55 protein-coding genes, 1 pseudogene and 1 riboswitch (1 of these 57 running past the window's edge) are annotated in these 57,671 nt (G+C 47.4%); of the genes and pseudogenes, 31 read left to right on the top strand and 25 right to left on the bottom strand.

Annotated features, from left to right (window positions below; all coding sequences use genetic code 11):
- The 12 genes from AGRI_RS02535 to dapA form a co-directional block, all read right to left on the bottom strand.
- On the bottom strand, window positions 1-78 hold the 5' portion of the coding sequence (locus tag AGRI_RS02535) for an NAD(P)/FAD-dependent oxidoreductase (protein ID WP_008983443.1). It extends 1,176 nt beyond the left edge of the window; 78 of the gene's 1,254 nt are visible here — the first part of the coding sequence; it begins with the start codon at window positions 76-78; the stop codon falls past the left edge of the window.
- Window positions 79-131: 53 nt separating this feature from the next.
- The gene (locus tag AGRI_RS02530) at window positions 132-563 is read right to left on the bottom strand and encodes a nuclear transport factor 2 family protein (protein WP_008983442.1); all 432 of its coding nucleotides are present in this window, start codon (window positions 561-563) and stop codon (window positions 132-134) included.
- On the bottom strand, window positions 556-1,998 hold the full coding sequence (gene phrB, locus AGRI_RS02525) for a deoxyribodipyrimidine photo-lyase (RefSeq protein WP_008983441.1): 1,443 nt from the start codon (window positions 1,996-1,998) through the stop codon (window positions 556-558). Before phrB ends, AGRI_RS02530 begins: the two co-directional genes overlap by 8 nt.
- Entirely contained in the window at window positions 1,998-2,939 is a 942-nt protein-coding gene (locus AGRI_RS02520) for a YbgA family protein (protein WP_008610467.1), read from the bottom strand. The genes phrB and AGRI_RS02520 overlap by 1 nt, the downstream gene beginning before the upstream one ends.
- Window positions 2,940-3,067: 128 nt before the next feature.
- A complete protein-coding gene (gene ihfA / locus AGRI_RS02515) occupies window positions 3,068-3,364 on the bottom strand; it encodes an integration host factor subunit alpha (RefSeq protein WP_008610466.1) in 297 nt (98 codons plus the stop codon).
- Window positions 3,365-3,366: 2 nt separating this feature from the next.
- Window positions 3,367-5,754: a phenylalanine--tRNA ligase subunit beta gene (pheT, locus tag AGRI_RS02510; protein ID WP_008983440.1), complete on the bottom strand. Its 2,388-nt coding sequence runs from the start codon at window positions 5,752-5,754 to the stop codon at window positions 3,367-3,369.
- 15 nt (window positions 5,755-5,769) lie between these two features.
- On the bottom strand, window positions 5,770-6,750 hold the full coding sequence (gene pheS / locus AGRI_RS02505) for a phenylalanine--tRNA ligase subunit alpha (RefSeq protein WP_008951997.1): 981 nt from the start codon (window positions 6,748-6,750) through the stop codon (window positions 5,770-5,772).
- Between the two features lie 118 nt (window positions 6,751-6,868).
- Window positions 6,869-7,570, bottom strand: a complete 702-nt coding sequence (hda, locus tag AGRI_RS02500) for a DnaA regulatory inactivator Hda (RefSeq protein ID WP_008951996.1) — start codon at window positions 7,568-7,570, stop codon at window positions 6,869-6,871.
- Window positions 7,571-8,635 carry a DUF2066 domain-containing protein gene (locus AGRI_RS02495; RefSeq protein ID WP_008983439.1) on the bottom strand — a complete coding sequence of 355 codons (1,065 nt, stop codon included), beginning with the start codon at window positions 8,633-8,635 and terminating at the stop codon, window positions 7,571-7,573.
- 95 nt (window positions 8,636-8,730) lie between these two features.
- Window positions 8,731-9,447, bottom strand: coding sequence for a phosphoribosylaminoimidazolesuccinocarboxamide synthase (gene purC, locus AGRI_RS02490; RefSeq protein ID WP_008610458.1), 717 nt, complete (start codon window positions 9,445-9,447; stop codon window positions 8,731-8,733).
- 85 nt (window positions 9,448-9,532) lie between these two features.
- On the bottom strand, window positions 9,533-10,591 hold the full coding sequence (gene bamC, locus AGRI_RS02485; protein ID WP_008983438.1) for an outer membrane protein assembly factor BamC: 1,059 nt from the start codon (window positions 10,589-10,591) through the stop codon (window positions 9,533-9,535).
- A 17-nt stretch (window positions 10,592-10,608) separates the two neighbouring features.
- Window positions 10,609-11,484 (bottom strand): 4-hydroxy-tetrahydrodipicolinate synthase, encoded by an 876-nt coding sequence (gene dapA, locus AGRI_RS02480; RefSeq protein ID WP_008983437.1) that lies wholly within the window; start codon window positions 11,482-11,484, stop codon window positions 10,609-10,611.
- Window positions 11,485-11,666: 182 nt separating this feature from the next.
- On the opposite strand from dapA, the gene AGRI_RS02475 reads away from it, so the two are divergent.
- The 6 genes and pseudogenes from AGRI_RS02475 (at window position 11,667) to AGRI_RS02450 (ending at window position 18,274) form a co-directional block, all read left to right on the top strand.
- Window positions 11,667-12,188 carry a glycine cleavage system transcriptional repressor gene (locus AGRI_RS02475; RefSeq protein ID WP_008983436.1) on the top strand — a complete coding sequence of 174 codons (522 nt, stop codon included), beginning with the start codon at window positions 11,667-11,669 and terminating at the stop codon, window positions 12,186-12,188.
- A gap of 9 nt (window positions 12,189-12,197) precedes the next feature.
- Window positions 12,198-12,560, top strand: a pseudogene (gene bcp / locus AGRI_RS02470) (thioredoxin-dependent thiol peroxidase); the annotation flags it as partial.
- A 121-nt stretch (window positions 12,561-12,681) separates the two neighbouring features.
- A complete protein-coding gene (locus AGRI_RS02465; RefSeq protein WP_008983434.1) occupies window positions 12,682-13,926 on the top strand; it encodes a tyrosine-type recombinase/integrase in 1,245 nt (414 codons plus the stop codon).
- A complete protein-coding gene (locus AGRI_RS02460) occupies window positions 13,923-15,746 on the top strand; it encodes a tyrosine-type recombinase/integrase (protein WP_008983433.1) in 1,824 nt (607 codons plus the stop codon). The genes AGRI_RS02465 and AGRI_RS02460 overlap by 4 nt, the downstream gene beginning before the upstream one ends.
- Before the next feature lie 10 nt (window positions 15,747-15,756).
- Entirely contained in the window at window positions 15,757-17,817 is a 2,061-nt protein-coding gene (locus AGRI_RS02455) for a site-specific integrase (protein ID WP_008983432.1), read from the top strand.
- Window positions 17,798-18,274 carry a hypothetical protein gene (locus AGRI_RS02450; RefSeq protein ID WP_008983431.1) on the top strand — a complete coding sequence of 159 codons (477 nt, stop codon included), beginning with the start codon at window positions 17,798-17,800 and terminating at the stop codon, window positions 18,272-18,274. Before AGRI_RS02455 ends, AGRI_RS02450 begins: the two co-directional genes overlap by 20 nt.
- A gap of 168 nt (window positions 18,275-18,442) precedes the next feature.
- Here AGRI_RS02450 and AGRI_RS02445 read toward each other — a convergent pair whose 3' ends face one another.
- The 5 genes from AGRI_RS02445 to AGRI_RS16480 all read right to left on the bottom strand — a co-directional run bounded on the left by AGRI_RS02445 (window position 18,443) and on the right by AGRI_RS16480 (window position 24,841).
- Window positions 18,443-19,600, bottom strand: a complete 1,158-nt coding sequence (locus AGRI_RS02445; RefSeq protein WP_008983430.1) for a reverse transcriptase family protein — start codon at window positions 19,598-19,600, stop codon at window positions 18,443-18,445.
- A 213-nt stretch (window positions 19,601-19,813) separates the two neighbouring features.
- On the bottom strand, window positions 19,814-21,094 hold the full coding sequence (locus tag AGRI_RS02440) for a phosphoribosyltransferase-like protein (RefSeq protein ID WP_008983429.1): 1,281 nt from the start codon (window positions 21,092-21,094) through the stop codon (window positions 19,814-19,816).
- Window positions 21,095-21,273: 179 nt separating this feature from the next.
- The gene (locus AGRI_RS02435) at window positions 21,274-22,422 is read right to left on the bottom strand and encodes a UvrD-helicase domain-containing protein (RefSeq protein WP_008983428.1); all 1,149 of its coding nucleotides are present in this window, start codon (window positions 22,420-22,422) and stop codon (window positions 21,274-21,276) included.
- Complete coding sequence (locus tag AGRI_RS02430) at window positions 22,415-24,076, bottom strand: ATP-dependent nuclease (protein ID WP_008983427.1); 1,662 nt, start codon at window positions 24,074-24,076, stop codon at window positions 22,415-22,417. Before AGRI_RS02430 ends, AGRI_RS02435 begins: the two co-directional genes overlap by 8 nt.
- A gap of 456 nt (window positions 24,077-24,532) precedes the next feature.
- On the bottom strand, window positions 24,533-24,841 hold the full coding sequence (locus tag AGRI_RS16480; protein ID WP_156808349.1) for a hypothetical protein: 309 nt from the start codon (window positions 24,839-24,841) through the stop codon (window positions 24,533-24,535).
- Window positions 24,842-24,933: 92 nt separating this feature from the next.
- Here AGRI_RS16480 and AGRI_RS02425 point away from each other — a divergent pair, with 92 nt between their 5' ends.
- From AGRI_RS02425 to AGRI_RS02390, 8 genes are all read left to right on the top strand, one after another.
- Window positions 24,934-25,737: an undecaprenyl-diphosphate phosphatase gene (locus tag AGRI_RS02425; RefSeq protein ID WP_008983426.1), complete on the top strand. Its 804-nt coding sequence runs from the start codon at window positions 24,934-24,936 to the stop codon at window positions 25,735-25,737.
- Between the two features lie 117 nt (window positions 25,738-25,854).
- On the top strand, window positions 25,855-26,385 hold the full coding sequence (locus tag AGRI_RS02420; RefSeq protein ID WP_337445355.1) for an FAD:protein FMN transferase: 531 nt from the start codon (window positions 25,855-25,857) through the stop codon (window positions 26,383-26,385).
- The gene (locus AGRI_RS02415; RefSeq protein ID WP_040291278.1) at window positions 26,378-26,566 is read left to right on the top strand and encodes a hypothetical protein; all 189 of its coding nucleotides are present in this window, start codon (window positions 26,378-26,380) and stop codon (window positions 26,564-26,566) included. Before AGRI_RS02420 ends, AGRI_RS02415 begins: the two co-directional genes overlap by 8 nt.
- Window positions 26,563-27,516 carry a magnesium/cobalt transporter CorA gene (gene corA, locus AGRI_RS02410; protein WP_008983425.1) on the top strand — a complete coding sequence of 318 codons (954 nt, stop codon included), beginning with the start codon at window positions 26,563-26,565 and terminating at the stop codon, window positions 27,514-27,516. The genes AGRI_RS02415 and corA overlap by 4 nt, the downstream gene beginning before the upstream one ends.
- A gap of 16 nt (window positions 27,517-27,532) precedes the next feature.
- Window positions 27,533-28,321 (top strand): S1/P1 nuclease, encoded by a 789-nt coding sequence (locus tag AGRI_RS02405; protein ID WP_008983424.1) that lies wholly within the window; start codon window positions 27,533-27,535, stop codon window positions 28,319-28,321.
- 413 nt (window positions 28,322-28,734) lie between these two features.
- Window positions 28,735-29,667, top strand: a complete 933-nt coding sequence (locus tag AGRI_RS02400) for a chromate resistance protein ChrB domain-containing protein (RefSeq protein ID WP_040291277.1) — start codon at window positions 28,735-28,737, stop codon at window positions 29,665-29,667.
- Window positions 29,664-31,031, top strand: coding sequence for a chromate efflux transporter (gene chrA / locus AGRI_RS02395; RefSeq protein WP_008983422.1), 1,368 nt, complete (start codon window positions 29,664-29,666; stop codon window positions 31,029-31,031). Before AGRI_RS02400 ends, chrA begins: the two co-directional genes overlap by 4 nt.
- 54 nt (window positions 31,032-31,085) lie before the next feature.
- The gene (locus AGRI_RS02390) at window positions 31,086-31,829 is read left to right on the top strand and encodes a superoxide dismutase (RefSeq protein WP_040291295.1); all 744 of its coding nucleotides are present in this window, start codon (window positions 31,086-31,088) and stop codon (window positions 31,827-31,829) included.
- A gap of 121 nt (window positions 31,830-31,950) precedes the next feature.
- Here AGRI_RS02390 and AGRI_RS02385 read toward each other — a convergent pair whose 3' ends face one another.
- From AGRI_RS02385 to AGRI_RS02365, 4 genes are all read right to left on the bottom strand, one after another.
- The gene (locus AGRI_RS02385) at window positions 31,951-32,652 is read right to left on the bottom strand and encodes a coiled-coil domain-containing protein (protein ID WP_008983420.1); all 702 of its coding nucleotides are present in this window, start codon (window positions 32,650-32,652) and stop codon (window positions 31,951-31,953) included.
- A 321-nt stretch (window positions 32,653-32,973) separates the two neighbouring features.
- Entirely contained in the window at window positions 32,974-34,392 is a 1,419-nt protein-coding gene (locus AGRI_RS02375) for an argonaute/piwi family protein (RefSeq protein WP_008983419.1), read from the bottom strand.
- Window positions 34,382-35,788 (bottom strand): SMEK domain-containing protein, encoded by a 1,407-nt coding sequence (locus AGRI_RS02370; RefSeq protein ID WP_008983418.1) that lies wholly within the window; start codon window positions 35,786-35,788, stop codon window positions 34,382-34,384. The genes AGRI_RS02375 and AGRI_RS02370 overlap by 11 nt, the downstream gene beginning before the upstream one ends.
- 848 nt (window positions 35,789-36,636) lie before the next feature.
- The gene (locus tag AGRI_RS02365) at window positions 36,637-36,852 is read right to left on the bottom strand and encodes a helix-turn-helix domain-containing protein (protein ID WP_008983417.1); all 216 of its coding nucleotides are present in this window, start codon (window positions 36,850-36,852) and stop codon (window positions 36,637-36,639) included.
- A 121-nt stretch (window positions 36,853-36,973) separates the two neighbouring features.
- Between AGRI_RS02365 and AGRI_RS16610 the strand changes: the two genes are divergently transcribed.
- From AGRI_RS16610 to AGRI_RS02345, 4 genes are all read left to right on the top strand, one after another.
- Window positions 36,974-37,429 carry a hypothetical protein gene (locus AGRI_RS16610; RefSeq protein WP_008983416.1) on the top strand — a complete coding sequence of 152 codons (456 nt, stop codon included), beginning with the start codon at window positions 36,974-36,976 and terminating at the stop codon, window positions 37,427-37,429.
- Window positions 37,430-37,741: 312 nt separating this feature from the next.
- Complete coding sequence (bcp, locus tag AGRI_RS02355; protein WP_008983415.1) at window positions 37,742-38,215, top strand: thioredoxin-dependent thiol peroxidase; 474 nt, start codon at window positions 37,742-37,744, stop codon at window positions 38,213-38,215.
- Window positions 38,216-38,597: 382 nt separating this feature from the next.
- The gene (locus AGRI_RS02350) at window positions 38,598-39,716 is read left to right on the top strand and encodes a PQQ-dependent sugar dehydrogenase (protein ID WP_008983414.1); all 1,119 of its coding nucleotides are present in this window, start codon (window positions 38,598-38,600) and stop codon (window positions 39,714-39,716) included.
- Window positions 39,716-41,728, top strand: coding sequence for a TonB-dependent receptor family protein (locus AGRI_RS02345; protein ID WP_008983413.1), 2,013 nt, complete (start codon window positions 39,716-39,718; stop codon window positions 41,726-41,728). The genes AGRI_RS02350 and AGRI_RS02345 overlap by 1 nt, the downstream gene beginning before the upstream one ends.
- A gap of 51 nt (window positions 41,729-41,779) precedes the next feature.
- On the opposite strand, the gene AGRI_RS02340 is transcribed toward AGRI_RS02345, so the two are convergent.
- Window positions 41,780-42,853, bottom strand: a complete 1,074-nt coding sequence (locus tag AGRI_RS02340; RefSeq protein ID WP_008983412.1) for an AI-2E family transporter — start codon at window positions 42,851-42,853, stop codon at window positions 41,780-41,782.
- Between the two features lie 240 nt (window positions 42,854-43,093).
- Between AGRI_RS02340 and bepA the strand changes: the two genes are divergently transcribed.
- The 5 genes from bepA (at window position 43,094) to AGRI_RS02315 (ending at window position 46,580) form a co-directional block, all read left to right on the top strand.
- The gene (bepA, locus tag AGRI_RS02335) at window positions 43,094-44,542 is read left to right on the top strand and encodes a beta-barrel assembly-enhancing protease (RefSeq protein WP_008983411.1); all 1,449 of its coding nucleotides are present in this window, start codon (window positions 43,094-43,096) and stop codon (window positions 44,540-44,542) included.
- Window positions 44,543-44,552: 10 nt separating this feature from the next.
- Window positions 44,553-44,900: an arsenate reductase (glutaredoxin) gene (gene arsC / locus AGRI_RS02330; RefSeq protein ID WP_040291290.1), complete on the top strand. Its 348-nt coding sequence runs from the start codon at window positions 44,553-44,555 to the stop codon at window positions 44,898-44,900.
- Window positions 44,897-45,481 carry an NAD(P)H:quinone oxidoreductase gene (gene wrbA, locus AGRI_RS02325; RefSeq protein ID WP_008983409.1) on the top strand — a complete coding sequence of 195 codons (585 nt, stop codon included), beginning with the start codon at window positions 44,897-44,899 and terminating at the stop codon, window positions 45,479-45,481. Before arsC ends, wrbA begins: the two co-directional genes overlap by 4 nt.
- The gene (locus AGRI_RS02320) at window positions 45,481-45,927 is read left to right on the top strand and encodes a DUF2069 domain-containing protein (RefSeq protein ID WP_008983408.1); all 447 of its coding nucleotides are present in this window, start codon (window positions 45,481-45,483) and stop codon (window positions 45,925-45,927) included. Before wrbA ends, AGRI_RS02320 begins: the two co-directional genes overlap by 1 nt.
- 74 nt (window positions 45,928-46,001) lie before the next feature.
- Window positions 46,002-46,580 (top strand): LON peptidase substrate-binding domain-containing protein, encoded by a 579-nt coding sequence (locus tag AGRI_RS02315; RefSeq protein WP_008983407.1) that lies wholly within the window; start codon window positions 46,002-46,004, stop codon window positions 46,578-46,580.
- 39 nt (window positions 46,581-46,619) lie between these two features.
- On the opposite strand, the gene queE is transcribed toward AGRI_RS02315, so the two are convergent.
- Window positions 46,620-47,285: a 7-carboxy-7-deazaguanine synthase QueE gene (gene queE / locus AGRI_RS02310; RefSeq protein WP_008983406.1), complete on the bottom strand. Its 666-nt coding sequence runs from the start codon at window positions 47,283-47,285 to the stop codon at window positions 46,620-46,622.
- Window positions 47,286-47,390: 105 nt separating this feature from the next.
- Between queE and queC the strand changes: the two genes are divergently transcribed.
- The 3 genes from queC (at window position 47,391) to AGRI_RS02295 (ending at window position 49,812) form a co-directional block, all read left to right on the top strand.
- Window positions 47,391-48,047, top strand: coding sequence for a 7-cyano-7-deazaguanine synthase QueC (queC, locus tag AGRI_RS02305; protein WP_008983405.1), 657 nt, complete (start codon window positions 47,391-47,393; stop codon window positions 48,045-48,047).
- A gap of 110 nt (window positions 48,048-48,157) precedes the next feature.
- Window positions 48,158-49,402, top strand: coding sequence for a dicarboxylate/amino acid:cation symporter (locus AGRI_RS02300; protein WP_008983404.1), 1,245 nt, complete (start codon window positions 48,158-48,160; stop codon window positions 49,400-49,402).
- Complete coding sequence (locus tag AGRI_RS02295) at window positions 49,402-49,812, top strand: hypothetical protein (protein ID WP_008983403.1); 411 nt, start codon at window positions 49,402-49,404, stop codon at window positions 49,810-49,812. Before AGRI_RS02300 ends, AGRI_RS02295 begins: the two co-directional genes overlap by 1 nt.
- Before the next feature lie 52 nt (window positions 49,813-49,864).
- On the opposite strand, the gene lysC is transcribed toward AGRI_RS02295, so the two are convergent.
- Window positions 49,865-51,214 carry a lysine-sensitive aspartokinase 3 gene (lysC, locus tag AGRI_RS02290; RefSeq protein ID WP_008983402.1) on the bottom strand — a complete coding sequence of 450 codons (1,350 nt, stop codon included), beginning with the start codon at window positions 51,212-51,214 and terminating at the stop codon, window positions 49,865-49,867.
- Window positions 51,215-51,306: 92 nt separating this feature from the next.
- Window positions 51,307-51,480: riboswitch (Lysine riboswitch) on the bottom strand.
- Window positions 51,481-51,618: 138 nt separating this feature from the next.
- Window positions 51,619-51,894: a DUF3081 family protein gene (locus AGRI_RS02285; protein ID WP_008983401.1), complete on the bottom strand. Its 276-nt coding sequence runs from the start codon at window positions 51,892-51,894 to the stop codon at window positions 51,619-51,621.
- 83 nt (window positions 51,895-51,977) lie between these two features.
- Here AGRI_RS02285 and AGRI_RS02280 point away from each other — a divergent pair, with 83 nt between their 5' ends.
- From AGRI_RS02280 to AGRI_RS02260, 5 genes are all read left to right on the top strand, one after another.
- Window positions 51,978-52,574, top strand: a complete 597-nt coding sequence (locus AGRI_RS02280; RefSeq protein WP_008983400.1) for a hypothetical protein — start codon at window positions 51,978-51,980, stop codon at window positions 52,572-52,574.
- 63 nt (window positions 52,575-52,637) lie between these two features.
- Window positions 52,638-54,341 (top strand): M28 family metallopeptidase, encoded by a 1,704-nt coding sequence (locus AGRI_RS02275; RefSeq protein ID WP_008983399.1) that lies wholly within the window; start codon window positions 52,638-52,640, stop codon window positions 54,339-54,341.
- Between the two features lie 110 nt (window positions 54,342-54,451).
- Complete coding sequence (locus tag AGRI_RS02270; protein ID WP_008983398.1) at window positions 54,452-57,022, top strand: intermembrane phospholipid transport YdbH family protein; 2,571 nt, start codon at window positions 54,452-54,454, stop codon at window positions 57,020-57,022.
- Window positions 57,019-57,207: a YnbE family lipoprotein gene (locus tag AGRI_RS02265; protein WP_008983397.1), complete on the top strand. Its 189-nt coding sequence runs from the start codon at window positions 57,019-57,021 to the stop codon at window positions 57,205-57,207. The genes AGRI_RS02270 and AGRI_RS02265 overlap by 4 nt, the downstream gene beginning before the upstream one ends.
- 10 nt (window positions 57,208-57,217) lie before the next feature.
- Window positions 57,218-57,580 (top strand): YdbL family probable chaperone protein, encoded by a 363-nt coding sequence (locus AGRI_RS02260; protein WP_008983396.1) that lies wholly within the window; start codon window positions 57,218-57,220, stop codon window positions 57,578-57,580.
- The last annotated feature ends 91 nt before the right edge of the window (window positions 57,581-57,671 follow it).

Below are 57,671 nucleotides of genomic sequence, written 5' to 3'. Positions count from 1 at the left end.
GGTCACCTGGTATTTTTGCTTCAGTAAATACCAGCTGAGCATACCGGCGATACCGCCACCTATTACTGCTATACGCATAAGATCCCTTATGAAATACTTATCATCAAATTAAGCGACATAAGCTGCGACTATTAGCTCGCAGCGATTTTTTGTTTAACCTGCCGGGTTAACCAGCCCAACAGCGGAATATGCTGATAGACCATTTCGGTCAGATCATAGTAATCGCGGTGATAACAAATCCGCCCATCCTGCCAGGCCAGCTCGGTGCTACCGTGCACCAGAATTTCCTCACCCTTGGCAAAGGCCGGGTGACTAAAGCGCATCTGCCAGCTTAGAAAGCCCCGCTCGCCCTGACACAGGCCGCTTACCGGCGTAAAGCGAGCATAATTTAAGCGCTGATAACCATGAGCCAGATAGTGTTGTAACGCAGAGCGGCTATTAATTTCATGCACCGGATCAATAAACTGTACCTGTTCCACATAATAGTCAGCGATGGCATCCAGACCATTCGCAGACAGACTGTTATAAAAATCTAAAAACGCTTGTAGTTTAGGGTCAAGCATCGACTGCCTCCGCCGCCTTACCTTTTACTGCTGCAAACAGCGCCAGCGTCTGTTTACGGGCCTCATTATGATCAACTATTGGCTTTACGTAGCCTTTGGGGGTGACCAGCCGGTGCGGCCAATGTAAATCCTTGCCAGTTTTCGCCGAGAGCTCTGGCACAAATTGCCGGATAAAGTCACCGTTGGGGTCAAAACGCTCACTTTGGGTAACCGGATTAAAGATCCGGAAATAAGGTGCGGCATCCGTGCCGGTAGACGCGGCCCACTGCCAACCACCATTATTGGCCGCAAAGTCACCATCGAGCAGCTTTGACATAAAATATTGCTCGCCCCAACGCCAATCAATATGTAAATCCTTGACCAGAAAGCTGGCAGTAATCATCCGCAGCCGGTTATGCATCCAGCCGGTTTGATTCAGCTGGCGCATGGCGGCATCCACGATCGGATAACCGGTTTCACCGCGACACCAGGCAGCAAAGCGTGCCTGCTCGTTTGGCCATCGGATCAGATCGGTCTCCGCCTGAAACGCGCGATGTTTAATTAAGTGAGGAAAGGCGACCAGGATATGCTTATAAAAATCGCGCCAAATCAGCTCAGACAGCCAGACCGCCGCGCCGCTTTTCTCCTGCCACATCGCCTCGTTGGCTTCCAGTTGCAGCCGGGCGACACACTGCTGTGCCGATACCCCGCCGATGGCTAAATAAGGTGATAACTGTGAGGTACCGGCAATAGCCGGAAAGTCCCGCTCTTGCTGATAAGCGCTGACCCGCTGCTGACAAAAATTGCGCATCCGCGTCAGGATCTCCGCTTCGCTAACCGGCCAATGGCCTGAGCTCTGATCCGGCGCTTGCATTGGCGGTAACGCCGGTAGCAGCAGTGAGTGCTCTGGCTGCAGCGCTGGCTTCGGATAACACTGAATACCGTCGGACGCCAAACGCTGCAACCAGTTACGTTTAAAGGGGGTAAAGACCTTATAGATCTCGCCTTGCTGGGTGCGGATACTGCCGGGCGGCATAATGCAAAGCCGGTCAAACCAATGTGCGGCGACCCCCTGCTGTGCTAATAAGATGCTAACCTGTTGATCGCGGCGCTGCTCGCGCAGTTCATATTCAACCTGCGCATACAGCGCCTTAACACCAAGTGGCAATAGCGCTGCGATTAATGGCTCGCAGCTGGCATAGTCACTACCCTCCACCGCCAGCAGAGGGATATTCAAAGCCGCCAGCTCTGTTTGCATCGCCTGCACGCGGCGGCGCAGCAGATCCTGACGCAGCGGCGCCATCTGATGCGCGTTCCAGCTTTGTGGTGTGGCGATAAACAGCGCCAGCACAATGCCCTTGTCATGCGCTGCAGCACTGCAGGCGGTATAGAGTGCCTGATTATCATAGACACGCAAATCATGTCTCAGCCAGACCAGATGTACAGGTGTTTGCATCAGGCGCGTAATCCTAATTGTTCCGGATAAGGGGCAAAGTAACTTTGCTGTTGTAAGTATTGGTTTGGATAGCGCCGCAGATGATGCTGTAATAAGGTCACCGGCGCCAACAGTGGTACGAAGCCGCGGCGGTAGCGATCAATCAGTTCGCTTAATTCAGCACGGCTGGCTGGCTCCAGCACTTTCTTAAAAAAGCCCTGTAAATGTTGCAGCACATTGGTATGTTGTTTACGGCTGGCAATTTGCCGCATCGCCTGCATTAACTCCGTCAGATAGCGCAGTTGCAACTCTTGCGGCTGAAATAACTTGGCTTCAGCGACCAGACGCCCCAGCTGCCGGTATGCTTGCGGACTATGCGCCAACAGCTGGAATTTATAGCGGCTGTGAAACGCCACCAACTTACCAATACTAAAGCCATCGCGCATACTTTGCTGGTAGTCATAGCAGGCAAAAACCCGGGCGATAAAATTCTCCTTTAACGCCGGATCCAGCAAGCGGCCATCTTCCTCCACCGGTAACCAGGGATAATGCTGCATCAGCTGCCGGGTATAAAGCCCGACCGCTTGTTTCCCCAGGTTATTACCTTCGGCATCATAAAGTTTTACCCGCTCCATGCCACAGCTTGGTGACTTGGCGCAAACAATATAACCGCTTAAATCTGCCAGCTGCGGCAGCAGCTTAGCGGTGAAGCTCAGCATCTGCTCGGTGTAATCCAGACTATTATCGCGGGTTTGTACTAAACGGATCTGCTGCTCAGCATTATACTGCAGGCGAATTGGCGGTCGCGGCACACTCATGCCAATGGCTTGCTCCGGACACACCGGCACATACTCCACCAGGGGCTTTAACTGCTGCGTACAAAAGGTTGAAGCTTTATGCCCGCCGTCAAAGCGCACTTGCGCGCCCAGCACACAGGCACTGATGCCAATTTTAACTGCCATATTCTTTAACCCATAACTGACTTGTTTTCTTTACAGCACCGTAGTGCAAACGGATCAATCATCTTAAAAAAAAGCAAAAAAAAACGGTAGTTAGTTACCTAACTACCGTCTCTGTCGAAGATAAAGCCCTACTTCTTACTGGTGCCTGTCTCAACCCGCGACTTTAATTTCTGTCCCGGGCGGAAAGTCACCACGCAGCGGGCCGAGATCGGAATGTCTTCACCGGTTTTCGGATTGCGTCCCGGTCGTTCATTCTTCACCCGCAGGTCGAAATTACCAAAGCCGGAAAGCTTAACCTGTTCGCCCGACTCCAGTGCCGTCCGGATTTCTTCAAAAAAAGCTTCCACTATCAGCTTGGCATCGCGTTTGCTCACGCCAAATTTGGTAAACAGACGTTCTGCTAAATCAGCTTTGGTAAGCGCCATCTTTAATCCCTCAACGTTGCGTCGAAATCATCTTTAAGCACGCTAACCACTTGATTTACCACTTGTTGGATATCTTTATCCTCAAGGGTACGCGCCTTATCCTGCAAGGTCAGCGCGATCGCCAGTGACTTAAAGCCGTCTGCGACACCCTGACCGGTGTATACGTCAAACAATTTTAGGTCAACTAACTGATTTACGCCAACTTTTTTTATACTAGCAACAATATCGGCAAAATGCACATCAGATTTCACGACAATCGCCAGATCGCGACGGTTCGCCGGATACTTCGACAGCTCCTGCGCCTGTACTATGTGCCGCTCGCCAAGTGCAGCCAGTTCTAATTCAAACAGATAGGCTTTGCCTTTAATGCCCAGCTTGCGCTCGGCTTCCGGATGTAAGGCCCCCAGATAACCTGCCGCCTGCTCATTGACCCACACTTGCGCGGTTTGCCCCGGATGCAGTGCACTGTGCTCAGCGGCACTAAAGCGTACCTGCTCATTGGCTGACAGTAAGCCCAATAAGGCTTCTACATCGCCTTTGATATCAAAGAAGTCTACTGGCCGCTCAGCGATACTCCAGTGCTCATTGGCCAGTGAACCAACAATCACACCGCCAATCACCGGTACCTGACGCACGCCACCTTCTGCTGTCGCATCCGGAATAAACTTCAGGCCATATTCAAATAAGCGTAAACGGTTTTGCTGCCGGCTTTGGTTATATTGCACAGCCTGCAGTAAACCTGGCCACAGGTTAAGCCGCATCGCCGACATATCGGCTGAAATCGGGTTGGGCAATACCAGCGCATCCACGCCCGGGAACAGGCTTTGCTGGACCTTAGGATCGACAAAGCTATAAGTGATGGCTTCCTGATAACCACGGTCAACCAGCAGCTGGCGCATGGTATCAACACTTAAGGCGGCTTCTTTAAAGCTGCGCATTTTCAGGGCGGCTACCGGCGCGACATTCGGAATATTGTTATAGCCATACACCCGCGCCACTTCTTCAATCAGATCTTCGGCGATACTGATATCAAAGCGATAGCCCGGTACCAGAACCTGCCAGCCGTCCGCTGTTTCAGTAACCTTTAAACCCAGCCGGCTTAGAATATCGCTGACTTCTGTTTTCGCGATCTGATGCCCCAGAATACGGTCAAGCTTAGCTTCCGTTAACAGGATCGGCGCTTTTTGTGGTAAATGCTCAGGCGCCACCGCTTCGACCACCGGACCGGCTTCCCCACCGACAATTTGCAGTAACAGCGCCGTTGCCCGCTCCAGCGCGGTACGTTGCAGCTCAGGATCAACACCGCGCTCATAACGATGTGACGCATCGGTGTGCAAACCATATTGCCGTGCTTTACCAGCAATAAGCTGCGGGGCAAAGAAGGCGCTTTCGAGGAAAATATCCGTCGTTTCCGCCGTTACACCACTGTGCAAGCCACCGAAAATACCGGCCATCGCCAGTGCTTTTTGCTGGTCAGCAATCAGTAAGGTATTGTCTTGCAGCGTGACCTCGTTGCCATCGAGCAACGTCAGTTTTTCACCGCTGTGGGCAAAGCGCACCTGAATATCACCGTCCAGCTTCGCCAGATCAAAGGCATGCATCGGATGACCGAGTTCCAGCAGCACATAGTTGGTGACATCCACTACCGGATCAATACTGCGGACACCACAGCGGCGCAGTTTTTCGGTTAACCACAGTGGACTTGCGGCACTGAGATTAACATTACGGATCACCCGGCCTAAATAACGTGGGCAGGCCGCCGGTGCCAGTAACTGAATGGCTTTGCTGTCACTGATAGTGGCTGGCACCGCGCTAATTTCCGGCTCACAGACGCTCAGTTTATTCAGTACTGCGACTTCCCGCGCCAGCCCCTTAATGCCCAGACAATCGGCACGGTTTGGCGTTAGGTCTACTTCGATACTCAAATCATCCAGCGCTAAATACTGGCGCAGGTCCTGACCGATTGGCGCATCGGCCGGTAACTCAATAATGCCGTCTGAATCATCCGCCATGCCAAGCTCAGAGAACGAACACAGCATGCCATGCGATGGCTGACCGCGTAACTTAGCCTGTTTAATTTCAAAGTTACCCGGTAACACGGCACCAACGGTAGCAACAGCCACTTTAAGACCAAGACGGCAGTTTCTAGCACCGCATACGATATCCAGTAGCTCGGCGCCACCGATATTTACTTTAGTTACCTGCAGTTTATCCGCTTCCGGATGCTTACCACACTCGACGACTTCGCCCACTACCACACCGTGGAAATCACCAGCAACCTTGTCCATGCCGTCCACTTCCAGACCGGCCATCGACAACTGTTCAGATAAGGCTGTGCTATCCAGTGCCGGATTCACCCATTCCCGTAACCAGGATTCACTAAATTTCATTGCTTGCTACTCCGCTTATCTGAACTGCTTTAAGAAACGAACATCATTTTCGAAGAAGGCGCGCAGATCGGTCACACCGTAGCGCAACATCGTCAGCCGCTCTACGCCCATACCAAAGGCAAAACCGCTATACACTTCAGGGTCGATACCAACCGAACGCAACACATTCGGGTGCACCATACCGCAGCCCAATACCTCCAGCCATTTACCATTCTTACCCATCACATCCACTTCGGCGGATGGCTCAGTAAAGGGGAAGAACGACGGCCGGAAACGGATTTTTAAGTCTTCTTCGAAGAAGTTATGTAAAAAGTCATGCAGGATACCTTTGAGCTCGGTAAAGCTGACATTTTTATCCACCATCAAACCTTCCACCTGGTGGAACATCGGGGTGTGAGTCATGTCGTAATCGTTACGATACACGCGGCCGGGTGAAATAATCCGCAGTGGTGGCTGTTGCTGCTCCATAGTACGGATCTGCACACCCGAAGTCTGGGTGCGCAACATCAGCTTCGGATTAAAATAAAAGGTATCGTGATCGGCCCGCGCCGGGTGATGCTCCGGAATATTCAGCGCATCAAAGTTGTGGAAATCGTCTTCAATTTCCGGGCCCTGCTTGGTTTCAAAACCCAGCTCAGCGAAAAAGCTTTCGATCCGCGCTATAGTGCGGCTGACCGGATGCAGACCACCTTGCTCCAGAGTCCGGCCTGGCAGGGTAACATCAATTTTTTCCTGTGCCAGCTTGGCCAGTAATTGGGCTTGCTGCAGCGCATCACGCTTCTCATTCAGCGCGTCCTGAACCTGCTGCTTTAACTCGTTAATATGCTGGCCGGCCAGCTTACGCGCTTCCGGATCCATCGCGCCTAAAGATTTCAGCAGCTCAGTAATGCTGCCTTTTTTGCCCATAAAGGTTACGCGAACCTCTTCCAGAGCCGGAATATCGTTAGCCGCAGCTACTGCGGCCAGCGCTTCTTGTAATATCGCTGACAGGTTCATGGTTATCCTCAGTGTCACCAGGATTGATAATTATCAAAGCCGCTAATCATACAATAAAATGCGGCCGCCACGCAGTGCACGTTAAGGATTTTTTTGGACTTTTTCCGTAAAACGGCCTTTAACCGGCCTGCAGGGTTTCGCGGATAAAGGGGATGGTCAGCTTACGCTGATGTACGATGGAGGCTTTATCGAGCCGATCCAGGATACTGACCAGCGAGCGGATATCCCGATCATGATGGTTCAGCAGATAACGCGCCGCTTCATCCGGCAACTCAATACCGCGCAGTCGGGCCTTTTGTTGCAGCAGCTTCTGTTTGTCGTCATCACTTAATAATCGCAGTTGAAAGCTGGTACAGGCGTGTAAGCGCGACACCAGATCCGGCAGGGTAATCCCCAGCTGTTGTGGTGCCTGATTACCGACAATGATCAGGGCTTTGCCTTGCTCAACCAGGCGGTTGTAGAGATCAAAGATCGCGACCTGCCAGTGCAGCTCACCGGCAATAGCCTGAATATTATCCAGGCAGACCAAATCCAACTGCTCCAGATTATCCAGCAGCCGGGGACTGAGCTCTGCCATATTCTCTAATGTCAGTAGCTGACTGGTTAGGCCCTGCTCCTGCGCCTGCACACAAGCGGCATACAATAAATGCGATTTGCCGCTGCCACTGGCACCGAACAGATAGACCGGTGCCTGGCCAGCGGGTTGTCGCAGGTAATGCTTTAAAAAATTGACCGCCGGGCTCTCTGCCGCCGCATAGAAGCTATCCAGGGTTTCATCCTCTGGCAGTGTCACCGCCAGCGTAAACTGCAATGGCTGCATTCAGGGACGAGTTAGCTGATAAACGGCCAGGGGCGCATCTGTAACCACCGGCGCCGGATTAGCCCAGTCAAAAGCTGGCGGTGCACTATTGTCGGTTAACAGCTGCAGGCTGGGTTCAAAGTTAAGCAGTTGCAGTAATTGCGCTGGTGATACCTGAATCGTCAGCTGCAGCTCGGTTTGTTGCTGGCCCTGACTGAGCAACTTTACCTGCTTAATGCCCAGGGTTGCAGCCAAGGTCCGCTCCAACAGCACTACATCCCGCAAACTGCTGGTACCCTGCACCCGGATCCGCACCTGCTGCTCGGCCGCCGGATCCAATAAAATGGCATATTGCCGCGCCAACTGCTGACTGAGCAAGGCGGCATAATCGCGCAGTAAGCTCTGTTGATCGGTGCCGGTTAGCTCATCACGCTGTTGCTGCCCGGCCTGCTGGCGGATCGCTGTCAGGCGCCACTCGGTATCGCTGCTCTGCTCCAGTAATAACAGCACCACTTCATTGACCCGATAACGACTGCTGGCCAATAAAATCGGCTCCCAGAAGCCGCCCCAGACGTCATTTTCGGTTAGGTTTAATAAGTCATCGATATCATAAAGCGGCAAGGTTAAAGGTAGCGCCTGCTCAGCCATCACCTGGGTCAGGGCTTGCAGCCAGGGATCATCACTCTGCCGCACAAAACGGCGCTCGCTGCCGGCTTGCTCAACGATCCAGAACAACATTTCCGGTCGCTGACCGCCCCAGATCGGGATCTGAAGTTGCTGCAGCAAAGTCCGGATCCGCTCGGCATCCAACAGTACCCGCACCCTATTGCCGGCTTCGCCTCTTACTGCTTCAAATTGCTTAACATAGCTGCTGGCATTGTTTAATTCGGTCCGCAGCTCGGCACGCTGCATAATATCCGGGTTACCAGTGACCCGCACCAGGATCTGTGTCAGTGCTTCCCGTTGCCATTGTTGCTGAGTTTGCTCGGCACTCACTTCAGCCTGATACAGCTCAGGCTTAGCCATTACAGCGCTGCTGAACAGCAACCAACTGCTTAACAGCACACACCAAATTTTCTGCACCATGCACACTCCTGTTTTCTTTACTTCAGCAACGGTGTTACCGACTAGCTAAGCACGATAGAATAAAGCCACCTGACGGTGGCTTTATTCTGACGGTATTACCCGAGATTCACGCCTAAGCGTTGCGCCACTTCCTCGTAGGCTTCAACTACGCCGCCAAGGCCTTGGCGGAAGCGATCTTTATCCAGTTTTTTGCGGGTTGCTTTATCCCACAGCCGGCAACCATCTGGTGAGAACTCATCACCCAGCACGATTTGGCCCTTAAACAAACCAAATTCCAGTTTAAAGTCAACCAGCAGCATACCGGCCGCATCAAACAGCGCAGATAATACTTCGTTAGCTTTGTAAGTCAGACGCTTCATTTCTGCCAGTTGTTCCGCCGTGGCCCAACCGAAGGACACCGCCAGTGACTCATTGACCATAGGGTCGTGCAGCGCGTCGTTCTTTAAAAACAGCTCAAAAGTCGGCGGCGTCAACTGCTGCCCTTCGCTGACACCCAGACGGCGCACTAAAGAACCGGCAGCATAATTGCGGATCACGCACTCTACCGGAATCATCGTTAATTTTTTTACCAGTACTTCATCGTCACTCAGTAACTGCTCGGCTTGCGTCGGGATCCCGGCCTGCTCCAGCTTTTGCATGATAAAGAAGTTAAACTTATTGTTGATCATGCCTTTGCGATCGAGCTGCTCAATACGCTCACCATCAAAGGCTGAGGTATCGTTGCGAAAGTGTAATACCAGCAGATTCTCGTCTGTAGTGTGATACACAGTCTTGGCTTTTCCACGGTACAGCTCTGTTGTCTTTTGAACCATTTTTTACTCCGGACGGCGGGCACTGAAAATCAGGCGCAAAGTATAATGGGCTTTGGCCTGTTCGCAAATGACTTTTTCTCCGATCTTACAACTCGGCACCTGAGGCCCGAATTGCCGCGACCACCGGATCTAACAAGGCAGTAACCTGAGCCGGCGATAAGGGTTCGCCATTTTTGTTCAACCAGCTGATTGCGGTGCCATTATTCGCTGTTCTCGACAATACTAACTGATAGTCACCGTTGTCTAATGGCAGACCTAAAGGCGCATCGCGGAAAGTCACCGCACGCCAGATACTGCGTTCAGGACGGGTATAACTGACAAAATAGGTAAACACTGAGCGATCAAAATCTGTCACGGTCAGGTTTAATTCACCGAACAGCACTTCCAATTGCGACCAGGTTACGTCTATCGGCTGTGTTGATAACAATGCCGGGTTACCTGCATTATCCAGCCCCGGCTCCAGCGACACTGCAGCAACTTGCTGACGTAATTCTCTGGCGATTTGTACTTCAGTAATCGCTACCTGGTTGATCAACCGGTTCAGTAAATTCACCTCTGCTGCTTTCGCTTCCTGGGCGTTTAGTGCCGTACCCGCATCGAAAAACTGATGCTCTAGTAAGGTTACGGTTGCACTCAGTGCCCGGCCGTGTGGCCTTGGCGCCAGCTCTATCTGATAGCGCAGCTGATCGACAGCCTGTTCTTCTTTCCACAACCAAAAACCAGAACTTTTTGAACGCTTAATCCAGTCAGTCTGATACACCAGGCCTTGCTCGTCAGTTTGTGTCAAACCGATCTCCTGACTGGCAAAAAACGCCTGTAGCTGATTCTGCACGAAAGGCAGTAATTCGCCGGTATAATCATTACGTTCAAACCAAACCCGGGCTTGCTTCTCTTCCTCATCCAGCCTGCTGCTGGTTGCCGTAGCCAGGATTAAAGTGGGTGACTTTTTATCAACCTGAGTCGCGCCCGAGGTTTGTACCTGCGGAATATCATAAGCTGACGGTTGATTAGGTACCGCCAAACCAGCCGGGATCTTTAAGTTTATCTGCTCAGCACGGCGGTCTTCCGTCGCGTCTTTTTCAAATACCGCACAGCCACTTAACAGCACGCTGATCGCGACACATCCTTTAGCCCACTTTTGCACCTAAACTACTCCTGCTCTTATATACCGGCTTGTTGTAATGCCTGTTCGATTGCACTTTGATTAATTGGTTCCAGCCGGGTAAGCGGTAAGCGCAGAAAATCCGACTGTAATAACCCCATATGTTTTAATGCCCATTTGGTTGGAATGGGGTTGGATTCGATAAATAAGTCACGATGCAAAGCCTGCAAACGGCTATCCAGCGTTTTAACCCGCTCAACATCACCAGCACCGGCGGCCTGACAAATCGCCGCCATCGTTGCCGGAGCTACGTTCGCCGTGACAGAAATCACGCCATGGCCGCCAGCCAGCATAAAATCAGCAAAACTGGCATCGTCACCACTTAGCAGTAAAAAATTGGCTGGGCATTGTTGTTGTAAAGCAGTCAGGCGCGTCAAAGATCCGGTGGCCTCTTTAATACCGACAATATTTGGCACTTTTGCCAGCTCAGCTACCGTTTCTGGTAATAAGTCTACCCCGGTACGCCCCGGCACGTTGTATAACAGCACCGGTTTATCTGTTGCGGCGGCAACCGCCTGAAAATGCGCCAGCATACCTTTTTGGGTGGGTTTGTTATAAAACGGCGTTACCGTTAAATAGCCATCAATTGGCAAATCTGCGAAATAACGCGTTTTCTCGATAGCGTCACTGGTCGCCATGGCGCCATTACCGGCAAGCACCGGTATTTGACCGTTAACCTGCTGGCAAACCTGTTGCAAAACCGCATGTTGTTCGGCAAGGCTTAGCGTCGCCGCTTCACCGGTAGTGCCCATAATGACCAGACCATCGCTGCCTTGTTTCAGGTGAAAGTCCACCAGTTTACTTAAACTGGCTACATCTACCTGCCCCTGCTCGGTCATTGGGGTAATAAGGGCCACGAAACTACCTCTGAACATCTTACTTCGGCTCCGCAATCTTATGAAATGGCCGCCTATGTTAAAGATAGCGGCCAGTAAACACAAGAATGCATTCGTCCTGCAGCCTAAACCGTGCCGCAGGTGACATTAATAATCGGTATGTTAAACTGCGCCCTCGCTGCTTTATCCCGTTGTTATTCGCTTTAAGCACAAGGATTATTATGCCCCAACAACTGGTAGTGACTGCTATCGGGCCGGATAGAACCGGTATTGTTAGTAAGCTGGCCCGGCTGGTTACCGAGTGTAATTGCAATATTATTGATAGCCGCATGGCCATTTTTGGCAATGAGTTCACCTTTATTATGCTATTGGCTGGCGATCTGGCCGCCATTAGCCGCATCGAGCATTTATTGCCAGCCTTAGGGCTGGAACTTGATCTAACCACCATGAGTAAACGTACAACGGGGCGACCACGTACACAGGTGGTTGCACATTACGTATTGGACTACAGCGGCCCGGACCGGGTCGGCACACTAGGTGCGATTACCGGCCTGCTGGCAGCACATAATATTTATATCGGCTCTTTGCAGTCGGAAACCCATGCTGAGCCTGATTGTGTAATGATGCATACGCAGATGACGTTAGAACTCCCTGAAGGCGTTGACGCTGCAATTATCGCACACGAACTGGCTGTTCTAATGCAACAACTTGGCCTGAGCGGACACTTTCAGGCCCAACAATAAGGATCCCTTATGCAAACCCTGACCGCCGGCCAACAGGCCCCCGACTTCACACTATTAGACCAACAGCAACAACCGGTACAACTCTCGAGCTTACTCAAGCAAGGCCGGGTTTTAGCGTACTTTTATCCGAAAGCGATGACGCCAGGTTGTACTGTGCAAGCCTGTGCGCTACGTGATAGTCAGAAAACGCTGGCAGACGCCGGCGTGCAGGTCGTGGGCATTAGTACCGATGCACCGGCCCGGCTGGCCAAATTTGCCGAGCGTGATCAACTCAATTTTACGCTGTTATCCGATGAAGACCATCAGGTAGCGGAAGCCTTCGGCGTTTGGGGCCGTAAAAAATTTATGGGTAAAGAATATGATGGCTTACATTTATACCCCCATTAAATTCCTGCACAGTATACGCTGAAAGAGTTATATCCTTCCCTGTAAATTTCCAAATTTACTACTACGCTTTAGAAATGCACAATACCAATTAGCAAAGTGTGCTTTTATGGAGCAATTTAATTTCTACGTTTCTGACAATGAAACAGTGGACCTCTCTCTGTCATTGCTAAATGAGGACGATGGTGTTTGGTTATCCAAATCAGAAAACCTTTCGGGTGCAGTAGCTTATGATCAAAACTTCAGGGTATTACCACTGATCTCAGAGTTTCTCTCATACAATTTACGTAACAGGAAAATTAGCAGAGAAACTGCCAAAACATACGCAAAAAATTTAACTTATTTTTTAACATTTCTAAAAAAACGTCGTGAGTTCAAAAACTCATCGTTAGACGAAGCTTTTCTCTCTGTTTCGAAATTCATGATCGAGGAGTATTTAGCAGAACTCCGAAGTACTCAGGATTTGTCGACAGCTACTATCAGAAATCGAGACTCAACTCTCCAAGCCTTTATTCACAATTTTTTGTATCAAGTGCAAGAACTAAGAGACGCGTATATCGAAAAAAGTCCTTATTCAGCTGGTTTGATAAGCGGACCTGTAAAGCAAAAGCTCGTGATTTCTTGTTCAGTCGACGAATTAACCAAACTAATGGAGCAGACACAGTCAGAACGAGAAAGGGTCGTATTACAATTTATTTTTGATTCCGGTATCAGAAGAGCTGAGTTAGAAAATGTTACTAAGCAAGACTTAATAGATGCAATTGAATTCAACAGCCAGAAACTAATCTCACGCAATACCGATAAACCAGTATCTATGCCATATGCACCTATTTCAATACAAGGCGTAAAAGGTCGCAATGGTAACAAAAAACAAAGAATGACTCTTGTAAGCAAAGCGACATTGGAGCGTGTTCTCAGGTATCACGCCTCTCCACTGTTCAAAAAGCACGCAAGAAAATATTCCTCCGCGTCTGAAACTCCAGCTTTCTTTAATGGTTTGGGGAAACCTATCACAGCGAAGTGCTTGTCAAAATTATTAGAGAGACTTTCTCAGCGAGCTGTAAAAAGACAAGTATTATCAAAATCCATATCCCCTCATAAACTTCGACACGGATATGCATATGATTTACTTCAATCACCAGATTTAGGGCAAACCTATGTTGATAGACTTGCCGTAGTACAAAAATCATTAGGTCATGCATATTTAAGTAGTACAGAAGTTTATACTAAAATTCCCTTGGAGCTTTATAAAACTTTAACTGACAGCAACGGCGAGCTATTAACTAAAGCCGAAAGAATGGAACGGTTGACTCAGAAGACTCAACTTAGAATATCCATTAAGGAAAAAAAATGACCCCATCTCGCAAAGGAAGCAAAGCGCAATGGGAGAAACTACAATCCCTTCCTGTTACTACTTTTTCAGATTTAGTGGCTCCTACTCAAGCTGAACCACACAAACAATTAATGCACTTATTCGCCTGCCAGCTCAAGATTACCATCAGTAGTTCTCATCGCGGGGACGTAAAATGTACATTCAAGTATGTCTCAACCTTCATGAAAACCAAATTTGGTAATCGTCTCTTGTACCTACCAAAAGTATTTAATGAGTATTCCTTGGATGAGTTCCACGTTTATTTAAAGCATTGCATGCTTGAAGAAAAGATTCACAATCGTTATGCCAATGTATTGCAGAGCACCTATAAAAACGTATTAAATAGAGCTATAGAGCTTAAAACTCCAGACTTCCTTCGCTTTTATTTGCCACGTTCATTTTGCTACACCACAAGGGTTACAGAGCGATATAAACCTTATTCCGATAAGGAAAAAGAATGCATAACAAATGCGATTAATCATGATATCAAGATGTACTCAGAGTTTACTCGGCCATATCTTCTAACCGGTTTAGGACGACCTTACTTTGATACTCAAGAAAAACGGCTTTTAGACAACGATAGTTCCCTGACTTTAGATGATGCACGCTGGTTATTTGAGAATCGAATGGACTGTAACTCGGTTAGAAGCTCGACCGAATTGCAGAGTTCCAGAGTAAATCGATCACCTGACCAAATTATTAAAAATAATAAGGCTTTTTATAGCGATGCCTTTGAACCCTGGGGCATTCTTTGCAGAGTTACGATGGAGCATTTGTTACCATTTTTCTTTAAGTTGCTTCAAGTCACGGGAATGAATGTTGAGTCCATATATGCGCTCGAAATTGACGACCTGGTTACCAGTCACCCAGCCACTGGAAAACCTTGCCTTCGTTATTGGAAAGAACGTTCAGATGGCCAAAAGCTATATCATCTCGATATTTTCAAAGCCGATCTCCAATGGTTGACTACCAGCCAGGGCAACGAAGTTAAAACGATTTTCGAGACAGTCATCAGATTGACGTCATCTCTTAGAGATCGTGCCTCTATCTCGCAAAAAAACAAACTTTGGCTCTTCGAGTTAGCAAATGGCGCAATCAGGCATTTACCAAACTATTCTAGCCTTGGTGCAGCCATAGCTAAATTCTCAAAGCGCCATAACATTTTGAATGAATCTGATGGTTGCCAATTAATACAAACTACAAGGTTCAGACCAACATTTGTTAGCGACTTGATAGCGCAAGGGGTATCGATTAGAGAAATCCAGCTGCTAATGGGCCACAAAAATATTTATACGACAATGAGATACCTTGACATTCATGACTTTGGACAAATCGCCAGAGGTAAAATAAAAGAAAAGTTAATTGAGATTCACGTCAACGCTCACTCTGCGATATCAATTAAAAATGCGAAAGTAACCTCGTCACCAGAACTAATTAAAACATCACAACCATTATCTACACCTCTAGCAACGTGCAGAAATATTTTTGATCCTCCTGACACTGTAAAAACCTTGCCAAGTTACATACCAGGAAAACCGTGTAGTACTTATAACATGTGCCTAAGCTGTCCAAATGTAATTATTACTGAAACCGACTTACCGAAACTATTCGCTATGAAAAGGGATTATTTAATCAAAATTCAAAATAGCAGAATCTTGGATACTCCATTCGGCAAGGTAATCAAAAACAACCTAGCGTTACTAAATACAATACTTAATCCAAAGCTCTCCGATTTCAGCGAACAAGAACTAGAGCATGCTGAAAATCTATCACTTTACGTCGAAACAACGGAATTTATCTAGAGGTTTAACCATGGAGCGAGATACTAAGCACTACCATATTCTGAGCACACTCGCTAAATTACCTAAATACAGGTTAGCATTTGTCAATATTCAGAATACTGACAAAGCTGACGACTCTTTTAATTACAAAGTATACTTAACAGAGCTACTTAACCTTCCCGTTTCCTATACATCCAAATTTTCTGATACTAAATGGGATTTTAATGCAGAAAATCCAAATGTCTCACCAAACGTTAAAGGCAGTAAGCTTGCAGTAGATTTTAAAAAATTCAAAAACGTTCCCGATCACATAATTATAGAGATTAAATGCTTACTACTCAGCGTGTTGTTCACACCAGAAATATTTATCCATAATAGACGGAAGGCCAAAAAAACAACATCAAAAAACCTCTCTACCAATACACTAATCTCACATATGAAGGCAGGCTTGCGATTTTTCGACACGCTATTTTCTATTCTCAATAAAAAGCTTGGCAATGAGCATGTCAGAACCTCCTTATTATCCTTGACTGAAATTAATGCTGACGATTACAGGTTAGCAGCCTCACAACATCCATTTAGCTATAACGATGATTTAAAGCAATTTTTCTCCTACATTCAGAATCCCTACACTTCTGATAATATCTTGGGAAAGCAAATCCCAGCATTCGATTCAGAGATTTTTCAATGGAGAAATAGATACAAAAAGCAGGTAACCAACCAGGTAATGCCAAATTGGGCATTTGATAAACTAGTCAGAATGGCTTCTTTACTAGTCCACGACTTCCTCACAATGATGGGAGAGCGAGTATCAGACGACTGTGTAAAAAAATACGCCGGACAAAACACAAATAAATTTTGCGAAGCTTCAGGAATCACTAAAACTACCTTTAGTATTTATAGAGCTTACCGCCTGTTGAGTGCGGGGTACTCAGAGCACTTTGTAGATACTAAATACGGAATACCTAGTGAGCTACGAAACTCGAAGAACAATTTCAACTTAAAAGATATGACATCATTTCTTTGTAAGGGGCGAAGCAAAAAATTTAATTTTGATAAGGTTTATAAACACTTATCACTCGTATCTGGCGCTGCAAAATATTTACTGGGTCAATACACGGGAATGCGCCCTTCCGAATTATCAGTAATAGATCAAAACACGTGCCTGGTTGAAGAACAAGGGATAACGCTATTGCGTTCACATGTGTTCAAAGGTACTGATAGTTTGGGCAAAGGTCTTTTCGACGATAAATGGGTTGTCATCCCAATCATGGAAGATTCACTTAAAGCTATCAGAATTCTGAATTCGATAACTCAAAGGGATTTGGTTTTTAGTCCAATTCAAACAAAGAAACTTCAACAACCAGAGCATCCAATGAACTCTGTGATGATACGTCACCAAATAAGGATATTTATACATTATGCCTCACCTAATGATGACCTTGGCTTCAGCAATTACATGATGCGCCATACATTAGCGTATCAGTTATATAGACTAGAAGCAGGCTTACCATTAATCTCATTTCAACTAAAACATCTAGTAAATACCGTCGACAAATTTCTATCTCGAGGAGCAACTAGTGATGTCACAATGGGCTACGGTGGCATCGCAGATAGTTTAGTTGAAAGCCAAACCGCTCAGAAATTGAGAAAACAATCAGAAATTGAAGTTATTAAGGCGACATCAGACCCTGATGGTAATTATTTAGGTGGCAAAGCCAGAGAGCACAAAGAACGGCTACATATAGCTTTCAAGGGCTATATGGCAAGTGGTTATACAAAAGATGAAATTTTTGAAGCTATGGCAGAGCAAGGTTTAGGCGTTATTAATGTAGGATTAGGGTATTGTTATGGCTCGGATTCTACAAACAGTGAACTGCCATGCATTGGTTCCTTGCGATGCAATCCTATACGTTGTTCAAATGCTATTGTCAGTGAAGCGAATGCTCCATATTGGCGAGAAATATATACAACCAACCAGGCAAACCTCAACAATCCGACTCACCAGGATAACCTAGACCAAATTAAAGAAGTTATTAGCGAGGCAAAACAGGTGCTTGAACTACTTGGGTATGATGTTGATGAACAATAACTTCGATGACAAAAATCAACGAGATTTCGACCTAAATACAGAACGTTTGGTCCAGGCGATTGATAAAGTTCGAGCGAACAACTCGCTGCCGCCAACCATCAGTCAATTGTCAAAACTAACGGGAATGCACAGGAATGCTATTAGTAAAAGAGCGTGGCCAAGTCTAAAGCTTAAGGAGATAAAAACGGAACGAATTCGAAAAGCTGAAACTAGTCCCCAACCGGCAAAGCAACTAGATCCTGTAAAGGTTCTGGAAGATAAACTTGAAAATGCGAAACGTGAGCTTGTTTACTGGTTCAATAAAAACCTAGATAACGAAAAACAGATTAAGCAGCTTGAGCAAAACCTACATAGAATGACGGATGCACGTAGTTATTATGAAAATACGCTCAAACAGGAGCGGATAAAAACGAGTGAATTAACAACCCAAATTAGTATTTTAAAAGAGCTGCTGTAGATAGACGCAGAATTTGGATCTTGCTGAATCGTCGCTTTTCACTGAAAGCGGACGTTTAAAGGAATAAATGAATTCTTATGCTCGAAATTTTGAAGCCTGAACACACAAAACTGAAAACTGCCAGATCAAGTCGAGACTAATTCACCTGAGCTAATATAATTAGCGTGATTAAATTGGCCAAACTATCCGGTCGAAATCCGCTTGGCATTTGCTGGCAAAGTTTTTATCTACAGCTTTAGCAAATGATAAAAGGCCAATTATGTGATTTCTTAGTCCTATAATGGAGACGAAACCTTTATGTTGAGCATGTTCTACTGGTCCAACATTTTCACTGTTTAGAAAGAATAGATGCTGCCTTAATCTAGATTTAAATTCCTTTGTCAGCATGACCCCTTTGTCGGTTAGCATAAGACCTAAAATCACTTTTCTCGCTCCTGGATGCAATACTATTGTTTTTGTCTTATTAGGAGATAAGCCGTTAGACGCCATTACACGATATAATTTGTTAATTATGTTGCTACACTCACTTTTTTTCACATCTCTATGGACAGAGATCACAATATCATCGGCATAGCGTGTATAAATGAAACCCTCGTGAGCGCAAAACTTGAAGATTTCTTGATCTAATCTCAGGGAGGCGAGATTAGAGAGCATTGGGCTTGTTGGAGCTCCTTGAGGGAGAAAGCCTTGTATAGGCTGCGCGTAAGTAGAGATTGTCTCTCGTCTTCCTGTCGATATCCATTTTCTACTTCTAGATGGAAGCATGGTTCGTTTTTTAGTACAGATTCGAGCGAGTTCAAAAGACAAAAGAGCGTTAAACCCCAGCTCCCTAAAAACTCTGTATACAGATATCTCGTTTATAGATTCAAAAAAATTCTTCACATCAACTTTGATTACCCATTTCGCACCAACATGTGCATTTACAGCCTCTATTATTGAACTGTCTTTATAAAAAGCCATTGAGCATTGGTGCGGACTAACATGGGATAGGATATGTTTATTAATCCACTGCTGTGTTTTCTTTAAATCATGGGAAGGTACATTTATATTTCTATATCGTTCTTTATCATTTTTACGGCGTTTCCGCTTCCGAATCTGAAAGGTTCTGTAAGAGTCTATCCGGTCATCGCGGCTAACAATGGCTCTTAAAAATCCATAATCAGCTTTCGCCATGTAAGACAGATGCCGTAAAGAGAATATCGGGGTAATTTGAGAGTTTTTAAGCTGTATTAATGCGGCAGCGTTTAGGCAATTGTCTATCACATCTTCAGAACGTCCGAGCCGTCTAGCTTCTTTTTGAAATAACTGAGAGCTCCATCTGTTCATTTACTTCGACACCCGCAGGGTGAGGAGGACCGCGCGATTAGGCAAGGCCTCGACGCCATCCGACGCAGTCGGAATTGCGTGGTCATGCTTAGCATCAATCGGATGCTATTTCCAAGGAGGACAGACTCTGACTCCCCTCTACTCATAATAAAATTATGAGAGAAATGCTTAACACATTGGTCTACAGACGAATGCATTTTACATTGGTTCAAGCTAAACTCCATTTAGAGCTCTCAGTTGTTTAGGAACATAATATATAGGTACATTGTTGTCTAGTTGTTTAGCTAAAGCACCATGTTGTGTTCTCATAAAATCCAGTTGTTGCTTCCCGAAATCAGTGAGGATGTATTTTTCGTTTATGAATTTATTTGATATAGCTTCTTGATGTAATTCATGAATCTCTGAAACTGTTAGCCCTGTTTGCTCTGATATTTCGTTCCAAAATCTGTATCTATTTGCGGCAGCTAGGAATACAATCAATCTTGGGGAATGATCTGGTAGATCATTTTTCTTAATAAATGTTTGGATATTATTTTCACGTAATTTGATCAAAGCCTTTTCGATATCTAATTGGCTATTTCTCTCCAAAAGGGGAGTGATCGAGTAATCTATTACTCTACTTTTAAAAATAGGCTGCCATTTAGGTGACGCCCTGAATAGAATCTCAGGAACATTATTTGGAACTCCATAGGAAAACGACATAAGTGCTCCAATACCACGATAACCTAGAGGATCATATTTTGGTCTCGAGAAAAAACCATCATTTATTGTTTCTTTATTCGGAGCGTATTTGTTACACAAATCGATTATACTTTTTCGCTCTTTGATATCGCTAAATACAGTCCATATTGTTGGGCATGGCTCACCTATGTATATTTCTGGCTTAGCTTTGTGCCTTCTGACAGTCTCGCTTCCAATCTGGGTTGCGCTGTAAGCCACGACATGGAATTTTACTGCTTTTAGAGAGTTCCAACTTCTTATACTTTTAACTTTCCAAAAGGCGTCGAGGTAATCACAAATTCTTGTCCCGCTGCCAATAAAATCAGTAACAATAATTAGATGACGTACTTTTTGCTTTCTAATCTTATCTGGTCCAGGATGAGTTATAACTCGACTGCGTTTAGTTTTGCAGATTTGAGTAATTATGTTGGCTACTACTCCTTCACTACCTACATCCTGTTTATATCTGAATATAGGGTCTATTGCTTTTGGACCACTCCCTATGGCTCTTTTTACCTTAGTTTGAGTCTCTTTGAATATTTTATGCACGGAGCCTCTTGTTTTTCTAATTTCTCTCTCCGCATACAAACCAACAACACCCTTTTGATTTTGTAGTATTTCGCCAATGAGGAACTTCAACTCCCGAGTTACCTTTTCGACAGAAATATGTCTAATCGAATTCAAAAGAGATTCTGCCTGAGTTTGATCTTGACACGAAAACTGTGACAACCAGCCTTTTGCTAATTCAGTTGAAATAAACGATTTCCTTTGCAATTAGACGCCCTCATTAAAAGTGTGATTTTTGCTTGAAAGCCAACTATTAACCTATCAACAGAATGTTCTTAGCCATCTGCGCATACAAGAAAGCTTCGCCAAGTAATGAGATATTAAAATTTATCTAATGCCACTAAAATCAACGCCAGCGTTTCAAGTTGAGAGTTGTTCAAAATCGTTTACCTCTCCCAAATAGGGAAGCGTAAACCATGTACTTTGTTGTCAGGAACTAAAAAACCGACGCTGTATCTGGCTCGAGTGATCGCAACATACATTCTATTTTGTGCAGTTTCTGCGTCTTGAGAAAAAGGAGTGTTTCCATCCAAAACGAAATGCATCTGGCTATCGGCCGGCAGAATTAGTACTCGATCAAAGCTCAATCCTTTACTTTTCCCAAAATTGCAGCAGCGAGCGTGAGCAGGAAGAATCTTCTTTCCTGATGAAATACTTGAGCGCAATACAATTGGGTCGTATGTATTGATATAACCGTCTAAGTCCGATTGTTTGACAATAAAAACACCAAGGTGACTACGAAATTCTTCAGGTGTTAAGTCGACAGCAGATTTAGTTGCGCCATAAGTTCCTGCATGAACCGTATCGGCTACCTCGCAGATTTGCTGTATGCATCTTCGATTAAATACCAGAACATCTTCTTTAAAGCCCATCGAATTAAACGCTTTGATTTTGTCTGCTGCTACTTGAGGAGATTTGTGACCAAAAGATGTTTCGTATACAGTCTGTCTGAAATCGCCAACACAAGTGATAGGGCGTTTCATATATTTACTCAAACTCTTTAATACTTCGTAATCCCACCCGACCAAATCTTGTACCTCATCGAAATAGACCTGGCTATAGATATCACCGAGACGTGCTGCAGCCGAGTTTTTTGTTGCTTTCATAATCCGGACTGCTAGTTTTGCTAAAAAGCCTGTGTGTGCTTTGGTATGGCACTTGGTCAGGAAATGGTCTGGATTGAACTGCTTGTTGTTTAACTGTTCCTTGCGACCAAGTAACATAGCGGTTGAACCAGGCTTAAGATGAGGATTGCGTTCGTTAAAGAAAATTCCATCTATGCGTTTGGGGAAAAACACTTGCTGATATGGTCTAACCAAGTCTTCCAGATAGAACGAGAACAAACCTTTGACCACAAATCGATCACTACTCCTACCGAAAGCAGCCAAAAATCGATTTCTTAGTTCTTGTTGGTTGCTGGTGGTGTAGGTCACTACCAGCACTTTGCCGCCGTTCTTTATCTTCGCAATTGATTCTGTAATTATTTTGTGGGTTTTGCCTGACCCTGCGCCAGCTATACATAATGTGTTAGACAAAAGTCAGCACCTCGTGAAGAAATGCTGGATACTTGAAAGTTTCGGTGGTTTCGAACAGTCTGATCGCTGAGTCAACTTTCTTTTTCCCCTTACCATCGCCTTTCGTACTCGTAAACCACTCCATGATAAAAGCTCGTTTTTCATTTAATGAAGGTTTAGCCATGAGCTGCTTGTAGGTCTGTGTAGATAGCGTTATCTTTGCGAATATGTCTAACTCGACTTCAGTTGCAGAATTTGCTGAAATCAAGGCTGGTTCAAGTGAGAAGTCAGCTTTGTCAGTAGCAGAAAATAGTTTTATATTTGGGTGCGCTGCGTATATTTTTTGCTGCTCAGCTACGTTAGACACGTAATCTCCGTCATTGTCGCGCAACACATGTATCACGGTGCCTATCTCTTTCCCGATCTCTATAAATGTCTCAAAACCGACTCCACGCACTACAATAATGTCTATACCGTCATACTCAGGGAGACGATTATTGTTCTCCCTTTGGTATATTTTTTTAAGTACCAATTCATCAGATGGCCCTTCGACCAATATAACCTTTTTTGATAGTGCAACCCTCAGCGTGTCGAAACCAGGTAATCGCTTTAGCGTTTTTACGACACCTTTGTCTAAGAGATGTAGCCTCTTATAAGAGCTTTGGAGTAAGCAGATTTTATCAATACTTAACTTGTTTAGGACGTAAGAGCTGTGTGTGGTAATAAATAGTTGCTTATTACCACGCTGTTCTTCGATGTCCTGTATCAGCTTACTAAGTTCAATGTGAGACAAATGGTTTTCAGGTTCTTCCATCATCACAAGATCTATATCTTTTGACTTATTGTAGAGAGCTAATTTGATCTGCACCTTGCTCTGTTCACCTTTACCAATGATGTGAAAAGGTACAGTATCTACCTTAAGCTGCAATCCATTCTGTAAGGCGCCTATTGGCATTGTGTTGGCAGCAATAGTTAGTTTTTTATCAGTGATATTGTTTTCCGAGTCGAGATCTTGATTGACTATCTTTACCTCATCAGTGTCATTGAATGATTGAAGAGCCTCTCGATAATTAAGACTTAAGCGATATTCTTCATCTTTTTTAAGAGCTGTGTTTAAGACGTTGGAAATATACTGATTTTTACCAAAGGTGGGGTGAATTCTCGTGGGGTCGATATAGAGTGCTCTGAATTGTTTGGTCATCGGCTTTATTGTGTTCCAAGCGAAATCCATCCATTCAACTTTGTAGAATTCGACAGGAATCGTCGTTATCTGTGCTCCAGTAGCAAGGTAGGCTTTATATGCATCTGTAAAGTCTGGATCAAAATACGCTATGACCCGCACTCCTTCGGCATCTTTCAGTAAATTATTGTTGGTTCCCCGATAATCTGGCACATGCTTCATGTAAGCTTCTATAGAAAGGACTGGTAAGTCTGCCGGCGTCTTCGGAGAGTTCAGGAACGCGGTAACAGTTTCGCTATTAAATAGATCTGGAGAAAACTCAATACTGAATGAGCGGCCACGATATTGGAAGTTAAGTACAATTTCCAATGCCTCTAAGATCGTGCTTTTACCGGCATTGTTATCGCCAACCAAGATATTTACATCTTCGTTGAAATCAAAAACTTTATCCTTAAACTTCTTGAAATTCAGTACATGAAGTGACTCTAACAGCACTTTTCAACTCCCTTTGACACACCAGATATAGTGTTAAAGATAGCTTGTCATTTTAGCAATCTTTTTCCAATCCCATACCGATTATGGGAGCGTGCAATGATATTAGCAAATCAAACTTTTTAGGTCATCGCCAATGCCTGAAATTTACCGCATCATTGCAACCTGTCCTTACCACGTGTTGCAAATCAATCGCACTACCACTTTCACGGAATGTAGCACATCATTGGATAGTGGCTTTGTGCCAAAAGCGGAAATTCACTGAGATTCGACAAAATCGGCGCTTTTCACTGAAAGAGGGTCCGACGGGATTCTGAATTTTTTTCACAAAAAGTATATTATCGAGCTGATTAATATAAGCATTCATACTGCTAATCCAATCTTAAATCAGACTTTAAAAGATACAACAAGCCCTTATCCGAAGTTGGTTTCAAAACGATTTTAGACTGTGTATGTCGGTTATTCGTGATATGAATACCCCTCAACTGGAGAGTACAAGACCGTAAAAGAACTGACCATTGGAAGTACCGGCTTGGTTTTGGATTCAGTTACGCTTGATGTTGTCTTAAGCAATACCGATAGAATATCCATTGAAGACCACCCACAAGGCAACGGCTTAGTGTGTCTGTGGCCGGACAAAATAGTTGTAAATTCAAACCTGCCGCAGCCTGCCTCAGGCCATACTTTGTTTAACACCAGACCAAGCCACCAACGCAGTGTTGCACCAATAGCCGCGCCGGCAGATAACGCTAATACATGGGTAAACATTTTTATCTCCCTTAAACCCGAATCGCAGCCAGTATGCTAAACTGCGACGATTTTTTTCGACACAGTTTACCAAAAACGGACTTTAAGGCGATATGACCATACTTTACGCGATTTTTCTTGGCATTTTACAAGGTATTACCGAGTTTTTGCCTATTTCCAGTTCTGCTCACCTTATTCTGGCACCTTTGGTTACCGGTCAGGTCGATCAGGGGCTGGCATTTGATTTAGCTGTGCATCTTGGCACCTTGCTGGCAGTGTTGCTGTATTTTCGCCGCGATGTGTTCAGCTTAACCACTGATAGCCTGGCAGCACTGTCAAAGCGTCAGCATGTCGGGCAAAGCTCCCTGGCGCTTGCTGTTGTACTCGGCACCATTCCGGCCTGTATCGCCGGTTTACTGCTACTGGATTTAATTGATACCCATCTGCGCTCGGTGGCCGTTATTTTTGTTACCACCTTAGTATTTGGTATTTTGCTCGGTTTTGCCGATGTTACTGCTAAGACTGAGCGCGATTTGTCAACATTGACACTGAAGGACGCGCTGCTGGTGGGGTTAGCCCAGGCCGTTTCTCTGATCCCCGGCACGTCACGCTCTGGTGCAACCATCACAGCAGGCTTGCTGCTGGGGTTAACCCGACAAGCCGCGTCGCGCTTATCATTCTTACTGGCGATACCTATCACCTTTTTAGCCGCCAGCGTTAAATTACTGGAGGTGATAAGTACTGATGTCGCCAGTATCGACTGGTTGGTATTTACCATCGGCAGTGTCTCTGCCTTTGTTACTGCACTGGTGGCCATTCATTTTTTTCTGGCCTGGTTAAACCGCTTTGGTATGTGGCCTTATGTGATTTACCGTCTGGTGTTGGCCGCAGCGATTTATTGGTTTTTATTGAGGTAAGCTATGCACCTTTTTCGTTTAGCCATCCTGTTTTTGCTGCTTCTTGCACTGACCAGTTGTCAGCAAGCCCCTCTGCTGGTGAAACTCAGCGGCAAGGCCCAGGGTACCACCTAGCATATTAGTTACTGGAGTAACAACGGCACTGATACCGGCAAGGTAAAACAGCAAATTGATGCAGAATTTGCCAGGATTGACAAACTGATGTCAATTTACCGCGATGATTCCGTGATTAGCCAGTTTAACCAACAGCAAATCAACACCTATCAGACGGTTGGCAGTGAGTTAGTCCGCTTAATAGAACAGTCCAGGTTGATTAGCCATGCCTCACAAGGTTGTTATGACCTGACGGTTAAACCATTATTTGACTTATGGGGCTTTAAAGCTAACCAGTTTAATCAACCCTCAGCAGAGCAAATCCATACTGTACTGCTCAGTACCTGCATGCGTCATCTTGGCACAACAGCACCGGATAAAGCCGCAAAGGCGGTTACTAACTTAACGGTCGATGTGTCGTCAATCGCGCAAGGTTATACCGTTGAGCGCTTAAGTGTGATACTGCAAAATAACGGTATTCAACATTTTATGGCAGAAATTGGCGGTGAGCTTTTAACACAGGGCCACAAGCGTATCTGTCACCTTAGTGCATGATAATGCTACGCAAGCCGATGCCTGGTCTACTGCATTACTCTGCAGTGGCTATGAGCAAGGCATGGCAATTGCCACTGCGCAGGATTTAGCAGTGCTGTTTATTGTCGAGAAAGATGGCGCCTTAGTGGAACACGCCAGCCCGGCATGGCAACAAAGCAGTTTATTTTCGGAGGTACAATGATCCGGTTATTCAGCATTGAACAAGGCATTATCCGCGAGACAGCCAGTTCTGCTCCCACTACGCTGGAACAAGTGCGTAAAGCGCACTGGATAGACGCCCATGAACCCACCGAGCCGGAGCGCGAGTTACTCAGCACCTTGCTCAGCGTTGAACTGCCAGAGTCAGATGACGTCGAGGAAATTGAAGCCTCGGCGCGCTGTTTTGTTGACCAGGCAGGTATCCACGTACATTCATTGTTTTTATCGCCACAAGAAGGCCGCCATAGCACTGTTACAGTGGCCTGTATCCTACAGCCAGAGCGTTTAATCACTATCCGTGAGGGCGACATCGCCGACTTTCGCCTGCTACGACTACGCGCCCGTCGCGGTCAGGTCAGTTGTACTGATCCAGCCGATTTGCTGGTGACCATGTTAGAGCAAAAAGTCGAGAACCATGCCGATACACTGGAGGATATTCATCATCAGCTGGAGCAGGTCAGCCATCTGGTACTGGAAGAAAAAGATTCTGAACTGTATCAGGCAATAAGCAAACTGGCGCGTCTGGAAGACAGTAACGGCAAAATCCGCCTCTGTCTGATGGATACCCAACGCGATATTTCATTTTTGCTGCGCTACCTCAAAGGCCGGCCGGAACAGGATGAAACGCTGCGCGAAATTATGCGCGACGTTGAAACACTGATGTCGCACACCACCTTTTTGTTCGAGAAAATTAATTTCTTAATGGACTCAACCCAGGGCTTTATTAACATTCAGCAAAACCAGATCATCAAAACCTTCTCTATTGCAGCGGTCGTATTTCTGCCCCCCACACTGGTGGCCAGTGCCTACGGCATGAATTTTGACTATATGCCGGAGCTGAAGTGGTTGCTGGGTTACCCCTGGGCGCTGGGGCTGATGCTGATCTCCGGTTTCGCGCCCTATTGGTTCTTTAAACGTAAAGGTTGGCTGTAACGCCACAGAGGATTTAATGAAGTATTTCAGCAGTATATTATTGCTATTAGCTTGTATTAACAGCAACACCGTCTGGGCTTGGGGGCAGACAGGCCACAGGATCACCGGCCAAATTGCAGAGCAATGGCTAAGCCCCGAAGCGAAAATCGCGATTGGCAATATTCTGGGCCCTGAAAGCTTAGCCGAAGCGTCTACCTATCCGGATGATATGCGCTCGGCTCCCGGGGAATTCTGGCAAAAAACGGCTAACCCATATCATTTTGTTACCCTGGCTGACGGCCAACATTATCACGATACCGATTGTCCACCTGAAGGCGACTCGGTAAGCGCGCTTAAACACTTTACCAGGGTGCTTCAACGTGACGACAGCACCACCGCCGACAAGCAACTGGCACTGCGTTTTATTGTGCATTTGATTGGCGATTTACATCAGCCGTTGCATGTCTCTTCTGCCAAGGTCAAAGACAAAGGCGGCAATGCGGTACCGGTAACCTTCTTTAAACGACAAACTAATTTACACAAAGTATGGGATTCCGATCTGATCGATCAGCAACAACTGTCTTTTAGCGAGTATGCCAGTTGGCTTAATGCCAAAATAACTCACGAACAGCACAGCAATTGGAGTGCTGGTTATTATCAACAATGGGTATCCGAAAGTGCCGCCTTACGGGACGGTGTTTATCCGCTGTCGCCAGAGCTAGGCTGGGACTATCTGTATCAACATAACCCGACAGTTAAAGTTCGGCTGCAGCAAGCCGGTGTGCGGATCGCGGCGCACTTTAACAGGGTTTTTAGTGGTAATTGAACAACAGAGCGTATCGGCTTACTAAGCCGGTACGCTCTGTTAGGCTAAGTTAATTTTTAAATCTGCACTGGAAGGATGTAAAACGCTTTTTTGTGATGACCGCCTGAAGATAGCGGTGACTCAGCTACCAGCGTGTAGGGTAAATATTAACACCAATTTGGTTGAGCAGTTTTTAGTGTTGTGATGCATTGATGGAATAACTGCCGCGTGTTCATTACTTAACAATATTCAAGCTGCAGGTTTCCCCGGTGAGAATACTGCAACACTTTCCCCACCTCCTTGCCCGGAACTCAGCAGCATTCTCAAGATCAAGCCAGCCGTTAAACTTACCATACAGTTTTGGCCTTTTCCTGTACATCTTCAGGTAATTGTCATAGACTTCAATCATATTTCTGTAAACAGCTCTACATAATATGAAGTGGATACTACTTATTTTATCACTACCTACCTTAAACGCGACAGCGCGGATGCGGGTGTGGCGAACCCTTAAATCTGCGGGTGCGGCAGTATTACGCGATGGTGTTTATCTACTTCCCCAACGGCAAAAGCACCAGCAATTATTTGATGGTTTGGCACAAGAAATCGAAATAAGTAAAGGCTCTGCTTATGTACTCTTGTTTGACACGGAAGATGCAGGACAGTTTAGTGGCATGTTTAACCGTAGCGAAGCCTATGCCCTCCTTTTGCTGGAACTACAGCCGATAAAAGAATTGTCAGTCAGCTCGTTACAAGAAGCGACACGGCAGCTGCGCAAACTGCGTAAAAACTTCACGGCTATCGCAGCAATTGATTTCTTTCCCGGCGAAGCGCAAGCGCAAGCGCAGCAAGCGATACAAGATCTCGAGCTCCAACTCAACCGCCAGTTATCACCCAACGAACCTCATGAACGTACAGGGCAGATCACACAGTTGGAGATCAATCTGTATCGCAGCCGCTTATGGGCAACCCGTCAGAGACCATGGGTAGATCGCCTGGCCAGCGCGTGGTTGATCCAACGTTTTATCGATAGCGATGCCCGCTTTATTTGGCTGGTTGCACCGGAAGATTGCCCCGCAGATGCCTTGGGATTTGATTTCGATGGGGCCAGTTTTACTCATATCAACGGAAAAGTCACTTTTGAAGTCCTGCTTGAAAGTTTTGGTTTAAATAATCCTGGCTTGGATCGTTTGGGAGCCTTGGTACATTTTCTGGACGTAGGTGGTGCCCAGCCAAGTGAAGCCAGTGGACTGGAGCAGATCTTGTGGGGATTGCGAAACAGCATTAGTGACGATGATCAACTCATCTCAAGTGCCAATAGTGTTTTCGACGCGCTATTTGCTGCTTTTAGTGAAAAGGAGACACCATGAGCAACATTACAGAATTAACGTCCCATCAACAAGTTCAAACGCCTGCCCCTGTCAGTTTTTGGCAGGCTTTTCTGTTCTGGCTAAAACTCGGCTTTATAAGTTTTGGCGGCCCGGCAGGCCAAATTGCTATCATGCATCAGGAGTTGGTAGAGCGCAGACGTTGGATCAGTGAAAAACGATTTCTGCATGCGCTCAATTACTGCATGGTATTGCCGGGCCCTGAAGCGCAACAACTCGCCACGTACGTTGGTTGGCTAATGCACCGCACCTGGGGGGGGATTGTGGCGGGTGTACTGTTTGTATTACCGTCTCTCTTCATTCTGATCGCGCTTTCGTGGGTGTATCTTGCCTATGGTGATGTGAGTTGGGTAGCCGGTTTGTTTTATGGTATCAAACCGGCAGTAACGGCCATAGTTGTGCATGCCACACACCGGATCGGCTCCCGAGCATTGAAAAATAACATGATGTGGGTGATTGCCGCTGCAGCATTTGTAGCGATATTCGCACTTAGCGTGCCTTTTCCTTATATCGTTATTGCGGCAGCGCTCACCGGTTATCTGGGCGGCCGGTATTTACCTGACTATTTTAACAGTAACGGCGGGCATGGCGACTCAGGGAAATCGTTCGGAACGGCGTTACTCGACGATAATACCCCCACACCCAAACACGCCATTTTCCGCTGGTCGCGTTTCAGTATGATTTTGATTGCCGGTATCGTCCTGTGGGTAATGCCTATGCTTGCGCTTTGGGCAGTCTGGGGCTGGGAACACACCTTTACGCAAATGGCATGGTTCTTTACCAAAGCCGCTTTGGTCACTTTTGGTGGAGCCTATGCGGTATTGCCCTACGTCTATCAGGGAGCAGTCGGTCAGTATGGCTGGCTCACCCCGACACAAATGATTGATGGACTCGCTCTGGGTGAAACCACGCCGGGGCCGCTTATTATGGTCGTGGCGTTCGTTGGTTTTGTCGGAGGATATGCCAATGCCGTATTTGGCCCCGACATGATTTTTGTCGCCGGCGCCGTTGCCGCGACTATTGTCACGTGGTTTACGTTCTTACCGGCCTTCATTTTTATCTTCGCCGGCGCGCCCTTTATTGAAACGACACACAATGATCTGAATTTCACCGCGCCATTGACGGCGATCACTGCAGCGGTGGTAGGCGTTATTTTAAATCTGGCTCTATTTTTTGGTTACCACATTTTGTGGCCAGAAGGGTTTGATGGGCAGTTTGAATGGATATCTGCCGTCATTGCTGTCGCAGCGGGCATCGCATTATTTCGTTACAACATGAATGTAATGAAAGTTATCAGCGCCTGTGCACTCGTCGGGCTTGCGCTTACATTGTCGGGGCTTGCTTAAACCGGGTGTCAATCTACTTAATGTTGACTAACCATTTAAATGGAGAAAAAACCAGTGAATGACCTTGATCAAAACAGACGTGATTTCCTGATTTCCAGTGCTGCCGCGGCCGGGAGCTTACTATTGAGCTCACCTGTAAATGCCGACGCAATCGTTAAAACAGCTAACACGAGTGTAGGAGAAAATTGGATGAACCTAGAAATTAAGCCCAAACCGCTGCCTTTTGATGCGGGCAAATTAAAAGGCCTGTCTGCCAATTTGATAGAATCACATTGGGCGAATAATTACAGCGGATCGGTGAAAACCCTAAATGCAGTGAATGATAAATTGAGCCAGGCACTTGCAAACACCGACACGCCGGCGTTTCTCTACAATGATCTCAAGCGGGAGCACTTGATCCGTACAGGCTCAGTCATTTTGCACGAGTTATACTTTGATAATTTGGGTGGAAATGGCCAAGCGGATGGCGAACTACGCTCTGCAATTGCCAAACAATTCGGCACCTTTGATCGCTGGGAAACCGAATTTAGAAAGATTGCCCAGGGTTTAGCTGGGGGGGCCGGCTGGGTTGTTTTAGCGTACAACACCCATTTCAACAAGCTGGAAAATTATTGGATGGGTGATCACGCGCATTATCCGGTGGGAACCATACCATTGCTGGTCATGGATATGTATGAACACTCCTACCATATGGATTTTGGCGCTGCTGCAAGTAAATATATTGATGCATTTTTTCTCAATATAAACTGGAACAAAGTCGCCCAGCGTTTGCAACGACCTATGGCAAATTCAGTGTAAACAACACACTGCCAGTGTTAACCAGGTTGCTACATTGAACTGAATATGAGATGGGAGCAGGTTCAGTTCAATGTAGCAACCGGGGGCAACGCCTCTGGTTGATCCGGATTGATTGGGGGGATTAGTCAAGATCAGCATCGACCACAATCACGTCTTCGCCTTTGATATATTGGGTCGGCGTCGACATGGCGTTGATGGTAGAGAATGTCTGCCAGAGTTGCTGCTGGGTACTGAGCGAAGCGGATAACGCGGCTCTTTCCTGCAGCCAGGCTTGTTCTTTTTGCTGCAAACCCGCCACCTGAGCCAACGCCGCAGCGCATTGTTCTTGGAGTTGGCCTAACTCCTTTTGCAGCGTCGCAAGCTCTACGTCTTTGCGGTAAAGTTGCTGCTCGACCTGTTGACGGTTGTCCTGCAACATAGCTAACTGTTGCTCAACTATTTTGACAGACTGCCGGGCTTGGTGAAGCTCTGCGGATAACTGTAGCGTCTGCTCTTTCTGGGAAGTACATTCTTGCTGTTTCACACTGATAGTTTGTTGACTTATTCTCAGTTCAGCCTGTAATTGTTGGATCTGATGTTCATGCCGCTGGAGTTCTTGTTCGCGTTGCGTCTGTACTGAATCACGATAGTGCTCTAACGCTTTCCTGCCATGTTGATGCTTTTCTTCCAACGAAGCAATGTGCTGCTCTTTCGTGCTGAGTAAGCTTTTAAGATGCGCATTATCGCCGGTTAAGGCCGTGATTTTCAGCGTGTCTTGCTGGTGAGAAGTGAGTAGTTGCGTATTTTTTTGTTCAGTCTCTGAAAGTTGTACTATGGGGTGCAAATTTGTGGGGATCCCTCAGGAGCCCCGCATAGCTTCCGCCGAACTATGAGTGTTCTTTTTAGAGACACACGCGCGATTTCAGTCATGTCTGCAACAGCAGCAAAGCGGACTTTTAGCTTTTCCAAGAATCTGGCACTTTTAGATCTGCTTTTCGCTCATAGTGAAGATTGTCTGCGTGCCAATAGCGGACATACGCTTAATTTTTCTTTGCCCTTCAAACTTCCGAAGGCGCTGATTGATGGAAATAAGGGAAATAATCTGATTTAAATAAAATCAGACAGACACCAGCGTAAAACTGGTGACTGTTTGAGCTAGTACGCCTTACATATAAAAGCTATAGCTGACTTGTGGTTTCTCATTTTCATCCACGTATTTCATGATCTCACCTACTTTCTTTGCACACTCAATTGTAATTGGCAAGCGGCCATCTAGTTGGGTATTGTTCCAATTCATTTTCGTTAAGCCTAGTAGTTCTTCGCAGAGCTCCTCTAAAGATGAGTCATTTTCGTGTGCAATTATTCTGAGCGGACTAGGTATATACATACCTGGATAAGTCTTATAAAAATCAACAAACCCTCGTGTGTATAGTAGCCCTTCTGATTCCGAGAGTTGGAGTAATGTTCCTCGTTTAGGTGGGTAATTATTTTCTCCAAACAACCTAATGTCTGATTCGGTAATAGATACATAATCTCGAGACCGAATCGATTTTGAATCGAGCGCTTTGTTAAACCCTTCGATTTCACAACCTCTAAATTGACTTGACTTATGAATTACAACTCTTGCAGGCATTTGCATTAAGGCTTTGTCATATTCAGATAGTGCATTACTTAACAATTCGAAAGCTTGCTCTTTTGACATGTAAGGGCGTCGATCCGTTTTGTCCAATGCGACTGGGCTACCTCTAAGAATGACACCATGACCAAACTCATCAAATACTTGTGCGAGACTAGTTGAAATGGTTTCACCATCCCTACTTTTATAAAAGCCGATACCCACATAACATGATCTCGGCTTATAGGTGTTTTCGACAAGTCTCCAAGGGACAGTGCGATTTCCTTTGTAGTACAAAGCAGTACTGAAATTCCATGCTTTAGTTGCATCATCCTGTTGACCAAGCGGTGCTTTGGTGTCGTCAATTGTATTTTCAATGACAAGTTGTAATGGCACACCTAAATGCATCGTTTTTGCTTTTATCATCCTCCTGAAATTGTGCTCCATGTAAACTTCTATTTGGTCATTATCTTCAGAATTTCTTGAGGTGTTTTTTGTTATTGATTCAAATAAATCGTCGGGAATAACACAAATTATTACGTCAACAGCACGGTTCTCAGTAAGAAATCTAATTTGATCATAAAATAGCTCAACAGCAGCATTAACTCTGTCCTCCCTAGAATTTATTGATCTAATTTTATTCAAACTGGATTTCTGTAGTGACCTTGTATAAGCAGGTGAAGAAAGTAGCTTCGAATGAAAACCATGGGAATCAGTAAAACCACCAAAGCCTTTAAATAAGTTTGCAAGTTTAGATTCTTTTGGAAGTATCCCGCCTCGACACTTTTCCAGCCAGACATCTAGTTTATCAACACCTTCACCTCGTCCAACAATTCCTAATCTTAACTCTGATTTTCTGAATTCATCTTTTTTGTCATACACCCCGAGCCTTTCAATTCCAACTCTTGGGCATATATGAGTACCTTTCCCAAACTCTAGACTAGGTTCTGCCAATACTTTAACTTTCATCAGAGTCATCCTCTATTACGTCTTCGGCATCAAAATCAGGGTATTCGCACTCTAATATTTCTAATTGTGAAACCCGAAAAGCGGAGTTCTTTTTATCAAGTTCGGTGCTTAGAAAGTAGGCTATAAATCGCGTTATATTTCGAACCGTCCCAGAAGTATCTAACCGCTTTTGCTTTGACAGAAATTTTTCATGCCCTAAAGATTTTTTGTAACAATTGTATGTATAAAGCCAGCTGGGAACAATTAAACAATACCAATCACAACCAATATTAACGAAGGACAAGGTGAAGCTAATATGCTTAAAATAAAGAACTTTCTCAGGGCTTCTCGAATTCATCTTTTTCTCGAAAACCGTTCTAATTGCTTTCTTTTTTCCGATCCACTCAATTTTCCTAGCTTCGTCATCTTCACGCTCTGGTAAAAAGTAGAAGCAATTTTCTAAAGAGTTAAAGCCTATACTTAAATCTGCAAGCTCACCTTTGAAAGAGTTTTTTATTAATTCCTTTACAATGTTTCGATATTCCTCAAACTCCGACTCCAAGAGTTCGCTTGTTTGAATCGGTTCGATAGTGTCAATATCAATAAGCTGCCTTAATGAGTTATCGAACTCTGGATTCACAAACGAAAATAGCTTTCCTTCATGAAAAGTCCAACCGTCTGACATGGCACCATTCAAGACCATTGCCAATCGAACTAATGTTTTTTTGTTATAACGGCGCTTCTTAAAAGCTAATTCCTGCCTTGCTCTTTTTAAAGTTTCTTCAAAATCAATGCTAACTTCCGCAATAAAAACTTCGTCAGGAAATGTTATTTTTGCAAGATTGGTGGTGAGTGTTTTTTGTTCAGGCTCTTTAACGTCCGTATATTGGAGATAGCCATCTATATCACCAAGTATTAACTTGAACTCATGTAGAACTCTTTTTTGGGCTGGCAACCTTAAGGACGTTGTTTTGGCCAGGATATCTGACAAATCGATGATTTGACGCTTAGCGTCGAACTCGAACTTGCCCTGAACTATTTTATCGATAGCTTCTTGGGAATAGGATTTTTGCTTTTCACTGAGGATGAGAATAAACAGCTCATCGAAATTGCTCTCAAATCCATGCTCAATAAATACGTTTAAAGTCTTCTTAACCTTGTCTAACCCAGATGTTGAAGTAACTTGAAAGGCCACACGATCATGTTCATCACCCAAGTCTATTCCGGGAAAGTTCTTTTGCTTTGCATTAAGGTTGACCAGTCTGGCAAGGCTAAACACCTCTTTTAATACAGGTATTAAAGCATCTTCTAGCGAAAGGTTTACGTCCAACCTACCTTGCTTTGTTGCAAGATTGACTTGGCAAGTGATTCTGCTAACCACTTCTCTCAGTTCATTTTCAACATTGATGGTTTCCAAAGTTTCAGATTTCCTTTACATAACACTTAAAGCCTTGAGCATCCCCGAAGGATATTCCATTAATTACATTTCATTTACCAGTCTATTCCAACTACTTCTTATCACCCGTTGCAAATCTATTGCATCACTTGTTGCCTGGAACTTTCCACTTGGCTAATAGTCAGCCTCGGTTAGCAGCTCTGTGCCAATGCAGAAAAATGCCGTTTAATTTTGTTTAAATTTCCCCCTTAAACAAAAGGCTAAGTATCAACGTTTATCAAAACGTGGGCATTTATAATGAAAAGGCTCTGCAATAGAGCCTTTTCACGAACGATTTTTATGTGTGATCATGAGGTTTTAGAGGCGGATATTTAGGTTGGTTTTCTGGCGTTACACGACGCCTTCTATCTAAAGTCCCATCATTTTTTTTAGGTTTAGGGCCTGGTTTTATACTCATATATATTACCTCTTAACCTGTGAAATGTTGCTCAAATATCATACTGATAAAACACTGTATTCGCAACCAGCATGATTTAATATACAGTGCCTTACGTTTTTTATCGAGTTGTCTAGCACATTAGAAGGTAATTATGATGAGCCGCATAAAGTCTGGCTTTGCCTCCTTCGCAGCTAACTTTAGCCAAGTTTTGTACGCGCCGTGTTGCGGTGGTAGTCTGTTTTTCGCTCATATTTGACTACCAATTAACGGGATGATTGCTGAAACTGGTGGTAAGCAGCAAGTAATATGGGTGGTAAATTGGCGTGTCGTTTTGCTATCACCAGTAGAGTTTGAAACCGTCACCAAGAACGGCTGGGAAGTATGTAGATTACTAGTGGCGATTCAATAAAACTGAATAATCAAAAAATTATTATTCATTATCAATTAGATAACCTGGCGACATTTCCAATGCTTCAGCAATCTGGAATATCTTGATTAACGTAATATTTTGATCACCGCGTTCAATATGTCCCATGTAGCTTCGCTCTATACCGGCAAGGTCTGCCAAGGCTTCTTGTGATAACCCCTTCTCTTTTCTTAGCTTACGAACTCGCTCGCCAAAAGCGACTAGACGTGGATCTTTCATGATTGCTCTGTTCAAAAGACAGAACTATCACCAATCATTGATTATATCACCACGGTATATATCGCTCATTATTGATATTTTGCTCTACTCTTAACCTATCATTGAAAAATGAGATAAGTGTATGTGGAGCAAAAACACACAAAAGTACCTTGAAAAAATACTGAACCACCCAGGGCTTTCATTCAAAAAAATCAATAAATATAAATACTTACTCTATTGCAACGATCTAAAGTGGTACCTCTGGCCACGGTCCGGTCGCTACCAAAAGATCTCGTCGGAAGGTGTGGTTTCGGAAATGTATATGGGTGAGCTTAAAGATTTCTATCACCGTTACCTCACAGGGGAGCTTGATTTATCCGAAAACTTTGGCAAGACCTGGTCTAACGAAGATGACGATATACTGTATGACATGATTAATCTGGCTTATACATGCAGGCAGATAGCTGATGAGCTGAAACGACATCCCAAAAGTGTAGCCATTCGACTGGTTAAGTATTTCGATGATGAAACCCTTCACAAACTGCTCACTGAGGATATGTATGATGTGCCTGTAAGAGAACTGGTTGATTGGAGGTAAACTGCCAATGGATGCGTTTTAGTGGCTAGATGGAACGCATTGGTGCACGTTGATTATGAAACCATAAATAACTACCCATCGCGCTTTCCTGATTTCTAAATTTCATCTCCAGCCTACCTTGCTTCGTTAGCTCCAATTTGCAGTACGTTTCTAACACTCACTCGTAACTCATTAGAATTAAATACATAATCAACAGACTATTACCAAATACTTTCGACTTTTTGACTCCCGAAAAATCTGAAGGGTAGATCCTTCCGTATAGTTGCAGGTAGACTAATTCAAGTAATCCTATAAATCTGAGAGTAACCCAGCATGATTGAAATTGGACAGAATGCACCGAACTTTACCCTACGAAACCAAAATGATGAATCAGTGACACTGTCATCATTCAAAGGGAAAAAGGTTTTGGTATACTTTTATCCTCGGGCATCAACCCCTGGCTGCACAGTGCAGGCCTGTGGCCTTCGTGACGTTAAATCAGAGTTGAATGAATTAAATGTGGTTATTCTGGGTATCAGCCCAGACACACCAAAGGCTCTTGCAAATTTTACTAAGAAACAGGAACTTAACTTCAACCTACTCGCTGATGAAGACCATGCCGTTTGCGAATTATATGGTGTTTGGCAACTAAAGAAATTTATGGGGCGTGAGAGTATGGGTGTCGTAAGAACTTCTTTTTTAGTGAGTGAAGAAGGAGTAATAGAACACATATTTGATAAATTCAAAACCAAAGATCATCACGAAGTGATTTTAGATTATCTTAAAGGTAAGTCGATAGCAGGCTGAGTTACTAGCAGTTGACAAGGCAGTCAAACACTCTCACCGTTGCAGCCGATTGTGATGAGAGTGCAAGATGATTTATGCACACTTTAGAAATTGCACCGAATCGCCAATAAAATGCCGTTATGTGCACTCTTTATGGAGCATAAACCAGCACCGCATTAGCTTTTTAATCGAATCCGACGGTCGAATTGCCAAAGTGTTTGATAACTTCAAAACCAGCAACCATCATCAGGTCGTTCTGGACTATTTACAGAGCTGATTCAGCTGATTCGGCAGGCATTTTACCTGAAAATACTGGCGAACGCCTGCCGGATTGCTACCATCGAAACGCCAATTAAGGTCGCAGCGCACAGCTGCACTGAGCCTTCAGTCACAGGAGCTGAATATGAAAAAATCTCTCTCATTCTCGTTACTCGCCGCTACGCTATCACTGGCGTTAAGCAGTGCCAGCGCCCAGGATATCAATACTGAAAAAGCCAAATTAACGCTGGATAAAGTTGCGTCTGGCTTAGAGCATCCGTGGGGCCTGGCATTTTTACCTGACGGCCGCATGCTGGTGACGGAACGTCCGGGACGCATTCGCTATATCAATCAGGATGGCAGCCTCAGTGAGCCGTTAACCGGTTTGCCGGCAGTTGAAGTTGCCGGCCAGGGCGGTTTACTGGATGTGTTATTACATCCGGACTTTGCGCAAAACCAACAAATTTTTATCAGCTATAACGAGCCAGCCGCTGGCGGCAGCAGCACCGCTGTGGCCCGGGCTACGCTGCGCGACAATACGCTGACGGATGTCACGGTGATTTTCAGCGCGGCGCCGAAATTTCAAAGTCGTCACCACTTTGGGGGCCGGCTGGTGATAACAGACGATCGTCATCTGTTTGTTACGCTGGGCGACCGTGGCCAACGCCGTCAGGACGCGCAAACCTTCGATAACCACCACGGTAAAGTCGTACGTTTAAACCTGGACGGTAGTGTGCCGGCAGACAATCCTTATGTAAAAGATGATAAGGTACTGGACGATATCTGGTCCTACGGCCATCGTAATATTCAAGGTGCGGCGCTGCATCCGGTTAGCAAAGAGCTCTGGACGCATGAGCATGGGCCTCAGGGCGGTGATGAAATTAATATCACCCGCGCTACCCGCAATTACGGTTGGCCTACCATCACCTATGGTGAAGAATATGGCGGTGGCAAAATTGGTCAAACTGCTAAAGAGGGTATGGAACAGCCGCTGCACTACTGGGTGCCGTCCATTGCACCCAGTGGCATGACCTTCTACCTCGACGATGCGATCCCGGGTTGGCAAAACAATCTGCTGGTGGGTTCGTTACGCTTCGGTCAGTTAGTGCGGTTAGAGCTGGATGGCGAGAAAGTCAGCCATGAAGAGCGGATTATGATCGGCCAGCGGATCCGTGACGTGCGTCAGGGACCGGATGGTGCCGTCTATCTGTTAACCGACCAGGCTGACGGACAATTGTTACGCTTACGGGCAGCAAGCAACTGATGCCTGCTCGTCTGTTAAATCCTGTTACCGCCAGCGTTATGCTGGCGGTATCGTCTGTAACGCTGGCGCAGACACCGGAAGTGATCGTCATTACTGCCAATCAACAACAAAGCTGGTTGGATGCCGCAGCCAGCATTGAGGTCAGATCAATCCCTGCTGCCGGCTTGTTGATTGATAGCGGTCAATTATTACAGGGTATCCCCGGACTGCAGGTTGATAGCCGGGCCAACTTTGCTCAGGATACCCGTCTTAGTATCAGAGGCTTTGGTAGTCGCAGTGCTTTTGGTGTACGCGGCATTTATCTGACACAGGACGGCATTCCGATTTCCTCGCCGGATGGTCAGGGCCAACTCTCGAGTGTTTTGCTGGATAATATTGGCGAGATCGAAGTATTACGCGGCCCGTTGGCGGTGCTCTATGGCAATGGCGCTGGTGGTGTGATTGCCTTGAAAACCGCTTACGACCGCCCGTCCGCGCTGGGCGCAAGCTATGCCCTGAGCCAGCAACATCAGCAAAGCCAATTTTCCGTGCAGCAGCAGGGAGAACGGCAGCAATTTAGCCTCAGTGCCAAGCATTTCGAAACCGACGGCTTTCGCCCGCAATCAGCGGCCCGCAAGCAACAACTGCAAAGTCTGTGGCAATATCAGCTCGCTAACGAGCTGAGCTTACGCCTGCGTCTGGATTGGGCTTATGATCCCCTGTTACAGGATCCATTAAGTCTGACACCCGAACAGTGGCGACAGGATCCGGAGCAAACCGTCAGTCAGGCTGCCTTATTTGATACCACGAAACAGACACGTCAACGCCAGCTCAGCGTGCAATTGCAGGATGAAGGCAACACCCCGTGGCAATTAGCGGTCTGGCAAGGTCAACGTGAAGTGCAGCAACGGCTGGCATTTACCGGCGCCGCGATAACCTCGGCTGGCGGCGACATTCAGCTCGACCGGCAATATCAGGGTATCAATGGCCAACAGCAGTGGCGCTTGCGCCCGGATCTGAGCACTACCCTGGGATTTGCCTGGGTCAGCAGCGATGACGAACGCCAGGGCTTTGTGAACGATTTTGGTCAGCGCGGCGAGCTGCGCCGCGATGAAACCAATCTGGCTGAGAATCGTGACCTGTATTGGCGCGTCAGCTATCAGGCCAACAGCGCACTGAGTATTGACGGCGGCCTGCGCTATACCGAACTGGAATATCAGATCCGTGATCGCTTTATCAGCGGCGCCAATCCGGATGATAGTGGCGCGAAGACTTACTATCAGCATGCCGCCGCCCTGGGACTAAACTATCGGCTAAGTGCGAACTGGGCCTGGTTTGTTAGCACGGGTCTGGGCTTTGAGGCCCCTACTCTGGCCGAACTCGCCTACCAGCCGAGTGGCAGTGGTTTGAATCTGGCATTAAACGCCAGTGAAAACCGGCAGTGGGAAACCGGGTTAAAATATGCTGCCGGCGCTGGGCGTGGCAGTATTAGCCTGTTCAGCATCCGCAGCAGTGACGAGCTACTGGTCGCCAGTTCAGATAACGGCCGCACCAGCTATCGTAATGCCGGGGCGACCTCTCGGCAGGGGGTCGAAGCGCGGTGGCAGCAACAAATAACAGCGCAGCTATCACAGCAACTCAGCTTAAGCTGGATGGACGCGGCCTTTGTCGATGCTGAACTGGCCGGTAATCGACTACCAGGTGTAGCAAAATGGGATGCCCTTTGGCAGCTCGATTGGCAACCGTTCGCCAGTTTGCCGGTGCATTTAGCATGGCGCAGCCATTATCGTAGCCGCATTGCCATTGATGATCAGAACAGTCAGTTTGCACCGTCCGCGGTCAGGTTTGATCTCAGCGCCTACGCAAGGCAGCAACTGGGCCACTGGCAACTACGGTATTGGTTGGAATTACAAAATCTGACTGACAGAGCGAACGTCGGTGCTGTCGTTGTCAATCAAAGTAATGGCCGCGCCTTTGAACCGGCACCAGGCCGGCAACTGAGTGCCGGTCTGAGCATTGATTACTTATGGTAACGCCCTGGAAAAGTGGTTGTGTCGGCGCTTGGCGACACAACCTATTGCGCTTCACGCGTTTTCTGGTTCTGCCGGATGCATCCGGGTCGACCAGGCCTTGATCGTCGCCTTTACCAGCGACGCCAACGGTATCGCAAAAAACACGCCCCAGAAACCAAACAAGCCACCAAAGAACAGCACAGCAATAATAATATAAACCGGGTTCAAATCGACGACTTCTGAAAACAACAGCGGCACTAACACATTGCCATCCAGCGCCTGGATAATGCCATAGGCCAACATCAGATAGCCAAACTCCGCGCTAAACCCCCACTGAAATAACCCGACCAGTGCCACAGGCAAGGTCACAACGGCTGCACCGATGTAAGGAATTAATACCGATAGCCCAACCAGAATCCCCAATAATAGCGCATAGTTTAAGCCAAACAGCGTAAACACCAGATAACTGACACCACCGACGATTAATATTTCCAACATTTTACCGCGGATATAATTCATGATCTGAATGTTCATTTCATGCCAGACTTGTGAAATAAGTTTACGTTCCTCTGGCAAAAACTGCACAAAGCCTGCACTCAACTGGGTTTTGTCTTTCAACATAAAAAACACCATCACCGGCACCAGTACCAGATAAACCAGTAAAGCCACCAGGCTGACAATCGAGGCCAGCGATGTAGATAACATTTGCCGGCCAAAGGCCATCACCCGCTCTTCTACTGAGTGCATCAATAACAAGATTTGCTCGTCGCTGACCATGCCAGGCAAGAGTTCCGGCAATTGCAGTAAGTAGGTGCGACCAATTTCGATCATCTGTGGCAGATCGCGCAATAAAGTCCGGCCCTGATACCAGGCGAGTGGCATTACCCACATTAAGATCAGCGTTAACAAGCCCATAAATGCCAGCACCACCAACGCCGTGCTCAGAGTGCGGCTTACACCAATCCGGCACAAGCGGGCCACCGGCCACTCCAGTAAGTAAGCAAAAGCAATAGCCACCAGCACCGGCGCCAGCATGCCACTGAGCCAATATAGCGCCAGAAAACCTAACACTAACATCAGGAACAATGTCACAACCTGCGGATCTGAGAATTTATTGGTGTACCACTTTCTTAACCAATCAAGCATGCCTACTCCACGTTGTTATCGTTAGTCCGACTCAGTATAACAACAAGGCTGCTCGCTAAGTAAGCCTCTGTCGCTTAACCGCCGGGTTGTGCTAAATTAGCCTCAGATCCGGCAATGAGTTGGATAACGTAGAAAAATTCAGCAGCTGGCGACTATTGGCGCCACTAAACTGAACTTCGTTACCGGATAACAGCCAAAGCTTGTGAAAATCCGCTAGTACCGCAGAATAGGTCCGTTGTTATGATACGCCAAGCAGTTAAATTGACATTCGCTACCAGTATCCTGCTGATGCTGCTGCAGAGCAGTCCGGCGCAGGCACTGAATAAACTGCCGGATATTGGTGGTAATGCCTTTTCAACACTAACGCCGGAAAAAGAGAAACAGCTGGGCGATGTGATGATGCGGCAAACCCGTGGTCAGTTGCCGATGATCTATGACCCCCTGCTCGATGAGTACATTAATGCTTTGGGTAACCGCCTGGTGGCGCGTGCCAATGACGTCAAATTCCCGTTTAAGTTTTATTGGGTCAATAACCGCCAGATTAATGCCTTCGCCACGCTCGGCGGTAATATTGCCTCGCATACCGGCACGCTGGCAGTAGCTGACAGCGAAAGTGAATTTGCTTCGGTGATGGCACACGAAATTGCGCACGTCACCCAGCGCCATATCGCCCGTTTTGTCGAAGCACAGAACCAGCGCGCGCCGCTGACTATCGCCAGCTTACTCGGTGCTATTGTACTGGCTACGGTGAATCCGGAAGCCGGGATGGCAGCGATGATGGCGTCACAGGGCGCGGCGCAGCAAAGTGCAATTAACTTTACCCGCAGTAACGAGCAGGAAGCAGATCGTATCGGCATGACCATTCTGGCGGAAGCCGGCTTTGATCCCAATGCCGTACCCCAGTTTTTTACTAAATTGAGCGAGCAATCGCGCTTTGTTAACCAGCAATTGGCGTTCCTGCAAACCCACCCGCTGTCTCAGGCTCGGGTCAGTGATACCCGGCTAAGAGCGCAACAGTTTCCAACCCGTTTCGTGCCGGATAGCATGGATTTTACGCTAAGCAAAGCGAGAGTTCTCGCCCGCTATCACCATGATACCAAAGATGCGTTGACGATTTTCCAACGTAAATTGGCCGAGCCTGGTGGTAATACCCGCGCCAATCGCTATGGTCTGGCGGTCGCCTTGCTCGATAACAAAGATTACGCAGCAGCACGCGCTCAAATTGAACCTCTGCTGGAGCAAGACCCACATAATCTGTACTATCTGGATGTACTGACTGATGTGATGATTGGCCAGCAGCAATACCAACAAGCACTGGACCTGTTGCAACAAGAATATCTGTTACGTCCGAATAATCAGGTGGTTACGCTTAACTACGCCAACGTTGCACTCAAAGCCGGCAGCCATCAACTGGCCATTCACCTGCTACGCAATCTGTTGTATTACAAAGATGATAATATCTTGGCGCTGGATTTGCTCGCCGATGCCTACAAGCAAAAGGAAGAGTTTGCCCGCTATTATGAAACCCGGGCAGATTTATTCTACCAATTAGCCAACTACCCGAAAGCCATTGATGATCTCAACGAAGCCTTGAATCATCTGCCAGCCGAAGCCAGGCTGGAAAACCGGCGCTTAGAAGCCAAAAAACGCCAACTGCAAGCCGAATTTGACCGGTTGCAACGGATGTAAGTGAGAGATGATGATTACCCTGTTCCACAACCCACGTTGTTCAAAAAGTCGTGATGCCCTGGCTTGGCTGCAACAAAGCGGCCATGACTTTACTATCGTTGAATATTTAAAAACGCCGCTTAATGCCACAGAACTGCAGAGTTTGCTGGCGAAACTGCAGCTGCCTGCGCGCTCACTGCTACGGACCAAAGAAGAAGAATACCAGACGCTTGGTCTGGAGAATCCACGGTTAAGCGAGACTGAACTGATTGCGGCTATGGCCGCGCATCCGCGCTTAATGGAACGTCCGGTACTGGTGGTGGGTGACAAAGCCGCTATTGGCCGGCCACTGGAGCAATTGCAGGCGTTGTTACCATGACGGCCCGAGTACTGGTGTTGTATTATTCCCGCCATGGCTCGGTCGCCGCCTTAGCGGAGAAAATTGCCCATGGCGTGCAACAAGCCGGTGCCGAGGCCTGGTTGCGCAGTATTCCCGGTTTTAATGACCGCGAAACCACCCGCCATCCACCGGTGACGCAAGCAGAGCTGACGGCTTGTGATGGTTTGGCGTTTGGCAGTCCGGTGCGTTTTGGTAATATGGCCGCCGAAGCCAAAGCCTTCTGGGATAGCACGACGGCCTGCTGGCTAAAAGGTGAGCTGATTAACAAAGCCGCCGGGGTTTTTACCTCGTCGGGCAGCTTACATGGCGGTAATGAGGCCAATCTATTGAGTATGATGCTGCCCTTACTACATCATGGTATGGTACTGATGGGTGTCCCTTATAGTGAACCGGAGCTACATAAAACCCAAAGTGGTGGCACACCCTATGGCCCCAGCCATGTCAGTGGTCTGCAACAGGATAATCAGCTCAGTGTCGACGAGCAGCGGCTGGCGCTGGCATTCGGAAAACGTCTGGCCTTGTTAAGTGCCAGTTTAAAACAACAGGGGTTCAGTGACTAATGCAAGCTGCAAATAGTATCCCAATGGCCGCCGATACCCGGCGTTTTTTATTACTTGGACGTCTCGGCTACTGGGGCCTGTGGTTATTGATTCCATTATGGCAACTCTGGCTGGCACCGGTTAGCTATGGTGAGGACCAGGCGCTTAAACCCAGTGTGGTGAGTACCCTGTTGCTGCTCTGGTTACCCCTATGGTTACCGATGTGGGGCATCATCAAAGGCAATGCCTATACCTTCGCCTGGGCCAACTTTATTGTTATGCTGTATTTTTTACATAGCCTCACTAATCTGTGGGTTAGCAGTGGCAGCTATTTTTGGTTTTCGGTGCTGGAATTGCTGCTGGCGAGCCTGATGTTTTATGGTTGTACCTACTATGCCCGTAACCGCGGCAAAGAACTTGGGCTGAAAATACCCAAACTGAAAGACGATCCGGTGCGGCGCAGTTAATTTTTTTCATCTGGCCAATCTGCTTAGTTTAGCGCCTCGTAATATCAAAGGTGTTTTCCAGGTAGTGTAGTAAGATGAACGAACAATTGGCGCTGTTCCCATTAAGCAGTTTTCTGTTACCACAAGGCAGAATGAAATTACGGGTATTTGAACCACGCTATGTCCGTTTGGTAAAAGAGGCGGTCAGTGGCAAAAGAGCCTTTGCAATGGCAAGTCTGAACCCTTTTGTCAGTCAGCAGCATCCGGACCGGATCCTGCCGCTGGTCTGTAAGGTGGAGGTAGAGGACTTCGAAACCCTGCCCGACGGTTTGCTGGGTATTACCATTAAAGGCGTCGCCCGGCAACGCATTGTGCGGCGTTGGCAGGAAGACGATAAATTGCATGTCGCCGAGGTACAACCGCAGTCTGACTGGCCTACTTGCTCGCTCTCTCGCGAGCAATCGCAGTTGGCTCAAGCCTTCTCTGATTTACTGGCTGAATATCCGCAACTGTCTGCACTCTATCCGCAGCCACAACTTAATGATGCCGCCTGGCTGGCTGGTCGCTGGCTGGAGTTGCTACCGATGCAGCCGGCGTTAAAACAGGACCTTGCTCAGCAAAGCCCGGAACACTGCCTGCGGGAACTGCAAGGCTGGTTGTCGCATAACGCCTGAGTGATCAAGCACCGGGTTGGCTATCAGAGCCTTCCGCAGTTATTCAATACCCAAGTATTTGTGAACCTGCACACTTAGCCGCCAGTTGTGCTTGATACAACTGGCAATGGCAAGCTCCGTCGCCCGCTTTTGCTGGCTGATAGGCTGCAAATACACCAGCTTACCGTTAAGTTGATGCAGATCTAACAATGCTACCAACTCGTCGACATGCTTTTGCATCGCCACCGGATGTTTGATTTCATCAGCCCGCTTAAGCGCACTGGGCAGCACCGGATAGCCCCCCGGCATATTCAGTTTTGGCGATACCGTTACCCAGGTATCAGGCGGCGCCTTGATTTCAAAAGTGCCGCTGGTTTCAATTTGTGTGCTGTAACCCGCCGCGTGCAAGGTCTGGCATAGTGACGTTAAGTCAAACATACAAGGCTCACCGCCGGTGATTACCACATGCCGCGCCTGATAACCCTGTTGTTGAAACAGCGCCAGAAGCGCAGCAGGCGTTATCCCGGTCCAACTCGGACTGTCGCCGCGCTTGGCCAGCAATTGGTCCGGAGTAATCGCCAGCTCAGGATCAAGAGTCCAGGTATGTTTGGTATCACACCAGCTGCAGCCAACCGGACAGCCTTGTAACCGCACAAAAATTGCTGGGGTGCCGGTATACCGGCCTTCCCCCTGAATGGTCTGAAATACTTCGTTTACCTGATACAAGCTTAGGGATCCTTTACTCACTTACAAGCGGCTAATGCATGCCGGGATGTGTTGCGCTATACTACGCGGCCCGATTTTCCGGCATTATACAAGAGAGAGCAGCCAATGACGCAAAAAGTTGTGGTGATTTATTCCGGTGGTATGGATTCCTACACGGTATTACATAAGGCACTACGGGATGGTCACGACGTCTATGCGCTGTCGTTTAACTATGGCCAGCGCCATGTTAAAGAACTGAAATGCGCTGAACAGGTCTGTGCTGAACTGGGTGTTAAGCACAAAATTGTTGATATCTCTGCTATCAATCAGTTGTTAAGTGGCTCATCGCTAACCAGCGATATTGAGGTACCAGAAGGCCACTACGCGGCCGATAACATGAAATCAACGGTAGTACCCAACCGTAATATGATATTACTGGCGCTAGCGGTAGGTTATGCCGACTCTATCGGTGCCCGGGCGGTGTATTATGGTGCGCATAGCGGCGATCACTTTATTTACCCTGACTGCCGGCCGGAGTTTGTGCAGAAGATGAATGATGTCTGCCAGATCGCCAACTATGAGCCGGTGGATATTGTCAGCCCTTATCTGGCGCAGACCAAAATTGAAATTTTAAGAGATGGTCTGGCGATGGGGCTGGATTACAGCAAAACCTGGACCTGCTACAACGGTCGAGAAAAGGCCTGCGGCAAGTGTGGCTCTTGTCAGGAGCGGCTGGAAGCCTTCGCCTTAAATCAGGCCGTTGATCCACTTAGCTACGAATAGCTTATAACTTATGACAAAACGGCCTTGTTGTGGCCGTTTTTCATTTTATACTGAGCGCCCTGCGATGCTGCCGCTGTAAAGCCGCTAACTGACTGTTAATTGAGGTAACGATGTTGAAGTTCTGGTTTGCCATTCCTTTCTGGCAGCGGGTGCTGGGCGCCCTGCTCCTGGGTGTATTCACCGGTGTGCTGCTCGGCCAGGACGCCAGTGTATTTAAACCTCTGGGCACACTCTTTATTAATGCCATCCGGATGCTGGTCGTGCCGTTAGTCTTTTTTGCACTGATTAACAGCATTACGTCGCTTGCTGATAGCAGCAAAATGCAGCGTTTGGCTTTTAAAACCGTTGCCTTATTCTTGCTTACCGCCTTTATTGCCAGTCTGATTGGCCTGACCATTGGTAGTTTGGTCCCCTGGGGCGACGCTTTACAACTGACCACCACTGAAGTGCGACAGCGTGATATTCCACCGGTCGCTGATGTACTGACCGGCCTGATCCCAACCAATCCGGTTGCCGCTCTGGCTGAAGCTAAGGTATTACAAATTATTGTGTTTGCGGTACTAGTGGGTATCGCCATTAATCAGGTCGGTGAAAAAGCGGAACCGATGAAAAAACTGGTTAACGCCGGTGCGGAGATTATGTACGCCATCACCCGCATGGTGCTGCAACTCACTCCGTTCGGTGTCTTTGGCCTGATGGCCTGGGCCGTCGGCAGCTTTGGTCTGGCAACCTTGTTGCCGCTGGCGAAGTTTATTGGCGCGATTTATCTTGCCTGCCTGCTGCATATCGCTATCGTCTATGGCGGTATGGTAAAAGTCTTTGGCGCTATGTCATGGCGTCAATTCTTTAAAGCCATACTGCCCGCCCAGCTGGTCGCTTACAGTAGCGCCAGCAGTTACGGTACGCTGCCAGTGAGCTTTAAGGTTGCCACCGAAGAGCTGAAGGTATCGAAAAATTATGCCAGCTTTGTGTTGCCGCTGGGTGCCACCATTAATATGGATGGCTGTGGTGGCATCTTCCCTGCCATTGCGGCAATCTTTATTGCCCATATTTACGGCATACCGCTCGATACTATGGATTATCTGCTCATTGCCGGTACCGCTACCCTGGCATCACTGGGTACAGCAGGCGTACCCGGCACCGCCATGGTGATGCTGACCGTCACCCTGAGTGTGGTTGGCTTGCCGCTGGAAGGTATTGCCTTTATTGCTGCGGTCGATCGCATTATCGATATGATGCGCACGGCAACCAACGTCTCAGGTGATTTAATGGTCGCCCGCGTGGTAGCAAAGCAGGAAGGCTTACTGGAAGAGCCGGAACAGGCTGAACAAGCTACTGGCATGGCGAGCCGTTAATGCAAATCAGCGTCAAACTAAAACGGCTGAGCCGACTGCCGTTTCATGCCGGCGCAGAGCTGGCAGAGTGCAGTTATGCCGGCTTACAGACTCTGATTATTGATGCCGACGAAGCAGAACTTGATAGGCTGGAGCAAACGACTGACTATCAGCAGCTTAACTTATCGCTGTGGCAAGCCACGTTTACCGATGCCGAACAACTTAGCCCAGCCTTGCAACCGCTGGTGAACGGTATGCCACTGGTCAGAGTTTGCGGGGAGGTTGTGGCAAGGTTGGGCGCCGACCAATTATTGTTAAAATTGGCTGACCATCCGCAGCCACTGCACCTTTGGTGCGAACAGGTCTCTATGGTCGGCATTGGTCAACGCCTTTGCCTGCAGGGTGAACTACACGCAACCTTGCCGGATTAACCGCAACAAAAAAGCCCCGCGAACAAGTGGGGCTTTGTTTTCACTGTCTGCTTCAGGCAGCAAACAAACACTGATGCAGTTGTTTTACCACTGCCGGACCGTCACTATCCTGCACCAGGAAGCACAGGTTATGTTTTGACGCCCCGTGGCAAATTAAGCGCATATTAATGCGCTCCAGCGTACTGAACAGCTCACCGGAAACGCCTTTACTGCTGTGCAAATGATTACCAATCACTGCCACCAGACTCAACCCCTCTTCCACTGACACTTCGCAGAAGGTACGCAATTCATCCAGAGCTGGTTCGACATTGCTGCTAAATGCACTGGTCATGCCGCCCTGATCCAAAGTTAGAGCGACACTGATTTCTGAGGTTGTAACCAGATCGACAGAAATTTGATGCCGGCTTAAGGTATCGAACACCCGGGTTAAGAAACCCGGTGCATGCAACATGGCAGGGCTTTTTACGGTAATCAGCGTTTGGGCTTTTCTCAGTGCAATAGCGCGATAAGGAGGCCGCTCTTTTACATCTTTGGCAATCCAGGTTCCTCCGGCTTGTGGCTCACGGCTGGAGCCGACAAAGACCGCAATATTCTGTCGCATCGCCGGTAACAAGGTTGCCGGATGCAGTACCTTGGCACCGAAGGTTGCCATTTCCGCCGCTTCATCGAAACTGATTTCGCGGATACAACGGGCATCACTGGTTAAACGTGGATCAGTAGTGAAAATACCGACCACATCGGTCCAGATCTGTACGGTCGCCGCCTGTAACGCTTCGGCCAGTAAGGCCGCGCTGTAGTCTGAACCGCCGCGCCCTAAGGTGGTGGTTTGCTCAAATTCATCAGCACCAATAAAGCCCTGAGTCACGATACGCTGCTCGACCAGCAGAGGTTGCAGATGGATGGCCGCAAGCTCAGCCAGTTGTTGAATTTGGGGCTCTGCCTTACCAAACCGGCTGTCGGTGCGCATAATACGGCGAACATCGAAACATAAGGCGGCACTACCACGCTCCAGCAACACTTGTGTAAACAGCACGGAACTTAAACGCTCACCAAAGGACTGAATTAAATCTTTATGCGCGCTGCTGTAAACCGCACCGCCATTTTCAATCAGCGCTTTTAATTCGCCTAATAACAATTCAATTTGCGCGGCAACACTATGTGGCTGCTGCAAGCGATTGAGCACGTTCAGCGTAATTTGCTCGATGCCGGCATAGGCATCATAACGCTGCTGTACTTCTGTGGTTTTGGTAATGTCAACCAGCAGGTTAGTCACACCCGAGCTGGCACTGACCACCACCACCCGGATATTTTCATCAGCTAGCACGATATCAGCACAACGCGTCATTGCATCGAAGTCAGCAACGCTGGTACCACCAAATTTGGCAATAATTAGTTTGGACACGGGGGTCTCTCCTTAACAAAACAGATAAGCAGAGCATGGCATTTGCTAGTGAGCAAAACGAGAATGGAAACAGACCGTTGCTGTATATAACAAAGGCCAGAAGCTCTCCACCAAAACATCAGGTGACAGTCCCAGGGATTCAGCCCTGGCAACCGAACAAACAACCTCTACCTGTTGTTTGTCCTCGGCGCTAAACCCCCTCTGTGCTGCTGCGAGCGATAGAGCTCTGACATCACATACCTGGCTAGCGCGCCTCTTCTGGTCTATCGAATACGATTGACGCGGCGTACTTTATCTTGTTCTGACTCTAAAAGCAAACAGCCCTTTAGCCATCTAAACGGCAAGATGCCTTTTATTTTGCATAGCGTCAAGCAAAATTTGAAAAAAACCGCTCAACAGCCCGCCTACAAGCTGTAAGACTGCTGGATATGTTTTAATTTTTCTAAAAAACGCTCCATTTGTTGCTCAGTGCTGGCATCCGCGTGCCATTTATTATGAAAGCCCAGAGTTAACTGCACCTGACCATCAGAAAAATAGGCTTCATAACCATCAAACCCCTGACTGATCGTAATGCCGTCGAGTTGAAAGCCGCTGCCGTGGGGTGTAGAAGCCACCTCGCCATGTTTTTCGATTTTTGCATAAAGATTCAGCAAAAACTTGCCATCAATTTCGTTTTGCATGCTGCTCGCCTTGTTCTGTTCCGGTTCGGTTTGAACCCGGTACGTATCCGCGGTATATTCAGGGCTATTATAAGGAGAAAAAGATGAAAAAAACCCTATTAGCACTCTCTCTGGGGCTAACTTTTGCTGCCCAGGCGCAAATTGTACAACCTGCGCCACTGGTATCTATCGCCACCCATGATGCCTTCTTCGAAAAAATCAAAGCACTTTGCGGCAAAGCCTTTGCCGGCAAAATTGCGGTAGATAATCCTGCCGCACCGGGCTTTGAAGGTGCGTTGATTATGCACGTACGTCGCTGTACCGACACTGAATTGCAGATTCCTTTCCATGTTGGTGATAACCATTCCCGAACCTGGATTATTACCAAAACCGGCGCCGGTTTATCGTTAAAGCATGATCACCGGAATCAGGATGGCTCACATGATGAGCAAACCATGTATGGCGGCCATACCGTTGATGCGGGCTGGCCAAATGCGCAGTCCTTCCCTGCCGATCAGTACTCAAAAGAGTTATTTGCAGCGCGTGGTGTTCCGCAATCCATCGGCAACACCTGGCAAATGTATATTTACCCGGAGCAATTTAGCTATCGCCTGGTACGTGAAGGCCGGGAGTTTAGGGTCGACTTCGATCTAACTAAGCCGGTCAGCTTGCCTCCTGTGCCTTGGGGCTATGCCGACTAACAGTTCCGCTGCAGTTACAGACTGCAGTCTTATCAAACATCAGACAACACCAAGGAAAAACCGATGTTACACAATCTGAAACAACCGGCCATGCTGCTGGCACTCTCTGCCGCAATGGCACTGACGGCCTGCGGTAAACCGGCGCAACAAAGCGTAGAACCTGCACCTGCCAGCACAACGGCAAGCACTGAATTGGTCGATACCGAGTTTAACCCTAAGCTGGCCGAGTATATTAAAACGCTGTCAGAAGATCGCTTTCAGGGGCGCGCCCCGGCTACTAAGGGCGAGGAATTGACTGTTGCTTATCTGGAAGAAAATTTTAAGCGCATTGGCTTAAAAGCTATCGATGGCGACAGCTACAAGCAACCAGTGTCGCTGGTACAAATCGATCCGAAGCAGGTTTCAGCGATGAAACTAAGCGGTGGCGGCGAACAACTACCGGCTGAGCTGGTTTACCGTGATGAGATGTTTGCCTGGACCACTCAGGTAACAGAAGCAGTGGAAGTGACCGAAAGCGAGATGGTGTTTGTTGGCTACGGCATTGTTGCTCCGGAATATAACTGGAATGACTATGAAGGTCTGGATGTAAAAGGCAAAACCGTGGTGATGTTTGTTAACGATCCGGGCTTTGCCACTCAGGATCCAAAGCTGTTTAACGGCAACGCTATGACCTATTACGGCCGCTGGACTTACAAGTTTGAAGAAGCCGCGCGTCAGGGTGCCGCCATGGCACTGATTATTCACGAAACTGACGCCGCCAGCTATGGCTGGGGTGTGGTGGCACATGGCTCACCGGTTAAGTTTGATTTAATTAAAGAAAACAAAAATATGGACCGCGCCAAGGTTGAGGGCTGGGTTACCACCGAAACGGCGCAAAAACTGTTTGCCAATATCGGTAGCGACATCGAAACCTTGCGTAAACAAGCCTTGTCCGGCGAATTCAAACCGGTGCCGCTGAATGTTAAAGCTTCAATTAGCATCCAGAATAACTTGCGTGAACTGGAATCCAGTAACGTCGTTGGCTATATCGAGGGCAGCAAGTATCCGGATGAATATGTGCTTTACATGGCACACTGGGACCATCTGGGTGTCGACTTCTCCAATCCGAATAACAAAGTCTTTAACGGTGCCCAGGATAACGCCAGCGGCACCGGTGCGGTGATTGCGCTGGCAGAGTACTTTGCCCAGCAGCCGCAGCCTGAGCGTTCAGTGGTCTTTGTACTGGTTACCGCCGAAGAACGTGGTTTACTGGGTTCAGCCTGGTATGCCGAAAATCCGGTGTTCCCGCTGGAGAAAACCGTCGCCGCGATCAATATGGATGTGATGAACGTTTATGGTCCGATGAAAGATATGGTAGTGGTCGGTCTGGGTAATACCGATCTGGAAGAGATCTTGGTCAAATATACCGAGCAACAAGGTCGCTATGCGGTAAAAGAGCCGAACCCGGAAGCCGGTATTGCCTATCGTTCAGATCACTTCAGCCTGTCGAAAAAAGGTGTGCCTATTCTGTATGCCAAAGGCGGCAACGACCACTATCAGCATGGTGCCGAATGGGGTGCCAAGCAGCGCGCTGAGTACAATGCCTGCTGTTACCACAAGGTAGAAGATGAGTGGAATGACAACTGGGATCTGCGTGGTGCGCAACAGGATCTGTTCCTGTATTTCCGGGTGGGCAATGACCTGGCAAACAGCCGGCAGTGGCCAAACTGGTACCAGGGTAATGAGTTCCGCGCGATTCGCGACGCTTCAGCAAACGCCCGTCAATAAGGCGTTTCTCCTCTGAAAAAGCAGCTACGGCTGCTTTTTTTATTGTTAATTCAGAGCCGATTCAGTTAGGCTGGCCGACACTAACAGGGAATTCGCCGACAGGAGTCGAGATGCGTTGGCTACTGAAAAGTTTATTGTTGTTGCTACTGGGCTTGCCATTATTGGCGGGCATTGCCTGGTTTCTGCTGCAACAGCAATTAACGCAAGCCGGCATCAGTCAGTTATCCTTCCAAATCCGTCAGCTAAGCCTGCATCAGATCCAGCTACAACAGCTGCAGTTCCGGCTCGATGGCAAGCAACCGCTGACCGCCGGGTTTAATGACCTGTCGCTGGAATGGCGCTGGCCGGCATTTTTTCGCCCTCAATTAATGGCTATCCGCGCTGCGCAGCTCGACTTGCGACTCGACGCGCCCAAAACTACCGCCGAAGCGACAACGCCGCTTGGTCTGTCAGCGCTGGCATCCGAGTGGCAGTTACCGGCCTGGTTGCCGCAGCAACTGCATATAAAGCAGATGACACTGGATTTACCCTGCCCGGCGGGTCAGTGTCAGTTAGGTGCGACGCTGCAGCTGAGCAGCCCTGACCGCGAAAACTGGTTATTACAGTTGGCTCTGAGCAGTCCGGCGCAGCAGCTCACCCTGACCACCGATATGCAATTACAACTTGGCAAGGACAGGCAGCTACAGGCCAGCGTACAACTGCCAGAGCAATTCGCGTTAAGTTTAAAACAACAATTAGACGGGCTGTACGGCAAAACTGAGCTAGCACTGGCATTATCGCCACCATCAGGCGCCGTACAAGCCTTCTTGGCCGACTGGCAGCTGGTAGTGCCAGAACAGGTATTGAGTCAGTTTACCGAGCCAGTTCAGCTATTTGTGCAGGGTGACTGGCAACTGCCAACTTCTGCAACGGCGCAGACTTCAGCACCAGGCCTGCCGCTAAAAACCGGAGATTTCCGCTTGCTGTTGCGTGCGCCGACGCCGGTACTAATACCAAATCTTGGACTGCTAAAAGGCGAAGCGGACTTACAGCTAAAAGTCGCTGATGCCAGTATTAATACCTGGGCGGCCAGTGCAGCGTTGGAACTAACTGAGCTGCAACTGCCAACATTAGCCGCGCAGCTGAATCAGCCGTTACCGGGGATCCGTGTCAAACTCGATACCACAGCGGCAGAACTCAATCCGACATCATTACCACTGCAATTATCCTTGCAGAGCCTGGATGTCACGCCACAGGCGCTGCAGCTGCAGGGCTCTGCCAAACTGATGCTGCAGCTAGGTCAGAACATCAGCCTGATCCTGGAAGACTCGGCCTGGACTGCAGCAGTGCCCGCGCTACAATTGCCCGATGCAGAGATTAATCTGACTAACAGTAGTCTGAGCAGTACCCTGCGCGGCCGCTGGCAGGCAGGACAGTGGCAGCTACAACACCAGGGTACAATGAACAGCGTACTTACTTCACCGCAGCTCAACACGCTGCTGGCATTACAACTGCCAAAACTGGAACTTAGTCAGCAATCAGACCAACCCGTGCAGATCACTGCCACAGCCAGTTTGCAATTACAGCAACTACAGCACCCGCAGCTACAGACCACCGACTGGCAATTACACAGCAGCGTTAGCGGCTCGTTACAGGCTTTGCAGTTACAGGGCGAGCTAAGTAATACACCCGGACTGACGGTGCAGTATCAGGCGCAGTTAGATGCCCTAACTAAGCTTAGTGCCAGCTGGCAACTGGCGGATATTTTTTTACTGGCTGGAAATCCATTACAGGACAGTTTTCGTGCCTGGCCTGAGTTGCTGACACTGCAACGTGGCCGCCTGGCGGCCTCAGGCCAACTGCATTATCCGGCCGCACCACAACTGCTTGAGGCTCAGCTGCAATTGCGTGAGTTAAGTGGGCTTTACGATCGTACACTGTTTACGAATCTGAGTGGCCAAAGCACTGTTGCAATCAATCCGGAACAACTTAGCCTTAGCGTCCCCCAGCTCAGCGTACAGCAGCTCAATCATGGTATGACACTGGGGCCGTTACAATTGGTTGCCAATTACCAGACAGCGCTGGCAACACCAGAGCGAGGAGTGATAGAACTACAACAACTACAAAGCGATTTTTTACTCGGCCAGCTTAGCGTTAAACCGACCCGGCTGGATTTGAGCCAACCGGCACAACGGCTGGATATTCAGTTACAGCAGCTGGATTTGGCGGAATTGCTGCGCCAGCATCCGGCCAGCGATGTGGTGGCGATCGGCAAAATCAGCGGTCAGATCCCATTACAACTTAATGCGCAACGACAGTTGTCGGTCAGTGCCGGCCAACTCAGTGCAGAAGCTCCAGGTGGGCGACTGCAATATCGCAACCCTGCGGCAGCAGCGAGCAGCAATCCCGGAATGAAACTGGTATTTGATGCGCTGGAAGATTTTCATTTTAGTTTGTTAAATTCCGAGGTGAGCTATCAGGCTGATGGTACTTTAACTTTGGGACTGCAATTACAAGGGTTTAATCCGGCAGTGCAACAAGGTCGGGCTATTAATCTGAATATCAATCTGGAGGAGGATATCCCGGCTATGTTAGCCAGCTTGCAGCTAGCTGGTAAACTCAATGATACTATCACTAAACGTGTACAACAGGTTATTCAACAACGACAGGCAGCCCGCCAGGCTGCAGGAGCAAAACCATGATCAAGCAAAGACTGCTGGCTCTTCTGCTATTGGGGCTGGCAAGCGCCTGTACCCCGAAAGTGGAGGTCGCGCTGGCCAACGAACCGATTAATATTAATCTGAATGTGAAGATCCAGCATGAGATCTATATCAAGGTCGATAAACAGTTGGATGAATTATTCAGTGATGCCAGTGGCTTATTTTAAGGAGATGGCGATGAATATGAAACAATGGTTACAACAGGTGCGGGTATGGTTAGCTGCCCTGCTGCTGGCTTGCAGTTTACCGGTACTGGCAATGAACTTACAGCAAGCGATGAATGCGCTGCCCAACGCTAAAGCTCAGGGTTTGGTAGGTGAACAGCCAAACGGCTATCTGGGTGTGGTTAACGCCAGTGCGGACGCAGAACAAATTGCCAAACTGATTAACGATGCCAGACGCGCTGAATATGCCCGTCTGGCCAAAGAAAATAATATTGCAGTCAGCGACGTAGAAGCGATGGCTGGGCAAAAAGCCATTGAGCGCACCGCACGCGGGCACTATATTTTGCTCGACGGCAACTGGATCCAAAAACGCTAGATATTGCGCCAGATCAAAGTTCCGGCAGAAAAATGCTGCCGGAAATAGGGCGTGTTGACATTTGCTGCTTGGATTTTGTTCGCACTGGCGA

The sequence above is a fragment of the Alishewanella agri BL06 genome (assembly GCF_000272005.1).
Lineage (GTDB): Bacteria > Pseudomonadota > Gammaproteobacteria > Enterobacterales > Alteromonadaceae > Alishewanella > Alishewanella agri.
Note: the sequence above shows the minus strand (reverse complement) of the source record. Positions and strands in the feature narration are given on the sequence as shown.

Bases quoted from the DNA above. Each gene is read 5' to 3' on its own strand.
- AGRI_RS02530 (WP_008983442.1), bottom strand. From the start codon at position 563: ATGCTTGACCCTAAACTACAAGCGTTTTTAGATTTTTATAACAGTCTG.
- phrB (WP_008983441.1), bottom strand. From the start codon at position 1,998: ATGCAAACACCTGTACATCTGGTCTGGCTGAGACATGATTTGCGTGTC.
- AGRI_RS02520 (WP_008610467.1), bottom strand. From the start codon at position 2,939: ATGGCAGTTAAAATTGGCATCAGTGCCTGTGTGCTGGGCGCGCAAGTG.
- ihfA (WP_008610466.1), bottom strand. From the start codon at position 3,364: ATGGCGCTTACCAAAGCTGATTTAGCAGAACGTCTGTTTACCAAATTT.
- pheT (WP_008983440.1), bottom strand. From the start codon at position 5,754: ATGAAATTTAGTGAATCCTGGTTACGGGAATGGGTGAATCCGGCACTG.
- pheS (WP_008951997.1), bottom strand. From the start codon at position 6,750: ATGAACCTGTCAGCGATATTACAAGAAGCGCTGGCCGCAGTAGCTGCG.
- hda (WP_008951996.1), bottom strand. From the start codon at position 7,570: ATGCAGCCATTGCAGTTTACGCTGGCGGTGACACTGCCAGAGGATGAA.
- AGRI_RS02495 (WP_008983439.1), bottom strand. From the start codon at position 8,635: ATGGTGCAGAAAATTTGGTGTGTGCTGTTAAGCAGTTGGTTGCTGTTC.
- purC (WP_008610458.1), bottom strand. From the start codon at position 9,447: ATGGTTCAAAAGACAACAGAGCTGTACCGTGGAAAAGCCAAGACTGTG.
- dapA (WP_008983437.1), bottom strand. From the start codon at position 11,484: ATGTTCAGAGGTAGTTTCGTGGCCCTTATTACCCCAATGACCGAGCAG.
- AGRI_RS02475 (WP_008983436.1), top strand. From the start codon at position 11,667: ATGCCCCAACAACTGGTAGTGACTGCTATCGGGCCGGATAGAACCGGT.
- AGRI_RS02465 (WP_008983434.1), top strand. From the start codon at position 12,682: ATGGAGCAATTTAATTTCTACGTTTCTGACAATGAAACAGTGGACCTC.
- AGRI_RS02460 (WP_008983433.1), top strand. From the start codon at position 13,923: ATGACCCCATCTCGCAAAGGAAGCAAAGCGCAATGGGAGAAACTACAA.
- AGRI_RS02455 (WP_008983432.1), top strand. From the start codon at position 15,757: ATGGAGCGAGATACTAAGCACTACCATATTCTGAGCACACTCGCTAAA.
- AGRI_RS02450 (WP_008983431.1), top strand. From the start codon at position 17,798: ATGATGTTGATGAACAATAACTTCGATGACAAAAATCAACGAGATTTC.
- AGRI_RS02445 (WP_008983430.1), bottom strand. From the start codon at position 19,600: ATGAACAGATGGAGCTCTCAGTTATTTCAAAAAGAAGCTAGACGGCTC.
- AGRI_RS16480 (WP_156808349.1), bottom strand. From the start codon at position 24,841: ATGTTTACCCATGTATTAGCGTTATCTGCCGGCGCGGCTATTGGTGCA.
- AGRI_RS02425 (WP_008983426.1), top strand. From the start codon at position 24,934: ATGACCATACTTTACGCGATTTTTCTTGGCATTTTACAAGGTATTACC.
- corA (WP_008983425.1), top strand. From the start codon at position 26,563: ATGATCCGGTTATTCAGCATTGAACAAGGCATTATCCGCGAGACAGCC.
- AGRI_RS02405 (WP_008983424.1), top strand. From the start codon at position 27,533: ATGAAGTATTTCAGCAGTATATTATTGCTATTAGCTTGTATTAACAGC.
- AGRI_RS02400 (WP_040291277.1), top strand. From the start codon at position 28,735: ATGAAGTGGATACTACTTATTTTATCACTACCTACCTTAAACGCGACA.
- chrA (WP_008983422.1), top strand. From the start codon at position 29,664: ATGAGCAACATTACAGAATTAACGTCCCATCAACAAGTTCAAACGCCT.
- AGRI_RS02375 (WP_008983419.1), bottom strand. From the start codon at position 34,392: ATGAAAGTTAAAGTATTGGCAGAACCTAGTCTAGAGTTTGGGAAAGGT.
- AGRI_RS02365 (WP_008983417.1), bottom strand. From the start codon at position 36,852: ATGAAAGATCCACGTCTAGTCGCTTTTGGCGAGCGAGTTCGTAAGCTA.
- AGRI_RS16610 (WP_008983416.1), top strand. From the start codon at position 36,974: ATGTGGAGCAAAAACACACAAAAGTACCTTGAAAAAATACTGAACCAC.
- bcp (WP_008983415.1), top strand. From the start codon at position 37,742: ATGATTGAAATTGGACAGAATGCACCGAACTTTACCCTACGAAACCAA.
- AGRI_RS02350 (WP_008983414.1), top strand. From the start codon at position 38,598: ATGAAAAAATCTCTCTCATTCTCGTTACTCGCCGCTACGCTATCACTG.
- AGRI_RS02345 (WP_008983413.1), top strand. From the start codon at position 39,716: ATGCCTGCTCGTCTGTTAAATCCTGTTACCGCCAGCGTTATGCTGGCG.
- AGRI_RS02340 (WP_008983412.1), bottom strand. From the start codon at position 42,853: ATGCTTGATTGGTTAAGAAAGTGGTACACCAATAAATTCTCAGATCCG.
- bepA (WP_008983411.1), top strand. From the start codon at position 43,094: ATGATACGCCAAGCAGTTAAATTGACATTCGCTACCAGTATCCTGCTG.
- arsC (WP_040291290.1), top strand. From the start codon at position 44,553: ATGATTACCCTGTTCCACAACCCACGTTGTTCAAAAAGTCGTGATGCC.
- wrbA (WP_008983409.1), top strand. From the start codon at position 44,897: ATGACGGCCCGAGTACTGGTGTTGTATTATTCCCGCCATGGCTCGGTC.
- AGRI_RS02320 (WP_008983408.1), top strand. From the start codon at position 45,481: ATGCAAGCTGCAAATAGTATCCCAATGGCCGCCGATACCCGGCGTTTT.
- AGRI_RS02315 (WP_008983407.1), top strand. From the start codon at position 46,002: ATGAACGAACAATTGGCGCTGTTCCCATTAAGCAGTTTTCTGTTACCA.
- queC (WP_008983405.1), top strand. From the start codon at position 47,391: ATGACGCAAAAAGTTGTGGTGATTTATTCCGGTGGTATGGATTCCTAC.
- AGRI_RS02300 (WP_008983404.1), top strand. From the start codon at position 48,158: ATGTTGAAGTTCTGGTTTGCCATTCCTTTCTGGCAGCGGGTGCTGGGC.
- AGRI_RS02295 (WP_008983403.1), top strand. From the start codon at position 49,402: ATGCAAATCAGCGTCAAACTAAAACGGCTGAGCCGACTGCCGTTTCAT.
- AGRI_RS02285 (WP_008983401.1), bottom strand. From the start codon at position 51,894: ATGCAAAACGAAATTGATGGCAAGTTTTTGCTGAATCTTTATGCAAAA.
- AGRI_RS02280 (WP_008983400.1), top strand. From the start codon at position 51,978: ATGAAAAAAACCCTATTAGCACTCTCTCTGGGGCTAACTTTTGCTGCC.
- AGRI_RS02275 (WP_008983399.1), top strand. From the start codon at position 52,638: ATGTTACACAATCTGAAACAACCGGCCATGCTGCTGGCACTCTCTGCC.
- AGRI_RS02270 (WP_008983398.1), top strand. From the start codon at position 54,452: ATGCGTTGGCTACTGAAAAGTTTATTGTTGTTGCTACTGGGCTTGCCA.
- AGRI_RS02265 (WP_008983397.1), top strand. From the start codon at position 57,019: ATGATCAAGCAAAGACTGCTGGCTCTTCTGCTATTGGGGCTGGCAAGC.
- AGRI_RS02260 (WP_008983396.1), top strand. From the start codon at position 57,218: ATGAATATGAAACAATGGTTACAACAGGTGCGGGTATGGTTAGCTGCC.